General features: G+C 72.2%; 40 protein-coding genes, 1 tRNA gene and 3 pseudogenes (1 of these 44 running past the window's edge). 12 read left to right on the top strand and 32 right to left on the bottom strand.

What is annotated here, in order from left to right; translation table 11 throughout:
• The first annotated feature begins 147 nt into the window (after positions 1 to 147).
• The gene (locus AB0F38_RS10595; protein ID WP_361889831.1) at positions 148 to 1,173 is read left to right on the top strand and encodes a questin oxidase family protein; all 1,026 of its coding nucleotides are present in this window, start codon (positions 148 to 150) and stop codon (positions 1,171 to 1,173) included.
• 56 nt (positions 1,174 to 1,229) lie between these two features.
• Here AB0F38_RS10595 and rbsD read toward each other — a convergent pair whose 3' ends face one another.
• From rbsD to AB0F38_RS10570, 5 genes are read right to left on the bottom strand one after another with little or no spacing between them, the layout of a single operon-like run.
• A complete protein-coding gene (gene rbsD / locus AB0F38_RS10590; protein WP_361889828.1) occupies positions 1,230 to 1,619 on the bottom strand; it encodes a D-ribose pyranase in 390 nt (129 codons plus the stop codon).
• Entirely contained in the window at positions 1,616 to 2,557 is a 942-nt protein-coding gene (locus AB0F38_RS10585) for a ribokinase (protein WP_361889825.1), read from the bottom strand. Before AB0F38_RS10585 ends, rbsD begins: the two co-directional genes overlap by 4 nt.
• 30 nt (positions 2,558 to 2,587) lie before the next feature.
• On the bottom strand, positions 2,588 to 4,555 hold the full coding sequence (locus AB0F38_RS10580) for a substrate-binding domain-containing protein (protein ID WP_361889822.1): 1,968 nt from the start codon (positions 4,553 to 4,555) through the stop codon (positions 2,588 to 2,590).
• Positions 4,545 to 6,116 carry a sugar ABC transporter ATP-binding protein gene (locus tag AB0F38_RS10575; RefSeq protein WP_361889819.1) on the bottom strand — a complete coding sequence of 524 codons (1,572 nt, stop codon included), beginning with the start codon at positions 6,114 to 6,116 and terminating at the stop codon, positions 4,545 to 4,547. The genes AB0F38_RS10580 and AB0F38_RS10575 overlap by 11 nt, the downstream gene beginning before the upstream one ends.
• Complete coding sequence (locus AB0F38_RS10570; protein ID WP_361889816.1) at positions 6,113 to 7,150, bottom strand: LacI family DNA-binding transcriptional regulator; 1,038 nt, start codon at positions 7,148 to 7,150, stop codon at positions 6,113 to 6,115. Before AB0F38_RS10570 ends, AB0F38_RS10575 begins: the two co-directional genes overlap by 4 nt.
• Before the next feature lie 744 nt (positions 7,151 to 7,894).
• On the opposite strand from AB0F38_RS10570, the gene AB0F38_RS10565 reads away from it, so the two are divergent.
• The 3 genes from AB0F38_RS10565 (at position 7,895) to AB0F38_RS10555 (ending at position 10,542) form a co-directional block, all read left to right on the top strand.
• Positions 7,895 to 8,311: a hypothetical protein gene (locus AB0F38_RS10565; RefSeq protein ID WP_361889813.1), complete on the top strand. Its 417-nt coding sequence runs from the start codon at positions 7,895 to 7,897 to the stop codon at positions 8,309 to 8,311.
• A gap of 144 nt (positions 8,312 to 8,455) precedes the next feature.
• Entirely contained in the window at positions 8,456 to 9,046 is a 591-nt protein-coding gene (locus tag AB0F38_RS10560; RefSeq protein WP_361889810.1) for a carbonic anhydrase, read from the top strand.
• Between the two features lie 8 nt (positions 9,047 to 9,054).
• Positions 9,055 to 10,542, top strand: coding sequence for a SulP family inorganic anion transporter (locus tag AB0F38_RS10555; protein ID WP_361889807.1), 1,488 nt, complete (start codon positions 9,055 to 9,057; stop codon positions 10,540 to 10,542).
• A 130-nt stretch (positions 10,543 to 10,672) separates the two neighbouring features.
• Here the strand turns inward: AB0F38_RS10555 and AB0F38_RS10550 are convergent.
• Positions 10,673 to 10,760, bottom strand: a tRNA-Leu gene (locus AB0F38_RS10550).
• Between the two features lie 192 nt (positions 10,761 to 10,952).
• On the opposite strand from AB0F38_RS10550, the gene AB0F38_RS10545 reads away from it, so the two are divergent.
• Positions 10,953 to 12,329, top strand: a complete 1,377-nt coding sequence (locus AB0F38_RS10545) for a DUF2254 domain-containing protein (protein ID WP_361889804.1) — start codon at positions 10,953 to 10,955, stop codon at positions 12,327 to 12,329.
• An 86-nt stretch (positions 12,330 to 12,415) separates the two neighbouring features.
• Here the strand turns inward: AB0F38_RS10545 and AB0F38_RS10540 are convergent.
• The 18 genes and pseudogenes from AB0F38_RS10540 to AB0F38_RS10455 all read right to left on the bottom strand — a co-directional run.
• A pseudogene (locus tag AB0F38_RS10540) lies at positions 12,416 to 12,959 on the bottom strand (aldehyde dehydrogenase family protein); the annotation flags it as partial.
• Between the two features lie 316 nt (positions 12,960 to 13,275).
• Positions 13,276 to 14,328, bottom strand: a complete 1,053-nt coding sequence (locus AB0F38_RS10535; RefSeq protein ID WP_361889801.1) for a sugar phosphate isomerase/epimerase — start codon at positions 14,326 to 14,328, stop codon at positions 13,276 to 13,278.
• 42 nt (positions 14,329 to 14,370) lie between these two features.
• Positions 14,371 to 15,777, bottom strand: a complete 1,407-nt coding sequence (locus AB0F38_RS10530; protein WP_361889798.1) for a nucleotide pyrophosphatase/phosphodiesterase family protein — start codon at positions 15,775 to 15,777, stop codon at positions 14,371 to 14,373.
• Positions 15,774 to 16,949 carry a metabolite traffic protein EboE gene (gene eboE / locus AB0F38_RS10525; RefSeq protein WP_361889795.1) on the bottom strand — a complete coding sequence of 392 codons (1,176 nt, stop codon included), beginning with the start codon at positions 16,947 to 16,949 and terminating at the stop codon, positions 15,774 to 15,776. Before eboE ends, AB0F38_RS10530 begins: the two co-directional genes overlap by 4 nt.
• Before the next feature lie 4 nt (positions 16,950 to 16,953).
• Entirely contained in the window at positions 16,954 to 17,802 is an 849-nt protein-coding gene (locus AB0F38_RS10520; RefSeq protein ID WP_361889792.1) for a TatD family hydrolase, read from the bottom strand.
• A complete protein-coding gene (locus AB0F38_RS10515) occupies positions 17,802 to 18,425 on the bottom strand; it encodes an EboA domain-containing protein (RefSeq protein WP_361889789.1) in 624 nt (207 codons plus the stop codon). The genes AB0F38_RS10520 and AB0F38_RS10515 overlap by 1 nt, the downstream gene beginning before the upstream one ends.
• Positions 18,419 to 19,282, bottom strand: coding sequence for a sugar phosphate isomerase/epimerase family protein (locus AB0F38_RS10510; protein WP_361889786.1), 864 nt, complete (start codon positions 19,280 to 19,282; stop codon positions 18,419 to 18,421). The genes AB0F38_RS10515 and AB0F38_RS10510 overlap by 7 nt, the downstream gene beginning before the upstream one ends.
• Complete coding sequence (locus tag AB0F38_RS10505; RefSeq protein WP_361889868.1) at positions 19,279 to 20,382, bottom strand: SCO3242 family prenyltransferase; 1,104 nt, start codon at positions 20,380 to 20,382, stop codon at positions 19,279 to 19,281. The genes AB0F38_RS10510 and AB0F38_RS10505 overlap by 4 nt, the downstream gene beginning before the upstream one ends.
• Before the next feature lie 5 nt (positions 20,383 to 20,387).
• The gene (locus AB0F38_RS10500) at positions 20,388 to 21,506 is read right to left on the bottom strand and encodes an inositol-3-phosphate synthase (RefSeq protein ID WP_361889783.1); all 1,119 of its coding nucleotides are present in this window, start codon (positions 21,504 to 21,506) and stop codon (positions 20,388 to 20,390) included.
• A gap of 91 nt (positions 21,507 to 21,597) precedes the next feature.
• Positions 21,598 to 25,305 carry a ThuA domain-containing protein gene (locus AB0F38_RS10495; protein ID WP_361889781.1) on the bottom strand — a complete coding sequence of 1,236 codons (3,708 nt, stop codon included), beginning with the start codon at positions 25,303 to 25,305 and terminating at the stop codon, positions 21,598 to 21,600.
• Between the two features lie 393 nt (positions 25,306 to 25,698).
• Entirely contained in the window at positions 25,699 to 26,703 is a 1,005-nt protein-coding gene (locus AB0F38_RS10490; protein ID WP_361889778.1) for a sugar phosphate isomerase/epimerase family protein, read from the bottom strand.
• 12 nt (positions 26,704 to 26,715) lie between these two features.
• Positions 26,716 to 27,942 (bottom strand): Gfo/Idh/MocA family oxidoreductase, encoded by a 1,227-nt coding sequence (locus AB0F38_RS10485; RefSeq protein WP_361889775.1) that lies wholly within the window; start codon positions 27,940 to 27,942, stop codon positions 26,716 to 26,718.
• A 47-nt stretch (positions 27,943 to 27,989) separates the two neighbouring features.
• Complete coding sequence (locus tag AB0F38_RS10480) at positions 27,990 to 29,027, bottom strand: substrate-binding domain-containing protein (protein WP_361889772.1); 1,038 nt, start codon at positions 29,025 to 29,027, stop codon at positions 27,990 to 27,992.
• 69 nt (positions 29,028 to 29,096) lie between these two features.
• Entirely contained in the window at positions 29,097 to 30,143 is a 1,047-nt protein-coding gene (locus tag AB0F38_RS10475) for an ABC transporter permease (protein ID WP_361889769.1), read from the bottom strand.
• Complete coding sequence (locus tag AB0F38_RS10470; RefSeq protein WP_361889766.1) at positions 30,140 to 31,666, bottom strand: sugar ABC transporter ATP-binding protein; 1,527 nt, start codon at positions 31,664 to 31,666, stop codon at positions 30,140 to 30,142. Before AB0F38_RS10470 ends, AB0F38_RS10475 begins: the two co-directional genes overlap by 4 nt.
• A gap of 242 nt (positions 31,667 to 31,908) precedes the next feature.
• Entirely contained in the window at positions 31,909 to 33,090 is a 1,182-nt protein-coding gene (locus AB0F38_RS10465; RefSeq protein WP_361889763.1) for an ROK family transcriptional regulator, read from the bottom strand.
• A 220-nt stretch (positions 33,091 to 33,310) separates the two neighbouring features.
• Entirely contained in the window at positions 33,311 to 33,958 is a 648-nt protein-coding gene (locus tag AB0F38_RS10460) for a GntR family transcriptional regulator (protein ID WP_361889760.1), read from the bottom strand.
• A 120-nt stretch (positions 33,959 to 34,078) separates the two neighbouring features.
• Positions 34,079 to 35,029, bottom strand: coding sequence for a beta-ketoacyl-ACP synthase III (locus AB0F38_RS10455; protein ID WP_361889757.1), 951 nt, complete (start codon positions 35,027 to 35,029; stop codon positions 34,079 to 34,081).
• A gap of 311 nt (positions 35,030 to 35,340) precedes the next feature.
• Between AB0F38_RS10455 and AB0F38_RS10450 the strand changes: the two are divergent.
• Positions 35,341 to 35,466: pseudogene (locus tag AB0F38_RS10450) on the top strand (Fe-S-binding domain-containing protein); the annotation flags it as partial.
• A gap of 10 nt (positions 35,467 to 35,476) precedes the next feature.
• Complete coding sequence (fdhD, locus tag AB0F38_RS10445; RefSeq protein WP_361889754.1) at positions 35,477 to 36,325, top strand: formate dehydrogenase accessory sulfurtransferase FdhD; 849 nt, start codon at positions 35,477 to 35,479, stop codon at positions 36,323 to 36,325.
• A 295-nt stretch (positions 36,326 to 36,620) separates the two neighbouring features.
• On the opposite strand, the gene AB0F38_RS10440 is transcribed toward fdhD, so the two are convergent.
• Positions 36,621 to 37,010 (bottom strand): hypothetical protein, encoded by a 390-nt coding sequence (locus AB0F38_RS10440; protein WP_361889751.1) that lies wholly within the window; start codon positions 37,008 to 37,010, stop codon positions 36,621 to 36,623.
• 300 nt (positions 37,011 to 37,310) lie between these two features.
• On the opposite strand from AB0F38_RS10440, the pseudogene AB0F38_RS10435 reads away from it, so the two are divergent.
• The 3 genes and pseudogenes from AB0F38_RS10435 to AB0F38_RS10425 form a co-directional block, all read left to right on the top strand.
• Positions 37,311 to 37,472: pseudogene (locus tag AB0F38_RS10435) on the top strand (LysR family transcriptional regulator); the annotation flags it as partial.
• 228 nt (positions 37,473 to 37,700) lie between these two features.
• Positions 37,701 to 39,500, top strand: coding sequence for an AMP-binding protein (locus AB0F38_RS10430; protein ID WP_361889865.1), 1,800 nt, complete (start codon positions 37,701 to 37,703; stop codon positions 39,498 to 39,500).
• Positions 39,501 to 39,669: 169 nt separating this feature from the next.
• Positions 39,670 to 40,503 (top strand): aldo/keto reductase, encoded by an 834-nt coding sequence (locus AB0F38_RS10425; protein ID WP_361889748.1) that lies wholly within the window; start codon positions 39,670 to 39,672, stop codon positions 40,501 to 40,503.
• A gap of 96 nt (positions 40,504 to 40,599) precedes the next feature.
• Here the strand turns inward: AB0F38_RS10425 and AB0F38_RS10420 are convergent, their stop codons facing one another.
• Positions 40,600 to 41,520 (bottom strand): class I SAM-dependent methyltransferase, encoded by a 921-nt coding sequence (locus tag AB0F38_RS10420; RefSeq protein WP_361889745.1) that lies wholly within the window; start codon positions 41,518 to 41,520, stop codon positions 40,600 to 40,602.
• Positions 41,521 to 41,570: 50 nt separating this feature from the next.
• Entirely contained in the window at positions 41,571 to 42,515 is a 945-nt protein-coding gene (locus AB0F38_RS10415) for an AraC family transcriptional regulator (RefSeq protein WP_361889742.1), read from the bottom strand.
• Between the two features lie 101 nt (positions 42,516 to 42,616).
• Between AB0F38_RS10415 and AB0F38_RS10410 the strand changes: the two genes are divergently transcribed.
• Entirely contained in the window at positions 42,617 to 43,468 is an 852-nt protein-coding gene (locus AB0F38_RS10410; protein ID WP_361889739.1) for an NmrA family transcriptional regulator, read from the top strand.
• A gap of 54 nt (positions 43,469 to 43,522) precedes the next feature.
• Here the strand turns inward: AB0F38_RS10410 and AB0F38_RS10405 are convergent, their stop codons facing one another.
• On the bottom strand, positions 43,523 to 43,828 hold the full coding sequence (locus AB0F38_RS10405; protein ID WP_361889736.1) for a 4a-hydroxytetrahydrobiopterin dehydratase: 306 nt from the start codon (positions 43,826 to 43,828) through the stop codon (positions 43,523 to 43,525).
• 58 nt (positions 43,829 to 43,886) lie between these two features.
• Between AB0F38_RS10405 and AB0F38_RS10400 the strand changes: the two genes are divergently transcribed.
• Entirely contained in the window at positions 43,887 to 44,693 is an 807-nt protein-coding gene (locus tag AB0F38_RS10400; protein WP_361889734.1) for a helix-turn-helix transcriptional regulator, read from the top strand.
• Positions 44,694 to 45,070: 377 nt separating this feature from the next.
• On the opposite strand, the gene secD is transcribed toward AB0F38_RS10400, so the two are convergent.
• The 4 genes from secD to AB0F38_RS10380 form a co-directional block, all read right to left on the bottom strand.
• Positions 45,071 to 47,389 (bottom strand): protein translocase subunit SecD, encoded by a 2,319-nt coding sequence (gene secD, locus AB0F38_RS10395; protein WP_361889731.1) that lies wholly within the window; start codon positions 47,387 to 47,389, stop codon positions 45,071 to 45,073.
• A gap of 668 nt (positions 47,390 to 48,057) precedes the next feature.
• Positions 48,058 to 48,894: a rod shape-determining protein gene (locus AB0F38_RS10390; RefSeq protein ID WP_361889728.1), complete on the bottom strand. Its 837-nt coding sequence runs from the start codon at positions 48,892 to 48,894 to the stop codon at positions 48,058 to 48,060.
• A gap of 148 nt (positions 48,895 to 49,042) precedes the next feature.
• Positions 49,043 to 51,142, bottom strand: a complete 2,100-nt coding sequence (gene ligA, locus AB0F38_RS10385) for an NAD-dependent DNA ligase LigA (RefSeq protein ID WP_361889725.1) — start codon at positions 51,140 to 51,142, stop codon at positions 49,043 to 49,045.
• A gap of 176 nt (positions 51,143 to 51,318) precedes the next feature.
• Positions 51,319 to 51,960, bottom strand: the end of a protein-coding gene (locus AB0F38_RS10380) for a phage holin family protein (protein WP_361889863.1). Its footprint extends 1,497 nt past the window's final position; only the last 642 of its 2,139 coding nucleotides appear in the window; its start codon lies beyond the right edge, outside the window; the stop codon is at positions 51,319 to 51,321.

The raw sequence follows: 51,960 nt of genomic DNA, 5'->3' as shown, positions 1-51,960 counted from the left end.
GAGTCACGAACCTCCACCCACCTGATAGAGCGTCAGCAAACTAGACTCCAGAAAGGCCCTGTGACCAGGACAAATGGAGAAGCACGACTGGAGTATTAGGCCTTCGGACTGATACGCCGCCGGAGTGTCTCGCCTACCGTCCTCGCCATGACGGATACGACGGGCATGCTCGACGAAGCGCTCCAGCGACTGCACGGTTCGGGACCGGAGCGGCTCGGGCGGCTCACCAATCACGCGCCGATGGCCGTCGAGGCCCTGGCCGCTCACGGCCGGGCGGGGTCCGTGCACCGGTGGCTCGACCTGTACGCGCCCCGGCTCGAGGAGTTCCCGCGCAAGGTCGAGACCGTCACGGCCGCCAACTGGCGCTGCGCACTCAGCGACCCGCGCCGTGCCGCCGACTGGATCGACCACTTCTGCCGTGAGATCGCCGACCGGCCGTGGCGCGAGGTGCTCGCCGTGTGGTGGCCCCGTCTGCTGCCCGGCCTGTACGGAGGCTCGACACATCCGGTGATCCGGGTGGGCCACGCGGTGCGCGGCCTCCTGGCCGGCGAGGCCGGCGGGGTCACCGGGCCGCGTCTGGCCGAACTCGCCCACGGGCTCGGTTACTGGGCCGCCCGCTTCCACCCCGTCGACGGCCTCGCTCCGCTGCCCGGTGCCGACAGCGCGGCCGCCGCCCTAGACGCGGTCGCGCCGATCGCCGCACGGGACGGCGGCTTCCCCGCCCGGCTCGGCCGTGTCACGGGCCTGCCGGTGTGGGCGGCGGCGACCACGGACCCGGACGAGGCGCACCGCCGCCTCACCGAACTGGTGCGGGCGGCCACCCACCGGTACGCCACGCACGGCCACGGCGAGGCGACGATGCTGGTGCACGCGGCCACAGCCCCGAACGCGGTACTGCGCACGCTGCCCGCCCTCCCGCGTGTCCTGTGGGTCCCCAGCCTGCGGGCGGCCTGGACGGCGTCCGCGGCCGTGACCGCCATGTACGCACCCGACACGCCCGCCGCCTACAGCCCGCCGGGGACCTGTACCCCGGAGGAGGTCTTCGAGCGGGCCGTGGCGCACGGCGACGAGCACGTCATCAAGCTGACCGACACGGCCCTCGACGTCGGCGACGCACAGGCGCTGGCGGCGGCCCTTCGCTCCGTCGAGCTGAGCGAACCGTTGGTCGCCTGAGGAGCCGTGGGTGGGGCGGGGCAAAGCGCCCCGCCCCGGATCAGCACCGCCCCGGATCAGAAGAAGACCCCGCACCGCAGCAGCACGTTGGCGTACGGCCGGGCCTCTCCCGTCCGTACCACCAGCCGGGCACCGGCCGACAGTGCCTTGAGCTCCGCGTGCGGGACATGAGTGAGCGCGGGGAGGCGGGCCGCCAGGAGGCGGGCGGCCTGCGGGTTCACGTCGCGTACCTCCTCGGCCGCTGTCGCGGCCTCCACCACCAACTCGTCGAGCAGCCCGTCGAGCACCTCGGCGAAGGCCGGGACGCCGGCCCGGAAGGCCAGGTCGACGACCCGGGGGCCGGCCGGGACGGGCATGCCGACGTCGCAGACCAGGACGCCGTCGCCATGGCCCAACTCGGCCAGCGCACCGGCAAGATGGCGGTTGAGGATGCCTGACCTCTTCACAGCGCGGCCACCTCTTCCGCGGTGGGGAAGGATGCCTGCGCACCCCGTCCGGTGACGGCCGCGGCGCCCACCCTGACGGCGAACGCGGCGGCCTCGGTCAGCTCCTCGCCGAGGCCGAGGCGCCAGGCCAGGGCGGCGGTGAACGCGTCGCCCGCGCCCGTCGTGTCCAACGCGTCGACCTCGGGGCTCGGCACGCGTACGGGGTCGTCGCCGCGCCGGCTGTCGGCGACGAGGGCGCCCGCCGCGCCCAGGGTGACCACGACCGAACGCGGACCGTGCCGGAGCAGGGCGCGCGCCCAGTCCTCCGGGGCGGTGCCGGCCGTCTCCCCCAGGATGCCCAGGAGGTAGCGGGCCTCGTGCTCGTTGACCACGAGTGGGTCGCAGGCGCTGAGGACGTCCGCGGGCAGGGGCGCGGGCGGGGACGGGTTGAGGACGAGCCGGGTTCCGGGGGACAGGGCGCGGGCCGTCTCGGCCACGGTCTCCAGCGGGATCTCCAGCTGTACGGAGACGACCCGGGCCGCGTCGAAGAGGGGTGCTGCCGCCCTGATGTCCTCGGGGGTCAGCCGTGCGTTGGCGCCCGGGGAGACCACGATGCTGTTGTCGCCCGAGGGGTCGACCGTGATCAGGGCGACCCCGGTGGGCGCCCCGCCGACGAGGACTCCGCCGGTGTCGACGCCCGCCGCCCGCTGCGACGCGAGCAGCAGCCGGCCGTGGGCGTCGTCACCGACCCGGGCCAGCAGGGCCGTGCGGGCGCCGAGGCGGCCGGCGGCGACCGCCTGGTTGGCACCCTTGCCGCCCGGGTGGACGACGAGGTCGGTGCCGAGCACCGTCTCTCCCGGTGCGGGGCGGCGGTCGACGCCGACGACCAGGTCGGCGTTGGCCGAGCCGACGACCAGCAGGTCGTAGCGGGCGGGGGCGGAGTCCTCGTTCTCGTACATCTGTGGTGCTGCCTTCCTTGGGCCTGCGGGTCAGGAGAAGTCGGCGACGTTCTTCTGGGTGACGACCTTGACCGGCACCTTCACCATGCCTTCGATCTTCTCGTCGTCGGCGGCCCTGACCGCGTTCTGTACGGCGATCCTGCCCAGTTCCTTCGGCTGCTGGGCCACGGACGCGTACAGCGTGCCCGCCTCGACCGCCTTCAGGCCGTCCGGCGTGCCGTCGAACCCGACGACCGAGACGGACTTTCCGGCCTTGCCGCCGAGGGCCTTCGTGGCGCCGAGCGCCATTTCGTCGTTCTCGGCGAAGACACCGGTGATCCCGGGGTGCGACTGGAGCAGGTTGGTCATGACGTCCAGGCCCTTGGTCCGGTCGAAGTCCGCCGGCTGGGTGGCGACGACCTTGATGCCCGGGTACGCCTTGATGCCCTCGGCGAAGCCCGCGCCGCGCTCGCGGCTGGCGGAGGTGCCGGCGGTGCCCTGCAGGACGACGATGCTGCCCTTGCCACCGAGCTTGTCGGCGAGCGCCCGGGCGGCGAGCTTGCCGCCTGCCACGTTGTCGGAGGCGACGAGCGTCGCGGTCTTCGCCCCGTTGACACCGCGGTCCGCGGCGACCACGGGGATGCCGGCCTTGTTGGCGCTGCCGACCCCGGGCCCGACGGCGTCCGAGTCCACGGGGTTGACGATGATGGAGTTCACCCCGGAACTGGTGAAGTTCTGCAGCTGGTTGGCCTGCTGCGCGGCGTCGTTCTGGGCGTCGGTGACGGTGAGGTCGATCCCGGCCTTCTTCGCTTCGGCCTGCGCGCCCTCCTTCATCTGGACGAAGAAGGGGTTGTTCAGGGTGGAGAGCGACATGCCCACCTTGGTGGTGCCGCCGGAGGAGCCGGAGTTGAAGAACGTCACCGCCGCGATGACCGCGGCCACGCAGACCAGGGCGAGGCCGGCCTTCATCGCTCCCTTGCGGCCGGATCCCGGTGATCCGGGGGCGGCGGAGGAACCCGACGCGGAGACAGCACCTGATCCGGCCTTGCGGCGCAGGGTGTCCAGCAGCACCGCGAGGGCGATGACCACACCGATGACGACCTGCTGCCAGAACGCGGACACGGACAGGAGGTTCAGACCGTTGCGCAGCACGGCGAGGATGAGCGCGCCGATCAGGGTGCCGGACGCCTTGCCGACGCCGCCCGCGAGGCTGGCGCCGCCGATGACGACCGCGGCGATCGCGTCGAGTTCGTATCCCTGCGCGGCCTGCGGCTGTGCCGAGACCAGGCGGGAGGCGAGGACGATGCCCGCGACGGCGGCGAACAGCCCTGCCAGGGCGTAGATGACCAGCTTCTGCTTCTTGACGCGCAGGCCCGAGAGCCGTGCCGCTTCCTCGTTGCCGCCGATGGCGTACATGGAGCGGCCAATGTAGGTGCGGGCCAGGATGAGCGCGGTGAGCAGGCCCATCGCGATCATGACGAGGACCGGGACGGGGAGCCATCCGCCGAGCGTGTCGCCGAGTACGGAGACGGAGTCGGGGAAGGGAATCGGCCGGCCCTGGGAGATCACCAGGGACAGGCCGCGGGCGACCGAGAGCATGGCCAGCGTCGCGATGAACGGCGGGAGTTTCCCGTACGCGACGAGGGCGCCGTTGACGAACCCGCAGGCGATGCCGGTGGCGACGGCGAGGATGACGGCCAGCCAGACGGGGACGCCGTCGGACGTCGCCGACCAGGCGAGGACCGTCGCGGAGAGCGCGGCGACCGACCCGACGGACAGGTCGATGCCCGCGGAGACGATGACGAAGGTGACACCGAACGCGAGGATCGCGGTGACGGCGGCCTGCACACCCACGTTCAGCAGGTTCTGCGTGGTGAGGAAGTCGCCGGAGAGCAGCGACATCGCCACCAGCAGGACGACCAGTGCGCTCAGGGCGCCGTTGTCGAGCAGGAGGCGGCGGACCGTGTGTCCGGCGGTGCCGCCCGCGCCCGTCTTGCTCACAAGCGTGTCAGTGGCCACGGGGGCTCTCCTCTTCGTTCACTGCGTTCCCGGCGTCTTCCGCGGGAGTGGAGATGGGGGTGGTGAGGGTGGGTACGGCGCTGACGGCGAGGGCCATCACGGCGTCCTGGGTGGCTTCGTGCGCCGGGAGTTCACCGGCGATGCGGCCCTGGGCCATGACGAGCACCCGGTCGCTCATGCCGAGGACCTCGGGCAGGTCGCTCGAGATCATCAGGACCGCGTGACCGGAGGCGGTCAGCTCGTTGATGAGCTGGTAGATCTCGACCTTGGCACCGACGTCGATGCCGCGGGTCGGCTCGTCGAGGATCAGCACACGGGTGTCGGCGAGCAGCCACTTGCCGATGACGACCTTCTGCTGGTTGCCGCCGGAGAGCGTACGGACGTGCTGGCCGAGGCCCGCCATGCGTACGCCCAGCTGCCCGGCGATCCTCGCGGCGGCCGTGCGCTGTCCCTTGAGGTCGACGAGGCCGGAGCGGGTCGCGGAGCGCAGGGTGACGAGGCCGAGGTTCTCCTGCACGGAGGCGTCGAGGACCAGGCCCTGACCCTTGCGGTCCTCGGGGACGAGGCCGATTCCGGCGCCCATGGCGGCCGTCACGTCGTGCTTGCCGAGCCGCTCGCCGAGCACGTCCACGGTCCCGGCGTCGTAGGGGTCCGCGCCGAAGACGGCACGGGCGACCTCGGTGCGGCCTGCGCCGACGAGGCCCGCGAGTCCGACGACCTCGCCGGCCCTCACCTCGAAGCTGATGTCGTGGAAGACCCCGTCGCGGGTCAGTCCGCGCACGGAGAGCAGGGGCTCTCCGGTGTCCTGGCGTTCCCGGGGGTACTGCTGGTCGATGCTGCGGCCCACCATCTGCTGGACGAGCTCCGCCTCGGGGGTGGACGCGGGCACCTGGCCGACGCTGCGGCCGTCGCGCAGGACGGTGACGCGGTCGCCGAGCGCCGCGATCTCGTCGAGGTGGTGGGTGATGAAGACGATGCCGACGCCGTCCTCGCGCAGCTGCCGCACGATCCGGAAGAGCTTGTCGACCTCCTCGGAGGTGAGCACGGCGGTCGGCTCGTCCATGATCAGGACGCGTGCCTCAAGGCTGAGCGCCTTGGCGATCTCGACCATCTGCAGGCGGGCGATGCCCAGTTCGCGCACCTTGGCCCGGGGAGAGATGTGCAGGCCGACGCGGCGCAGGAGCACCTCGGCATCGGCTTCCATGCGCCGCCGGTCGATCATGCCGAGGCGGCGCGGCTGACGGCCGAGGAAGATGTTCTCGGCGACGGTCAGATCCGGAACCAGGTTGAACTCCTGGTAGATCGTGGCGATCCCGAGCTTCTCGGCGTCCTGCGCGCCGTGGATGCGGACCTCCTGCCCGTGGGCGAAGATCCGGCCGCTGTCGGGGCGGTAGGCGCCGGAGAGCATCTTGATGAGGGTGCTCTTGCCGGCCCCGTTCTCACCGAGCAGGACGTGGACTTCGCCGCTGCGCAGGTCGAAGTCGACGCTGTCCAGGGCGACCACGCCGGGGAAGGTCTTGCGTACGCCTTCGATGCGCAGCAACTCGACTGACTCGCTCACAAGTTGTTCCTCCGGTCCGATCGGTTCGGGATAGGTTCGCCCGCGGGCTCGCCGCAGGAGCTGCGGACGACGAGGCGGGCGGGCAGGGTGACGGACTGCGGGGGGCGGCCCTCGATGACGTCGACCAGCGCGCGGACGGCGGCGCGGCCGAGATCGCCGGTCGGCTGGGCGATCGCGGTGATCGGCGGTCCGGTGTGTACGAACCACGGGATGTCGTCGAAGGCGGCGAGGCCGACGTCCTCGGGGACCCGCAGGCCGTGGGCGCGGATGGCGTCCAGCGCGCCGAGTGCCATCAGGTTGTCGGCGGCGAACACGATCTCGGGCGGTTCGGGCAGCGAAAGGAAGTGCTCGGTGGCGCGCCGGCCGCTGTCCGCCTGGAAGTCGCCCTGGCCGATGTAGGCGTCGGGCAGCGCGAGTCCGTGGGTGCGCATCGCTTCCCGGAAGGCCTCGACACGCTCGTCGCCCGTGGTGGTGGCGGCGGGACCCGCGATGATGGCGAGCCTGCGGTGGCCGAGCGCGTACAGGTGGGCGACCAGGTCCTGGATGGCCCGGTGGCCGTCGGCGCGTACGACCGGGACGTCCACGCCGGGCATCCAGCGGTCCACGAAGACCATCGGGGTGCCGGTGCGCGCCACCTCCAGCAGCAGCGGGGAGTCGCCGTCGGCCGGTGAGACGAGGAGGCCGTCGATCCTGCGGTCCAGCAGGGTTCGGACGTGCTGGTCCTGCTGCTCGGGCCGCTCGTCGGCGTTGCCGATGATCACGCTGTAGCCGAGGGCGCGGGCCTCCTCCTCGACGGAGCGGGCGAGCGCGGTGAAGTACGGGTTGAGCACGTCGCTGATGACCAGGCCGAGGGTGCGGGTCTGATCGGTGCGCAGCGAGCGGGCCACGGCGTTGGGCCGGTAGCCGAGGGCGTCGACGGCCGCGAGGACGCGACCGCGCGCGTCCGGACTGACGGAGGGATGGCTGTTGAGGACGCGGGAGACCGTGGCGACAGAGACTCCTGCCTGGGCCGCGACATCCTTGATGCTCGCCATTTCCGGACCACCTCCTTGTGGTTTCCGTGAGCCTCGATCCATCGGACTGCGCCGTGGAATCGATTACACGGATGATTGGAAACGATTACATGGCTGAAATCAAGGCCCTCCCCAGGCTCCGAGACCGGATCGTGACGCGGCGGTCCGCACGCCTGCCCGCCCTGAGCGGCCCTCGGAATCACCGGGCGGCCGGGCCGCCGCCCAGCCCCGGGTGAGCGGCCAGGACCGCCTGGCCACGCCCCGCAGGGGGCAATCGCCCCGGGGTGCTCCACCGGAGCTGAAAAGCCGCCACGCATGTCCGAATACCTCCGTCCTGATGCCCCCGGATATTCGCGACAGCGCCGAGCGGCCTGGCGGCTCACCGAGTCCGCAGCGGACCGTCCGCCACCCGTGATGAATTCCGCACCGGATAATCCCGCCTCCAGAGACCCACACCCATGTGCGAATCACAGAGCCGCACATTCGAACAGGGAGTGACCATCAGGACGAATGGGGACGGGGGCGAGCAGCCGGGATGACCTGGCCGTACAGGCCCGGCAACGGAAACGCGCAGACGCCGCACCGCCCGACGGCGGGAGCTGGAAAGAGGCATCAATGGGCGCTCTGCCGCCCCATGGTCCTCGCCGCGCCAATTTCTCCCATTCACCCCGTGACTTTCGGACTCTTCACACGAGGTCAACTCCTCAGGCCTTTTCTCCTGTTAGCTTCGATAAGGGCGCAGACGAAGTCCGGAAGGAGGCTCAGGTGCGAGATGCGACGGCCCGGTTCGTGCTCACGACTCTGACCGCCCTCCTGCTGGCTCTGCAGTTCCCCGTCCCCACCCCGCTCCTCTCGTCCGCTCACCACGCCCAGGCCCCGGGTCCGCCGGAACGGCTCGCGGGCGGCACCCCGGGCGAAGTCGGGCACCACGCCGTACGGAAGTACGCGCCGTGCGACGGCACGGTCCACGACGGCGATGCCCACGGCCTTCTGCGCAACCGTGACCGCCACCACCGCACCGCGACCGGCTCCGCGACCGAGACGCTCGTGCGGTGCATCGTGTCGGACGACACCGCGGGACGGCGCCCGTTGGCGGCGCCTCTCGCGCCGGGCGGCACGCACCGCGCGTCGAGACCCTCGGCCTCCTCCTCTCCTGCCGCACTTCAGGTGTTCCGCTGCTGAGCCGGTCCACGGCGCGCACCGGCCCTGCCCGCACGCTTCGCACCTCCGGGTGCGCCGACGTGGTCATGCCGTCGCGCCCACCGGGACTCCCTCTCGCTCGTACACCGACGCGCCGCCGACGGCGCGCCAGGAGGAACCACAGGTATGCAAGCCCTCATCGATCACGCCCGATCCTTCCGCGAGCAGTCCACGCAGCGCCCCGAGGAGTTCGCCCGGCTGGCCCACGGCCAGTCCCCGCAGGTCCTGTTCATCACCTGCTCCGACTCCCGGGTCGTCCCCGCCCTCATCACCGGTGCCCGCCCCGGTGAGCTCTTCGAACTGCGCACCGCGGGCAACATCGTCCCCCCGTACACCGCCGGCCGGCCCACGGGCGAGGCCGCCACCGTCGAATACGCGGTGGAGGTGCTCGGGGTCACGGACATCGTCGTCTGCGGGCACTCGCACTGCGGGGCCGTCACCGCACTGGTGCGTGGTGACGACCTGACCGCGGTCCCCGCCGTCCGCGACTGGTTCGCGCACGCGACCCCCCGGCCCGAGGGGGAGGCGGAGGACCCGTCCGTCGCCGAGGCCGTGAAGAACCACCTGCTGACGCAACTGCTGAGGCTGCGGTCCTATCCGTGCGTCGACACCCGTCTGACGGCGGGCCGGCTACGTCTGCACGGGTGGTTCTACGAGGTGCACACGGGAGCGGTGCAGGCCCACGACGTGCACTCCGACACCTTCCAGACGCTGTGAGGGCCGCCGTGGGCGACCGCGCGGCCTTTCCCCATCTGCGGCAGGACCTCGCCGCCTCGATCGTCGTGTTCCTCGTCGCCCTTCCGCTGTGCGTGGGCGTCGCCGTGGCCTCCGGCGTTCCGGCGGAGCTCGGGCTGATCACGGGCATCGTCGGCGGCGTCCTCACCGGCATGATGCGCGGCAGCAGTCTTCAGGTCTCCGGTCCGGCCGCCGGTCTGACCGTGCTGGTCTTCGAGGCCGTCCAGACCTTCGGACTGGCCACGCTCGGGGTGATCGTGCTGGCCGCGGGGCTGCTGCAGCTCGCCATGGGCGCCCTGAAGCTGGGGCGCTGGTTCCGGGCGATCTCCGTCTCGGTCGTCGAGGGCATGCTCGCCGGGATCGGACTGGTGCTCATCGCCGGCCAGCTCTACACCGCGGCCGGTCTGCAGGCACCGGTCTCCGGCACCGGCAAGGTGGCCGGGCTTCCCGAAGCCCTGGCCGGTGCCGTCACCGACACCGGAACCCTGGTGTCGCTCGCGCTGGGCGTGGCGACGATGACGGTGATGGCGCTGTGGAGGCGCATGCCGGCGCGGGTACGTGCCGTTCCGGGCGCACTCGCCGCCGTCGTGCTGGCCACGCTCGCCTCCCTGGTGTTCAGCCTGCCGGTCGCCACGGTCGAGGTGCAGGGCCTGCTCGGCGCCATCCAGTTCCCCGGGCTCGACACCCTCGGCCGGCTCGCGAGCCTGAGCGTGCTGGGGACCGTTCTGGCCTTCACCCTGATCGCCTCCGCGGAGAGCCTGTTCAGCGCGGCCGCGGTCGACCGGCTGCACGACGGACCGCGCACCGAGTACGACAAGGAGCTCATGGCCCAGGGAGCCGGCAACACCGCGTGCGGGCTGCTCGGAGCACTGCCGATGACCGCGGTCATCGTGCGCAGCTCCGCCAACGTCCAGGCGGGCGCGAAGACCAAGGCCTCCCGGGTCCTGCACGGGGTGTGGCTGCTGCTCTTCGCGGCGTTGCTGCCGTCGGTCCTCGGGCTCGTCCCGCTGCCCGCCCTGGCCGGGATCCTCATCCACGCGGGCTGGAAGCTGATTCCCCTGCGCACCCTCGCGACGCTGTGGCGCAGGCACCGGGGCGAGGCCCTGATCCTGGTGGTCACGGCCGGGGCGATCGTCACCGTGAACATGTTCGAGGGCGTCCTGATCGGTCTGGCCCTGTCCGTGGCCAAGACGGCCTGGGACGCCTCGCACATCAGGCTGGACGTCGTCGACACGGGCACGGGTCCTGTCCAGGCGTACCTGTCCGGCAACGCGACCTTCCTGCGGTTGCCGAAAATACTCGACAGCCTGGAGGCCCTGCCCCAGGACCGGCCCATCGAGCTGGACCTCACCGGGCTGCACCACCGGGACCACGCGTGCCGCACGGCGCTGGAGAACTGGGCGGCCCGGCACAGCTCCCCCGGGACCGAACCCGTGCACCTGACGGAACCGGCGCCCGCGAGTACCACCTCCGGCTGACACCGGGCGAGCGCCGACCACCCGGCCCCGGGGGTGTGGTCGGGGCTCGCCCGCCCCTGGACGGAAGCAGGCGGCCGGGCACCAGGCCTCCCCGGAACGCGAAAGAACCCCACCGTGGTGGGGTTCCTGCTGGTGTCCGAGGGGGGACTTGAACCCCCACGCCCGATAAAGGGCACTAGCACCTCAAGCTAGCGCGTCTGCCATTCCGCCACCCGGACAAGGTGTCTGCCGTTCACGAAGCGTTCCCCGTGGCGACAAAGAAAACAATACCAGGGGTTTCGAGTGCCTCTCACCTGCGTTTTCGGTGGTCAGTGCGGTGCGGGCGGACGATCGGCCCCGCCCGGAGCCGATGCGCGTACGTTCCGTGGCGTGCCGCACACGTGGCGTGGCCGGAGGCTACCTTCGCGGGCATGAGCGGCAGCAGCGGGACGGGTGGCGCGGGCGGGACGGGTGGCACGGGCGGGATCAGCGGCACGGGTCGGCGAGCCCTCCGGCACCCCCACGCCCTGGCCTCCCTGCGGGAGGGGCTGCGGGACACGTTCTGGTTCGCGCCGACCGTGGGACTGCTGTGCGCCTTCGTGCTGTGGTGGGGTCTCGCCGAGGTCGACGCGAGGATCGTCGCCCATCTGCAGAGGGAGCGGGCGTACGAGGAGCTCGGGGATCTCATCGCCGTCGTCGTGGACGCCCGGACGATCGTCACGACGATCAGCTCGGCGATGATGACGTTCATCGGTGTCGTCTTCAGCATCTCGCTGGTGGCCGTGCAGATGGCGAGCGGGCAGCTCACCCCGCGGGTGGTGCGGATCTTCGTACGGAGCCGGATCAGCAAGCTGACGCTGACGGTGTTCCTGGCGACGTTCGCGTTCTCGTTGCTGGTGCTCTCCTCGTACGAGGGCGGGGCCGCACCGGATCCGCGGCGTGTCACCTCGGTGCCGCTCCTGCAGAGCCTGCTGACGCTCGGCATGGTCGGGCTGAGCCTGCTGCTGTTCATCGCATACGTCTCGTCCACCCTGAGGCTGATGCAGGTCGGGCCCGTCCTGGACCACATCGCCCGTGAGTCGTTCCGGGCACTGGGGCGGCAGAGCGGCGGGGAGCCGTTCGACGGGGCGCCGCTCGCCGCGGAGGCGGTGCGGCTCGTGCACCGGGAGCGGGCGGGGGTGCTGCGGAGCGTGAATGTGGCGCGGCTGGTGCGGGCCGCGCGCCGTCAGGGCGTCGTCCTGCGGCTGGTTCCGCGGATCGGGGACTTCGTGGTGCCGGGCACGCCGGTGCTGGCCGTGCACGGCGCGGCCGCGCCCCCTCCGTACGCGCTGAGGTACACCGTCGCCGTGGGGGTCGAGCGCACAACGCACCAGGACCCGGCCTTCGGGCTGCGGCAGTTGTCGGACATCGCGCTGAGGGCGTTGTCCGCGTCGGTGAACGATCCGACCACCGCGGTGCAGTGCCTCGACCGGATCGTGCAGTTCCTGTCGGTCGCGGTGTACCTGCCGCTCGGTCCGGTGCACCACCGGGACGGGCGGGGTGCGGTACGGCTCGTCCAGGAGGTGCCGGGGTGGACGGAGCTCGTGGATCTGGCCTTCGAGGAGATCCGGGGGTGCGCGGCCGGCAGCCCGCAGGTCACACGGCGGCTGCTCGCCGGAATCGACGATCTGCTGCTGCTCGCGGCCGAGGAGCGGCGCAAGCCGCTGCTCAGGCACCGTGCGCTCCTGGTGGAGGCGGTGGAGCGGACGGTGCCCGAGGCGGCCGGGAGGGCGTTCGCGCTGCACCCGGACCGTCAGGGGATCGGCTGACCCCTCCGGCCGGTCACGGCATGAGGTGGTGGTCCGGGAAGTTGCCCGGCAGCCGCTCCCCCGGCGGGCCCTGGGTCACGGCCCGTAACGAGCATCGCGTGGACCAGCACGGACATGGGGTAGTTCCAGCTGGCGATGTCGGAGACCGGGCCCGGGAGGGGGGTGGAGGGGGGTGCGGCCGGCCAGGAGCCGCTCGATGTGTCCGGTGTACCAGCGGACAGCGTCGATGGCGCGGTCCACGTCGGCCTGGGTGAGGCGCCACGGCTTCCCGATCTCCCAGACCAGGAGGAGGGCGAGGAGCTCACGGTGCTCGGTGAGGGCTTCGAGGGTGGCGCACACACGGGCGCGGCGTTCAGGGAGCGGGATGTGGGGCCAGGCACGGTGCTGGTCGAGGGAGGCCCGTACGGCCTGGTGGGCGGTCGCCGCGTCCAGGCGGGGCGGGCCTGCGACGGGGGTGTTGTCGACGGGACTGGTGGCGGGGAGGGTGCGGCCGTCCTGGTGCCAGGTGGCGACCCACAGGTTGCGGACACGGTCGTCCAGGAAGGCCTCGGGTGCGGCGGCGCGGGCGCGCTGCCAGGCTTCGGGCCAGGTGGTGCGGGGCTTGAGGGCGAGGGTGGTCGTGGGTTTCATGGGTCTTCGCTTTGGGGTGCGTGGGCGGGGGCGGTCGAGGTGCCGGGGAGGTCCGGGGCGGGTGGGGCGCCCGCGGCGGGCGTGTTCCCCGCCCCTTTCCCGTGACGGGGGCTCCGCCCGAGACCGTCAAGCGCCGGACAAGCGGGAGTTCGTGTCCTGACCCCCGGAGCCTGGGACGTCCTCGAGCGCCTGACGGTCTCGTGCGCTGGGGCTCGTAGCCGTTGCTCCACCGGTCGTGCCGTTCCCGTCACACACGTGTCCGGCGGTGCGGAGACCCGGAGGAGAACCGGGTCCCCGCATCGCCGCCCGTCCACCGTCAGTCGCCGCAGCGGCCGGACCGCAGCGAGTGCAGGTGCTCGCTGGACCTGCGGGCGAAGGCGAAGGACTCGACCGGGTTGTCGTGCTCGGTCTGCCAGTGGTGGTAGGTGCGGCCCCGGTGCGTCCGCTCGGTGACGCGGCTCAGGAACGTCTTGTAGTCGATGTCGCCGTCACCGACGTCCGACATGCGGTAGCCGTCGCGGGCCGTGTCGTCCCTGATGCCGTCCTTGACGTGGAACAGCGGGTAGCGGTCGGGCTGCTGGAGCACGTAGTCGACGGGGTCGAAGGGGGCGGGGGTGCCATCGGCCTTCTTGCCGAAGCGGAACTGGGCGGCGAAGGCCCAGTAGATGTCCATCTCCAGGTAGACCAGGTCGGGGTCGGTCTCGGCGAGGAGGACGTCGTAGAGGCGTACGCCGGGACGGTCGGTGGCGAAGGAGAACTCCTCCGCGTGGTTGTGCTGGTAGAACTTCATGCCACGCTCGCGGGCCGCGGCTCCGTAGGTGTTGAAGTCCTCGGCGGCACGCTTCCAGCCGTCCACGGTGGAGCCGTAGCGGAACGGCCCGGAGGCGGTGCCTATGTGCTTGAGGCCGAGGGCCTCGGCCTCGTCGAGCACCTTGGTGAGGTTCTGGGCGAAGGTGTACGCGCCGGGGTTGTGGTCGTCGTAGTAGCCGACGTGGCTGCCGATGGGATTCAGCCCGTGGTCCTCGGCCAGCCTCTTGAGCTGGGCGAGGGTGAGGGCGCCGGCCGAGCCCTGGGTGTATCCGGCGAACTCGATCTCGTCGTAGCCGTACTTCTCCAGTTCGGCGAAGACGGGGGCGAAGCCGAGGGTGGAGACCTTGTCACGGAGGCTGTAGAGCTGGATGCCGAGGCGGCCGGGTGGCAGGACGGCACGGCCCTTGCCGTGGTCGTGGCCTCGGCCCGGCCTGCTGCCTGACGCCTGGGCGGTCGCGGCGCCGAGGAGGGTGGCGGCCGTGGCTCCGGCGGCGACGCCCAGGACGTTGCGGCGGCTGAGTCTGCGCGAGAGTTCGGGGTCCTTCGGGGTGCGGCTCATGATCAGGTATCTCCTGTGTGGGTGCGCGGGCGGGGCGGTCGGTCAGTGCAGTCCCGCAAGCTGGAGGAGCAGGGACTTCACTTCGGTGGCCTGGACTCGGCCGGTGAAGGCGTGGGGGGCGGAGCAGAGGATGAGCGGACCTTCGTCGTCGCTCGCGGGGAGGCGGCCGTGGCTGCCGCGGACAGGCGAGGGATCCAGCGGGACGACCGCCATGCGGTAGCGCATGCCGAGCTTCTTGCGGGCCACCGCCGTGGCGGCCTTCACCCGGACATAGGGGTCCTGGGGGTCCATGAAGAGTTCGACGGGGTCGTAGCCGGGCTTGCGGTGGATCTCGACGAGCTGCGCGAAGTCGGGCGCGCGCGCGTCGTCGAGCCAGTAGTAGTACGTGAACCAGGCGTCCTTCTCGGCGACGGCGACGAGCTCCCCGGAGCGGGGGTGGTCCAGATGGTGGGCCTTCTTGCCCTCGTCGTCGAGGAGCTGCTCGATGCCGGGCAGGTCCGCGAGGGCTTCCCGGGTGGCCTCCAGGTCCTCGGGGCGGCGTACGTAGACGTGGGCGAGCTGGTGGTCGGCGACGGCGAAGGCCCGGGAGGCCATCGGGTCGAGGTACTCCATGCCGTCCTGGGTGTGGACCTCCAGCAGCCCGGCGCGGCGCAGGGCGCGGTTGATGTCGACGGGCCGGTCGACGCGGGTGATCCCGTACTCGGAGAGCGCGACGACGGTACGGCCCCCGGCGCGCGCGTCATCCAGGAGCGGTGCCACGGCCCGGTCGAGGTCGGCGGCCGCCCGGTGGGAGCGGGGGTCGTCGGGGCCGTAGCGCTGGAGGTCGTAGTCGAGGTGCGGGAGGTAGCAGAGGGCCAGGTCGGGGGTACGGGTGGCGAGGATGTGCCGGGTCGCGTCGATGATCCACTGCGAGGAGACGAGGTCGGCGCCGGGGCCCCAGAAGTGGAAGAGGGGAAAGGTGCCGAGCGTGTCGGTGAGCTCGTCGTGCAGGGCGGGGGGCCGGGTGTAGCAGTCGGGTTCCTTGCGGCCGTCGGCGTAGTACACGGGGCGGGGGGTGACGGTCCAGTCGGTGCCGGCGCCCATCGCGTACCACCAGCAGATGTTGGCGACGGTGTAGCCGGGGTGGGCGCGCCGGGCGGCGTCCCAGAGCTTGTCGCCCTCGACGAGTCCGTTGTGCTGGCGCCACAGGAGGACGTCGCCGAGCTCGCGGAAGTACCAGCCGTTGGCGACGATGCCGTGTTCGGCGGGGGTGGTGCCGGTGAGGAACGTGGACTGGGCGGCACAGGTGACGGCGGGCAGGACGGTGGAGAGGGGGGCCTGTGTGCCGGTTCCCGCCATGGCCCGGAGGTTCGGCATGTGCTCCAGCAGCTGGGGGGTGAGCCCGACGACGTCGAGGACGAGGAGCGGGGTGGGCGAGTGCGTGTGCGTGTGCGTGTGCGTGTGCGTCAAGGGAGCTCCTTCAGCCCGAGGTCGGTCAGGAAGTCGCGGGCGAGGGTGAGTTCGGCGGCGATGCCGTCGGCGAGCTGGGAGCGGGTGCGGGGCCGCAGTCCGGCCGGGAGCGCCTGCCAGGTGTACGTCTCGACCTCCAGATGCCGGGTCAGGGGCTGCGGTCCGCCGACGAGCCGCGTCAGCGCGGACCTCAGTACGGGGAGCGTGGAGGTGAGCGGGGGCGCGGGCGGTGCGTGCAGGGGTACGTGGAAGTGGGAGCGCCAGGGGGTGCTGTCGGGGAGGGCCCCGCCGGACACGGCTTCGTCGAGGTCGTCGGTGCCGCGCAGGCCCGCTGCCGTGAGGGTGCGGGTCTGGTGCAGGAAGCGGGGCTCGGCGAAGGCGCCCAGCGCGGCCCGGACCTCCGGCAGGTGGGGGTGTTCCGCATGCAGGGCCGCGGAGAGCTGGGCCTTGGCGACGTGGACGCCGGCCGCGTCCAGGGCGTCGAGTGCGGAGTCCGGGTCCTCGAAGGAGGTGGCGAGATGGCAGGTGTCGACGCAGATGCCGATGCGGTCGTGGCCCACACCGGTGAGGGGTGCGATGGCGTCGGCGGTGGTCTCCACGGTGCATCCCGGTTCGGGTTCGAGGCCGATCCTGATGGACTTCCCGGTCAGTTCGGCGAGGGCGTCCAGCCGCTGCGCGAGGGTGACCAGGGCCTTCTGTGCGGTGCCCGCCGCGGTGGGGTCGTCGGCGAACGGGGTGCGCCAGGCGATCGGCAGGGTGGAGATGGTGCCCTCGGTGACGTCGTCGGGCAGCAGGGCGGCGAGGAGCCGGGCCAGGTCGGTGGTGTGGGCGAGCCGCTCGGGGTCGGTCCAGTCCGGTGTGTAGACGCGGTACTTGACCTCCTGGGCCCCGAATCCCTCGTAGGGGAAGCCGTTCAGGGTGACCACTTCGAGGCCGCGGTGCTCCAGCTCGGACCTCAGGGAGCGCAGCGCGGACGGGTCGTCGGTCAGGGCGCGCGCGGCGTCCTTGGCGAGCCAGAGTCCGATGCCGAGGCGGTCCCGGCCGAGCCGTCTGCGTACGGGCTCGCAGTGGTCGCGGAGCTGGGCACGGACTCCGTCGAGGTTCTCGGCCGGGTGCACGTTGGTGCAGTAGGCGAGGTGGACCGTGGAGCCGTCGGGGTGGCGGAAGCGCATCGGGTCACTCCCCGCCCCGGAGGATGGAGTTGCCCTCGTGGAGCGGGCCGGGTGCGGCGGTGTCGAGCTGGAGCCGGCCGCTCTGCCCGTAGAAGGCGACGGGATTGCGCCAGAGCACCTTGTCGACGTCGTCCTCGTCGAACCCCGCCTCCAGCATGGCGTCGCCGACCTTGCGGGTCTTCAGCGGGTCGCTCCTGCCCCAGTCGGCGGCCGAGTTGACGAGGATACGGTCGGTGCCGTGGTTCCTGAGGACGGCGACCATGCGGTCCTCGTCCATCTTGGTGTCCGGGTAGATGGAGAAGCCGGCCCAGCAGCCGCTGTCAAGGGCGTCCTGGACGGTCGTCTCGTTGAGGTGGTCGAGCAGGACGAGCTCGGGGCGGAGGTCCGATTCGCGGACGACGTCGATGGTGCGGTGCAGACCGGCGAGCTTGTCGCGGTGCGGGGTGTGGACGAGCGCGGGCAGGCCGTGGTCGGCGGCGAGCTGGAGCTGGGCGGCGAGCGCGGTGTCCTCGGCCGGGGTCATGGAGTCGTAGCCGATCTCGCCGACGGCGACGACGGAGTCCTTGACGAGGTAGCGGGGCAGGGCGTCCAGGACCGGGGTGCAGCGGGGGTCGTTCGCCTCCTTGGGGTTCAGGGCGATCGTGCAGTGGTGGGCGATGCCGTACTGCGAGGCGCGGAAGGGCTCCCAGCCGAGCAGCGCGTCGAAGTAGTCGAAGAAGCTGGCGGACGAGGTGCGGGGCTGCCCGAGCCAGAAGGAGGGTTCCACGAGGGCGCGCACTCCGGCGTCGTACATCGCCCGGTAGTCGTCCGTGGTGCGGGAGGTCATGTGGATGTGGGGGTCGAAGATGCGCATCAGGACTCCTCCGTGGGGGCGGGGGCGGGGGCCGTGAGATCCAGGACGACCCACAGACCGGCGGGGACCGGGCGGCCCGCCGCGGTGCGTTCGGCCGCGAAGTCGCGGAGCATGCGGGCCAGTTCCGCGTCATCGCGGGCTCGGCGGCCGAGCTCGGCGACGGCCTCGACGGAGACTTCGGTGAACAGGCACTTGAGCACCGCATGCCGCCAGGCGTGCGCGTCCAGGTGGGCCGCGGCGTACGGGCCGACGGCCGCGGCGACGAGCCGGGTGTCGTTGGTGCGCAGGGCGTCCTCGACGAGTGGGAGGGCGGTGGCGCCGAGGTCCAGCCGGTGCAGGGTGAGCAGGACGGCCCGGCGCTCGGCGGCGGTGCCCCGCTCGTAGAGCCTGGTCACGGCGGGCAGCCCGGCTCGGGCTTCGAGGAGCAGCAGTGCGCGTACGGAGTCGGCGTGTTCGAGTCCGCAGTGCCGGCCCGCGGAGGCGAACCGCAGCTCCCAGGGCGGGGTGCCCGTGTCGGTGCCGGGGTGTGCGGCGGCGTGGGCGGCCTCGGCGAGCGCCTCGTCGAGCCAGGCTCTGGCCGCTCCGCGCAGCAGAGCGTCGAGTTCCTTGCGGCTGATCAGCACGCGGCGGCTCCGTTCGTGGCTCTGACGGCGCTCCGCAGGAACTGCAGTGAGATGCGGGCGAGTTCGGGTCCCGCGTGGGAGTGGCGGGGCAGTTCGACGACGGTGAGTCCGCCGTACCCGGTGGCGGCGAGGGCTTCGAGCACGGGCGGGAAGTCGATCTCGCCGTCGCCGAACGGCAGGTGCTCGTGGACGCCGCGTCGCATGTCCTCGATCTGGACGTGTCGCAGCCAGGGAGCGGCCGCCTTGACGCAGTCGGCGGGCGGGGCTGGTTCCAGGCACTGGCAGTGGCCGATGTCGAGGGTGAGCCCGAGGGGTTCCGGGTCGCCGAGGAGCGTGCGCAGGTGGTGGAAGTCGGCGAGTGTCGCGAGGAGGTGGCCCGGCTCGGGCTCGATGGCGAGGGGGATGCCGGCGCGGGTGGCGGCGTCCAGTACGGGGGCGAGTGCGTCGGTCAGCCGTTGCCAGGCCGTGTCGGTGGTGGTGCCCGGCGGGGTGATGCCGCTGAAGCAGTGCACGGCGTGCGCACCCAGGTCGGCGGCGACGGCGACGGCCCGGGTGAGCAGCGCGGTGCGGGTCGCACGGGCTTCGGGGTCGGGGTCCAGGAGCGACGGGCCGTGCTTGCGTCGCGGGTCGAGGACGTAGCGGGCGCCGGTCTCGACGGTCACGCCCAGACCCAACTCGGCGAGCCGGTGGGCCACATGACGGGTGCGTGCGGCGAGGTCGGGGGCGAGGGGGTCGAGGTGCATGTGGTCGAGGGTCAGCCCGACCCCGTCGTAACCGAGGTCGGCGAGGAGCCCGAGGGCGTCGTCGATGCGGAGGTCGGTCAGGCCGTTGGTGCCGTAGCCGAGTCGGAGGCTCAAGTGAGGCTCACCTTCCGTGCGAGCGAGCGGGCGAGCGGTACGAGCCCCATGACGGCGAGCCCGCCGAGGGACGACCCGGCCCGCGCGGCCAGTGCGGCCTGCAGCGGGATCATGGCCCGGATGCCGCCGCCGACGGCGCGCTGGGTGAGGGGCGGGGACGGGTTGAGGGCCGCGTGGAGCAGGGGTGGCGCCGCGGTGCGGAGGTAGGCGCCGGCGAAGGCGGTGCGGAGGAGCCGGTCCGGGGTGGCCCGGCTGTGCCGGTGCGCCCGGTGCTCGTGTAGGACGGCGGCACCGAGCGCCACGGTCGCGGCGAGGGCGGCGAGCGGTGCCGTCGTCGAACCGCCCTGCGCCTCGTGGCGGGAGACGGAGGTGACGGCGTAGGTGTGCGCGCCGAGCAGCAGGGCGGCGGGGAGCGCGGCGCGGGGGGCCACCGGAACACAGACGGAAGGGGAGGCGGAAGCCGGGCCCTTGCCGGCGCGGGCCGGTTGCGCCGCCCGGGCGGGCCGCCGCGTCGACGGCCCGCCTGCGCTGCCGCGTCCTGCGGTCGCCGTCGCGCCGAGCAGCAGGTCCAGGGTGCGGGCCGCCGCCATGGCCGCCGGGCCCGCCTGCGTGTGCTTCAGGTGCAGGTCGTACGCCCAGACGGTGGCCGCGAGGCCCGATGCCAGGGCCAGGGCGGGGCGTCCGGCGCGGGCGGCCAGGGCCAGGCCCGTCGCGGTGAGGGCACCCGCCGCGACCAGGGCCGCGCCCGGCGCGACGCGCCCGGAGGGAATCGGGCGGTGCGGGCGGTCGACGGCGTCCTCGTCGCGGTCCGCCCAGTCGTTGAGGGCCATCCCCGCCTCGTACAGACACAGGGACGCGCCGACCGCCAGGGCGGTCCCGCGGTTCGGGCGGCGGCCGATCGTGGCGGCCCCGGCCACCGCGTCGCCGGGGACGCTGAACAGCGCCGACACCCGCAGCAGCTCCGCCCAGGCGCGGAGCGTGGCGCGGGGGCGGGGCCTGTCCGGTGCGGGCGCAGTCCCGCCCGCACCGGACAGGCGGTCCGGGGGTGCCGCCGCACGGGCGCCGAGCAGCGCCGGTGCCGGGGCGGCGAGCGGCCACAGCGGCCTCACCGGGCGGCCCGCAGCCGCTCCGCGAAGGCCAGCAGCACCGCGTACTGCTCGGACAGCGCGGCCGGGCCGCCGTCCGGGTCCTTGAAGTAGAAGCCCAGCTCCGGGCGCGCCCCCGTCAGCCCGCTCTCATGGGCGCGGGCCATCAGCCGGGCCAGGTCCAGGATCAGCGGGGCGGCCAGCGCCGAGTCGCAGCCCTGCCAGATCGTCTGGAGGATCATCCGCGAGCCGAGAAAGCCGTCGAAGGCGATGTGGTCCCAGGCCGTCTTCCAGTCCCCCATCGCCGGGACGTCGTCGATGTGGACCTCGCCCTCAGGAGCGGCCCCGAGGGTGTCGGCGAGTACGCGTTCCTTGCCCGCGTTCTTGGCCGCGGCGGCGGCCGGGTCGGCCAGCGCCGCTCCGTCCCCGCCGCCCAGCAGGTTCGTGCCGGACCACGCCCGTACCGGCAGGGCGCGCTGGACGAACATCGGGGCGAGCACGGAGCGGAGCAGCGTCTGGCCTGTCTTGCCGTCGCGTCCGGCGTGGGGAAGTCCGCAGGTGTCGACGGCGTCCTGGAGCCGTGGGCTGCGCAGGCCCGTGGAGGGGGTGAAGTTGACGTACGGGCAGCCGGCCCGGAGGGCGGCGGCGGCGTAGAGGGAGCTGGCGGGCAGGCGGGTGTCGTCCTCGGCGGGGGCGGGCTCGGTCGAGGCGACGTTGATGACGACGGTGCGGGCCAGGTCGTGGCGCCGGGCGAAGTCGGTGAGGTCGGCGGCGAACACGGCGACGATCTCCTCGTCGGTGCGGGTGTCGCCGGGGTGGGGCCCGCCGGGACGTATCTCCGCGTCGGCGGTGGCGAGTTCGGCCCGCACGGCGGAGGGGAGTCCGTGCGGGAGCACTCCGCCGGCCGCCAGGGCCTCGGCCCGCTTGGGCAGCGGGCAGTCGAGGGTGTCGTGGCCGCCGAAGACCAGGGAGGTCAGGGGCGGTAGCCCGGTGTCGGCGAAGGGTGGTGTCTCGGTGACCATGCCGGTCGCCGGGTGGAGGCCCGCCGCGATGGCGGCGCACCCCGCGGTGGCGGTGGTGGCGACGGAGCCGCGTGCTCCGATGAACCAGACTCCGGTACGGACGGCATGTGCGGTCACGGGCTGCCTCCCTGGGGGGACGAAGAGGGGATGGTGGACGGGGGGCGGGGAAGGCGTGCTTCCCCGCCCACCGTCGGCAGAGGTGGCCGCCCTACGTGGAGGGCAGCTCCTTCAGCTGGATGTCGCGGAAGGAGACCTGGTCGTCGGCCCCGTGGTTCTGCAGGCCGATGTAGCCGTCCTTCAGGCTGCGGACGGGGTCGGTGTTGGTGAAGTCGTTGATCTTCACTCCGTTGAGGAAGATCTGGAGCCGTTCACCCTGGACCTTGATCTCGTAGCTGTTCCACTGGCCGGGCGGCCTGAGCACCCGGTCACGGGCCTTGATGTCGGCCGACTTGAACGTGTAGACGGCCCCGGTGGTGCGGTCCGCCGCGTCCGTGGCGTCGATCTGGATCTCGTAGCCCTTGTCGACCGCCGACCAGGGGTCGTCGGACTCGGGGAAGCCGACGAAGACGCCGGAGTTGTCGTCGCCCGCCATCTTCCAGTCGAGCTTCAGCGAGTAGGACTTCAGCTCCTTGGCCTGGTACGTCAGCAGGCCCATGCCGCCCTCGGAGCGCAGCTCACCGTCGGCGACGGCGAACTTTCCGGGGCCGGCCTGCTTCCAGCCGTCGAGCGTCTTCCCGTTGAAGATCGACCGATAGCCGGTGTCCGGCTTGCAGTTGGCCTTGACCTGTCCGGACGCGTAGCGCAGACCGCCCAGCAGGTGCCGGCGCAGGGCGGGTTCGGCGTAGGACTCCTTGGTGTGGCCGAGGCCGGTGTAGAAGGAGCGCCCGCCCTGGTAGTTCTGGCACCAGGCGATCGGGTGATCACCCTTCATGTTGCCGCCGGTATAACTCGTCTCGTCCAGCGTGGCCAGGACCTGGGCCTTGTCCCGGGGGTTGGTGCGGTAGTTGTACCACTCGTCGGGGCGTTCCCAGGCCTCGTCCAGGTGCGCGGTCGCCGGGTGGTCGTGGTTCTCCACGCGGACGGTCGCGGGCTGGATCTGCGGGTGCGAGTCGAAGTACGCGCCGACGAGCCCGCCGTAGAACTCCCAGTCGTACTCGGTGTCGGCGGCCGCGTGGACGCCCATGTAGCCGCCTCCGGTCGCCACGTAGTTCTCGAACGCCTTCTGCTGGTCCCCGCCCAGGACGTCACCGGTCGTCGACAGGAAGACGACGGCGTCGTACCGGGCCAGGTTGCTGGTGGTGAACTGGCCGGCCTCCTCGGTGGAGTCGACGGTGATGTTGGTGTCCTTGCCGAGTTCCTTCAGGGCGGCGATGCCCGTCGGGATCGAGTCGTGGCGGAAGCCGCCGGTCTTGGAGAAGACGAGGACCCGCTTGGCGGTCCGGTCGACCGGGCTGCTGGAGAGCTCGAAGTCGTCCACGTCGTAGAGTGCTCCGGCGCCGCCCTTGAAGACCAGGAAGAGCTGCGTGGCCTTCTTCAGTGCGCCCCGCAGGGGCACGTCGATGTCCTGGAACGTGTCCCAGCTGCCGGTCACCGGGACGGGCGCCGAGCCGAGGATCTTTCCGGAGGCGGATCCGGCCCGTACCTCCAGGAAGCCTCCGGCGCCCGCGGAGGACGTGCGTGCGGTGAGCTTGGTGGTACCGCCGAGGATGTACGGGGTGAAGGAGATCCAGTCGCCGTTGTGGATGTCTCCGACGGTCCGGCCGCCGTGGGCGCTGGTCTTGCTCGGCGTGGTGATGCCGTTGGAGGCGCTGTAGTGCTCCGCCTGCCGGTGGCGCGGCTGGAGCTGGGCCTGGTCGCGGCCGGTGAGCTCGGCCTGGCCGCCGCCCCCGCCGTCGGTGTACGAGGCCGAGATGCCCCCGTAGATGTTGGCGTTCGGGTCGTGCCCGCCTTCCATGGCGGTCTTGATGGTGCCTTCGCAGCCGTGCTCCGTGGTGATGTCGTGGCCGTGGCTGTCGTGGCCCAGGGTGAACTTGACCTCGACCTCGGTGCAGTCGATGGTGCCGTCCTCGGGGTCGGTGACGGTGACCTTGAAGGGCACCTCGTCGCCGAACTCGAACTGCTGCCCGTCGCTCGGGGCCTGCAGCACGACGGTGGGGGCGGTGTTGCCGACCGTCACGTGCACGCTCGCCGAACCGGTGCGGCCCGTCGGGTCCTTCGCGGTCACGGTCGCGACGTACGTGCCGTTCTTCTTGTACGTGTACGAGGGGTTCGCGGCGGTCGACTTCCCGCCGTCGCCGAAGTCCCAGGCGTAGGCCAGGGCGTCGCCGTCCCCGTCGGTGGTGCCGGCCGAGGAGAACCTCACCCTGAGCGGTGCGACGCCGGAGGTCTTGTCGGACGAGGCCTCGGCGATGGGCGAGCGGCCGCCCGTGGCGTTCTCGATGCGGTACAGCGCGGAGTTCTCGTCGCCACCGAACCAGGCGAGGCCGTAGTCCAGGACGTACAGCGCCCCGTCCGGCCCGAATGCCATGTCCATGACCTGGGTCCCGGACCACGGGACGTCGTTGACGGACGTGACGGCGCCGTCGCCGTCCTGCTCGATGCGCTTGATCCACTGCCGGCCGAACTCACCGGCGAAGAAGTCCCCGTCGTACTCCTCGGGGAACTTGACCGGTGAGTCGAGGTCCGCGTCGTAGTGGTAGACGGGCCCGCCCATCGGGGACTCGGAGCCGGTGCCGAACTCGGGCACGGACGCGCCGTCGTACGGGATCCAGGCGGCCTGCGCCGGGGGGAGGTCCACCAGGCCGGTGTTGTGCCGCGACTCGTTCTTCGGGGCGGCGCAGTCGAAGGGTGCGCCGGAGGTGTTCGTCGCGAAGTCGTAGTCGTTGAAGGCATCGTTGTCACCGGTACAGAAGGGCCAGCCGAAGTTTCCGGGCTCCGTCACCCGGGCGAACTCCACCTGTCCGGCCGGCCCGCGCTTCGGATCGGCGGCGCCCGCGTCGGGGCCGTAGTCACCGACGTACAGGGTGCCGGTGGCCTTGTCGACGCTGAAGCGGAACGGATTGCGGAAGCCCATCGCGTAGATCTCGGCGCGGGTCCTGTCCGTCCCCGGGGCGAAGAGGTTGCCCTCCGGGACCGTGTACGAGCCGTCGTCGGCGACCTTGATGCGGAGGATCTTGCCGCGGAGGTCGTTGGTGTTGCCGGAGGTCCGTCGGGCGTCGAACGCCGGGTTGCGGTCCGGGCGTTCGTCGAGCGGCGCGAATCCGTCGGAGGCGAACGGGTTGGAGTCGTCGCCCGTCGACAGGTACAGGTTGCCCTGCGCGTCGAAGTCGATGTCGCCGCCGACGTGGCAGCAGATGCCGCGGGTGGCGGGGATGTCGAGGACCTTCTTCTCGCTGGCGTTGTCGAGGGTGCCGTCCGCCTTCAGCACGAAGCGGGAGAGGCGGTTCACCCCGTCGAACTTCGCGAAGTCGGCGGCGGTGCCGGTCTCCGGGGCATCGCCGGCGGGGGTGTCCAGCGGAGGTGCGTAGTAGAGGTAGATCGCCCGGTTCTCGGCGAAGTCCGGGTCGATGCCGACGCCCTGGAGCCCTTCCTCGTCGTGCGCGTACACGGGCAGGGTGCCGGAGACGCGGGTGTTGCCCGCGCTGTCGGTGATCCGGAGCTCGCCGTTGCGCGAGGTGTGCAGCACGCTGCGGTCGGGGAGCACGGCCAGCGACATGGGTTCGCCGGTCTCCGCGGCGCCCTTGGCGAGCGTGACCTGCTGGAAGTCCTCGGCGGCGTCCTGTGTGGCCGGGGCCGCCGGCGCCTCGTCGGCGGTGGCGGGCGGGGAGCCCAGGGTGAGGGTGGCGGCGGCGAGCAGTCCGCCGGTGAAGAGGGCGAGTGATTTTCGGGCGCGGAGCCGTCTGCTGCTTCTGTGCACGTGCGTCCTCCGGAGTGTGCCGGTTGTTCGGGCGGATGCGTTCTGCCGTTCCGCGCGGGGACTGCCGCGCTCGTCGCCTGGGCTGCGGGGCCCCGGTGACGCGAGTCATGTCGTGTACACGTATGGGACGGTAGCTGTGTTCGTCCGGTACGGAAACCCCTTGCGCAGGGCCTGAGTTGAACTTCTGTCCGAAGCAGGACAAAGGCGATGGAGGGCACGCCGAACCGCCCCGGGGCGGGCTCCTGCGGGGCCGAATCCAACCCTGTCGGCGGCTCCTCAAGCCCGCCGCCGATGGAGGCGCGGGGGTCCGGGGCGGAGCCCCCGCGCGCCACGGCGGCTCCTCAAGCCCCTGCGGCGATGGAGGAGGGGGTCCGGGGCAGCGCCCCGGGAACCTCAGTCGCCGCCCCCGAACGCCGCGTCGAACGACGCGCTCGGCGGGTCGAAGTCGAACCGTTTCAGCGACGCGAGCGCCTCCGGCGCCCCCGTCAGCCGGTCCATGCCCGCGTCCTCCCATTCCACCGAGACCGGCCCCTGGTACCCGATGGACCGCAGCATCCGGAAGACGTCCTCCCAGGGCACGTCGCCGTGCCCGGCCGAGACGAAGTCCCAGCCCCGCCGCGGATCGCCCCACGGCAGGTGCGAGCCGAGCCGGCCGTTGCGGCCGTCGAGGCGCTTGCGGGCCTCCTTGCAGTCCACGTGGTAGATCCGGTCCCGGAAGTCGTAGAGGAAGCCGACCGGGTCGAGGTCCTGCCACACGAAGTGGCTCGGGTCGAAGTTCAGCCCGAACGCGGGGCGGTGGCCGACGGCCTCCAGGGCGCGGTGCGTGGTCCAGTAGTCGTAGGCGATCTCGCTGGGGTGCACCTCATGGGCGAAGCGCACGCCCTCCGCGTCGAAGACGTCCAGGATCGGGTTCCACCGCTCCGCGAAGTCCTCGTACCCCCGCTCGATCATGTGGGGCGGGACCGGCGGGAACATGGCTACCAGGTGCCAGATCGAGGACCCGGTGAAGCCGATGACCGTGTCCACGCCGAACGCGGCGGCCGCCCGCGCGGTGTTCTTGATCTCCTCCGCGGCCCGCCTGCGTACGCCTTCCGGATCCCCGTCGCCCCAGATCCGGCCGGGCAGGATGCCCTGGTGGCGTTCGTCGATCGGGCTGTCGCAGACCGCCTGGCCCACCAGGTGGTTGGAGATCGCCCAGCACTTCAGCCCGTACGTGTCGAGCAGCTGCCGCCGCCCGTCGAGGTAGCCGGGATCCGCGAGGGCCTTGTCGACCTCGAAGTGGTCTCCCCAGCAGGCGAGTTCGAGGCCGTCGTAGCCGAAGTCCCGGGCGTGCCGGCAGACCTCCTCCAGCGGCAGGTCGGCCCACTGGCCGGTGAAGAGTGTGAACGGACGGGACATGCGCGGGACCTCCTAGAAGGGGACCGGGGTGTGTACGGAGTTCTTCGCGGCGCTCTCCTCGACGGCGGCGAGCACCCGCTGCACCTGGAGCCCGTCGGCGAACGACGGTACGGGCGCGGTCCCCCCGGCGATGGTGCGCACCACGTCACGGGCCTGGTGGACGAACGTGTGCTCGTAGCCCAGCGCATGGCCCGGCGGCCACCACGCCTCCAGGTAGGGGTGCTGGGGCTCCGTGACGAGGATCCGGCGGAAGCCGGCCGAGGTGGCGGGTTCGGTGTGGTCGTGGAAGGACAGTTCGTTGAGCCGTTCGAGGTCGAAGGCGATCGACCCCAGCTCGCCGTTGATCTCCAGGCCCAGGGCGTTCTTGCGGCCCGCCGCCATCCGCGTCGCCTCGAAGGAGGCCAGCGCGCCGGAGGCGAGGCGCCCGGTGAACAGGGCCGCGTCGTCGACGGTGACCGCCCCCCGGGCCGTCCCGCCGACGGCGCCCGACAGCCCGGCCGCCGGGCCTGCGAGGACGGGCCGTTCGCGGACGAACGTCTCGGTCACCGCCGACACCCCGACGAGCAGGTCGCCGGCCAGGTACTGGGCGAGGTCGACGATGTGCGCCCCGAGGTCTCCCAGCGCACCGGACCCGGCGTGCTCGCGCTTGAGCCGCCAGGACAGCGGCGACTCGGGGTCGACCAGCCAGTCCTGGAGGTAGGTGGCCCGCACGTGCCGCAGCGGGCCCAGCCGGCCCTCGGCGATCAGTGTGCGGGCGTAGGTGATGGCGGGCACCTTGCGGTAGTTGAAGCCCACGATCGCCACCTGGCCGCGGGCAGCCGCCCGCTCGGCGGCGTCCACCATGGCCTCCGCCTCGGCGACCGAGTTGGCGAGCGGCTTCTCGCACAACACGTGCTTGCCCGCCTCCAGGGCGGCGATGGCGATCTCCGCGTGGCTGTCGCCCGGTGTGCAGATGTCCACCAGCTGCACGTCGTCCCGGGCGATCAGGGCGCGCCAGTCGGTCTCCGCCGCCGCCCAGCCGTGGCGGGCGGCGGCGGCCTCGACGGCCGCACGGTCGCGTCCGCAGATGGCGGCCAGAGCGGGTCTCATCGGCAGGTCGAAGACGTGTCCGGCGGTGCGCCACCCCTGGGAGTGGGCGGCGCCCATGAACGCGTATCCGACCATGCCGACCCCGAGCGTCGTCGGCTGGGCCGGCGGCGGGGTCTCGGTCTCCTGCTCCGTCTCTTGCCTACGGGCCATGCGGGCTTCCTCCTCGTCGGTGGTTCGGTGGCGGCGGTGGTGCGGGATCAGCTGAAGCCCGTCGGCAGGTACTGGTCGATGTTGTCCTTGGTGACCACGGCCGAGTACAGGGTGAGCGAGGTCGGGATCTCCATCTCGGAGAGGCCCGATACGCCCTTCCCCTGGCCGAGGGCGCGCGCCAGGTCGATGGCGGAGGCGGCCATCGTCGGCGGGTACAGCACAGTGGCCTTCAGGACGCTGTCGTCGGCCTTGATGGCGTCCATCGCGGACTTGGCCCCGGCCCCGCCGACCATGATGAACTCGTCGCGGCCGGCCTGCTGGATGGCCCGCAGGGCGCCCACGCCCTGGTCGTCGTCGTGGTTCCACAGGGCGTCGAACTGCTTCTGTGCCTGCAGGAGTTGAGCCATCTTGGCCTGGCCGGACTCGACGGTGAACTCGGCGGCCTGACGGGCCACCAGCTTGATGTCGGGGTAGTTCTTCAGCGCGTCGGCGAAGCCCTGGCTGCGCTGCTTGGTGAGCTCCAGGTTGTCGATGCCCGCGAGCTCGACGACCTTGGCGTTCGCCTTGCCCTTGAGCTGCTCGCCGATGTAGTGGCCGGCGTTGAGGCCCATGCCGTAGTTGTCGCCGCCGACCCAGCAGCGGTAGGCCTGCGGGGAGGCGAAGATGCGGTCCAGGTTGACCACGGGGATGCCGGCCCTCATCGCCTCCAGGCCGACCTGGGTGAGTGCCTTGCCGTCGGCGGGGAGGATGACGAGGACGTCGACCTTCTTGTTGATGAGGGTCTTGACCTGGCCGATCTGGGCGGCGGTGTCGTTGGAGCCCTCGGTGATCTCCAGGGTCACCTCCGAGTACTTCTCCGCCCGTGACTTGGCGTTCACGTTGATCGCGTTGAGCCAGCCGTGATCGGCCTGTGGTCCGGCGAAGCCGATGGTGACGGGCCTGCCCGGCTTGTCGTCGGCGGCGGGCTGGTTGCCCTGGGCCGTTGCCTGCGCCTTGGGCTCGTTGCTGGTACAGGCGGTGAGGAAGGCTCCCGCGGAGACGGCCGCGGTGCCGAAGAGCAGTCCTCTGCGGCTGGTTTCTGACATGGCTGTCAAACCCTTCATCCGGTGTCTTGGCTACGGAACTGCGGGTGGCTGAGCGGTGACGCGGAGAGGTCAGGTCTCGCCGTTACGGAGCGTGCGGCGCTGGACCAGGACGGCGGCGACGATGATCGCGCCCTTGGCGATCTGCTGGACGTCGCTCTGCAGGTTGTTGAGCGCGAAGATGTTGGTGATCGTGGTGAAGACGAGGACCCCGAGGACGGATCCGACGATCGTGCCGCGGCCTCCGCTGAGGAGGGTGCCGCCGATGATCGCCGCGGCGATGGCGTCGAGTTCGTACAGATTGCCGTTGGTGTTCTGCCCGGAGCCGGACAGGATGATCAGCATGAAGGCGGCGATGCCGCAGCACAGGCCGGAGAGCAGGTAGAGGTAGAGCCGCTGGCGGCGTACGTCGATGCCGGCGAGCCTGGCCGCTTCCGCGTTGCCGCCGATGGCGACCGTACGGCGTCCGAACGTGGTCCGGTTGAGGATCAGCCAGCCGACGACGGTGACCACGGCGAAGACCAGGACCAGGGGCGGTATGCCCAGGACGTACGCGTCGGGCAGGCCCAGGTCGAGGACGGACTGGACGGTGACGATCTGTGTCTTGCCGTCGGTGATCTGCAGGGCCAGCCCGCGGGCCGAGGCGAGCATGGCGAGCGTCGCGATGAAGGGGACCATGCGCCCGTAGGCGATGAGGACCCCGTTGACGAGTCCGGCAGCGAGTCCGACGACCACGGCGGTGAAAAGGATGCCCGCGAAGCCGAAGTCCTGGGTGGCGAGCGTCGTCGCCCAGACGGAGGCGAGGGCGACCATCGCGCCGACCGACAGGTCGATGCCGCCGCCGATGATGACCAGGGTCATGCCGACGGTGACGACCCCGATGACGGAGGACTGCGTCAGGATCAGCTGGAGGTTCCCGGTGTCCAGGAACGCGTCGGGCTCCGTGAGACCGCCGACGGCCACCAGCACGGCGAGTACGCCGAGCAGGGACAGGTTGCGGACGTCGGCGCGCAGGCCGAGCGCGCGCAGACCGCCGGGGGTCGAGGGCGGCGTGGCGGGGCCGGCGGCGGGCCCCTTCTCCGGCCCCTGGTGCTGCGCCGACGGTGCGGGCTGTGTCATGACGTCTGGCTCCCTTCCATGACGAGGTCGAGTACGCGGTGCTCGTCGAGCTCCTGGGCGGCGGCCGTGTGCACGACGCGGCCTTCGCGGAGCACCAGCACCCGGTCGGCGAGGCCCAGCACTTCGGGCACTTCGCTGGAGACGAGCAGAACGGCGAGGCCTTCGTCGGCCAGCCGGCGGATCACGGCGTAGAGCTCGGCGCGCGCGCCGACGTCGACGCCGCGGGTGGGTTCGTCGAGCAGCAGGACCCTGCAGCCGCGCAGCAGCCAGCGGGCCAGGACCGCCTTCTGCTGGTTGCCGCCGGAGAGGGTGCGGACCGCCGCGTCGGGGTTGTCCGGGCGCAGGGAGAGTTCGCGGGTGGCGGCCCTGGCCGCGGCCCGCTCGGCCCCTCGGTCGAGCCAGCCGACGCGGGCGAAGCGGGAGAGGGAGGAGACCGACACGTTGCGGGTGACGGATTCGGTCAGGAGGAGGGCCTGCGCCTTGCGTTCCTCGGGGGCGAGTCCGATGCCGGCGGCGACGGCCGCCCGGACGCTCCCGGGTTTCAGCGGCCGGCCCGCGACGGTGACCCGGCCCGAGGTCGGCTTCCGGGCGCCGTAGACGGTCTCCAGGATCTCGGAGCGGCCCGAGCCGACGAGTCCGGCCAGACCGACGATCTCGCCGGGCCTGAGCTCCAGGTCGACCGGTTCGAACTCGCCCGTGCGGTACAGCCCTTGGACGGTGAGCACGGGCTCCGCCGCGGCGCGCCCGGCGCTGGGGGCGGGCCGCTCGGGGAAGACGTACTCGACGTTGCGGCCGGTCATCATGGCAACGATGTCGCGCGTGGGGGTGGACGCGGCGGGAAGCCCCACGGCGACGGCCCGGCCGTCCTTGAGCACGGTCACCCGGTCCCCGATGCGGCGGATCTCCTCCAGCCGGTGCGAGATGTAGACGACGGCGACCCCGTCCGCGGTGAGGCCGTCGACGATGCGGAAGAGGTTGTCGACCTCGTCGGGGTCCAGGGCGGCGGACGGCTCGTCCATCACGATGAGCCGGACGTCGTGGGAGAGCGCCCGTGCCATGGAGACGATCTGCTGGTGGGCGGCGGAGAGATCACCGACCGCGCGGGCGGGATCGATCTCGGGGTGCCCGAGGCGCTTCAGGAGTGCGGCGGCCGCGGCCTTGGCCTCGCGGGTACGGACGACGAATCCGGCGGTGGTGGGTTCGTGACCGAGGAAGACGTTCTCGGCGACCGACAGGCCCTCGACCAGGTCGAGTTCCTGGTAGATGGTCGCGATGCCCAGACGCATCGCGGAGATCGGCGAGGAGAGTCCGACGGGTTCGCCGCGCCAGGTGATGGCGCCGTCGTCGGGCTGGTGGGCACCGGCCAGCACCTTGATGAGGGTGGACTTTCCGGCGCCGTTCTGGCCGAGGAGGCAGTGGACCTCGCCGGCCTGTACCTCCAGGTCCACGCCGTCGAGGGCGCGCACCCCGGGGAAGGACTTGGTGATGCCGGACATCGTGAGCAGGGGTGGTTCAGGTGCCATGACGGATCCCCTCGGCGAACAGGGTCTCCCCTGCTCGGAGCGAGGCCGAGAGGTCGGGGAAGGCCGGTGAGCGGGCAGGGCGCAGTTCCGGCGGTGCCGTACTGCTGACGGAACTGCTGGTGCGTGCGGTGCGGGGCGGAGCTCGGATCGGACTGTTTCGCGGACGTTGCTGCGGAGCGCGGATCAGGCTGCTTGCGACGGTGGCTGTGCGGCGTGTGCCGAACGGCGCACCGGCCCGGACGTCAGGCCGGCGAGAACAGGTGGTCGCTGATGAGCCTGGCCGCGCCGATCACTCCGGCGGTCGGCCCCAGCTCACCGAGGACGATGGGGAGGTTGCCCGTGGCCAGCGGCAGGGACTGCCGGTAGACCTGGGTCCGGACACTGGCCAGCAGGTTGTGGCCGAGCCCGGTCACCCCGCCGCCGATGACGACGAGGCCCGGGTTGAAGAAGCTGACGAGTCCGGCGATGACCTGGCCGACCCTGTTGCCGCCTTCGCGGATCAGGTCCAGTGCGGTGGGGTCCCCGGCGGCCGCGGCGGCGGCCACGTCGACGGCCGTGAGGGTCCCGGCCGCGTCCAGCCGGGCCGCCAGCTCCGCCGACCGGCCCGCGCGGGCGGCGTCCTCGGCGTCACGGGCGAGGGCGGCGCCGCTGAAGTGGGCTTCCAGGCAGCCCCGGTTGCCGCAGGCGCAGGAGCGTCCGTCGGGTTCCACCTGGATGTGCCCGATGTCGCCCGCGCTGCCTGTCGTACCGCGGTAGACCTGGCCGCCGACGACGATGCCGCAGCCGATACCCGTACCGATCTTGACGCAGAGGAAGTCGCCCACGGAACGGGCGACGCCCGCGTGCTGCTCCCCCATCGCCATCAGGTTCACGTCGTTGTCGACCATGACGGGGCAGCCCAGCTCCTGGCTGAGCGCCTCGCGGACCGGGAAACCGTCCCAGCCCGGCATGATCGGCGGTGCGACCGGCACGCCCTCCGGGAAGCGGACCGGTCCCGGTACGCCGATGCCGGCGCCGTCGAATCCTTCGGCGAGGCCGGAGGCCCGGAGCTTGGCCGCCATCGACAGCACCTGCTCGAAGACGGCGACCGGTCCCTCGCGTACGTCCATGGGGTGGTTGAGGTGTCCGAGCACCTCCAACTCGGCGTTGGTGACGGCCACGTCGATGGAGGTGGCGCCGATGTCGACGCCGAGGAAGCGCAGTGCGGGGGCGAGCCGGATGTTGTGCGAGCGGCGTCCGCCGCGGGAGGCGGCGAGCCCGTCGGCGACGACGAGTCCGGTCTCCAGCAGCCGGTCCACCTCGACCGCGAGCTTGGAGCGCGAGAGGTCTACCTGATCCCCCAGCTGCGCACGGGAGTTGGGCCCTCCGTCGCGCAACAGCCGGAGCAGCCGCGCCTGATGCGCGTTCGCGGGTCGTGCCGTCATCCGTCTCACGCGTCCCTCCCCGCCACATCGGCCAGTCCGTCGGGCTTTCGAGTGGGAACGTAGCAGCGCTTCGCCGGAGTGGGAAGAAGTTGCGCAGGAATCCACTCCAACTTTCTCCACACTCAGGACAAAGACGAGCCCGATGACAGGGCGGCGCGCCGCCGGGCACGCGTGGAAGGCCGGGACGCATCCGTCCCGGCCTCCGGTCCGCTTCGGGCGGTCAGCCCTTTCCGTGCTGGTGGTACGTCGTGCGCGTGTGCTCCGTGTGCGCCCGCATGATCTCGGCCGCCCGCTCTTCGTCCCGCGAGGAGATCGCCTCGGTCAGCCCGCGGTGCTCGGCCCAGGACCGGATGCCGCGCTGCCGGGCCGCCGGCGGGTGGTACCAGCGGAGCCGGCGGTCGACCTGCGCGGCCAGCCCGGAGAGGACGACGTTGCCGGCCAGCTCCCTGACCTTGGCGTGGAAGGCCGCGTTCGTGGCGACGGCGAGGTCCACATCGTCCGCGGCGACGGCCCGCTCCCCCCGGGAGCAGAGCTCCTGGAGGGCCTCGATGCCCGCACTGCCGGAGTGGGCCGCGGCGAGCCGCGCCGCCTCGGCCTCCAGGAGCGTACGGACCGAGAGCAGCTGGTCCGCCTCCTCCTCGGTGGGTTCGTGGACGAAGGCACCCTGCGCGGGGCGCAGATCGACCCAGCCCTCGGTGTTCAGCCGCTGGAGCGCCTCGCGGACCGGCTGGCGCGACACTCCGAGATGGCCGGCCAGTTCGCTCTCGACCAGATGCTGGCCGGGGCCGAGCGCCCGCGTGGTGATCAGCTCCAGCAGTGCCTCGTAGACGCGCTCGCGCAGCGGGCCCGGCCGCTCGAGCTTCGGCACCGTTCCTTGCGGCAGTCCTGCGGACGACTTCACGGTCCCCTCCGGGCGCCGGGGCAATTGCCTATCGTCTACAGTCTACCGAGCACGATGCCGCACCCGGAGAAACGATCCCGCGCACGCTCAGGGGCAGCGGATCACCTGGCCCGCGTACGAGAGATTCCCGCCGAAGCCGAAGAGCAGGGCCGGCGCGCCGCTCTCGACCTCGCCCCTTTCCAGCAGCTTGGACAGGGCCATCGGGATCGACGCGGCGGAGGTGTTTCCGGAATCCACCACATCGCGGGCGATGACGGCGTTGACCGCGCCGATTTTCCTGGCGACGGGTTCGATGATCCGCAGGTTGGCCTGGTGCAGTACGACGGCGGCGAGGTCCTCGGGGGTGACACCCGCCCGCTCGCAGACCTTGCGGGCGATCGGCGGCAGCTGGGTGGTCGCCCAGCGGTAGACGGACTGGCCCTCCTGCGCGAACCGCGAGGGCGTGCCCTCGATGCGCACGGCGTTGCCCATCTCCGGCACCGAACCCCACAGGACGGGGCCGATCCCTGGCCGGTCACCGGCGTCCGGGTCGGCGACGACGACGGCGGCCCCCGCGCCGTCCCCCATCAGGACGCAGCTGGAACGGTCGGTCCAGTCGACGATGTCGCCCATCTTGTCGGCACCGATGACCAGGGCGCGGGTGGCGGCACCGGCCCGGATCGTGTGGTCCGCGGTGGCCAGCGCGTGGGTGAACCCGGAGCAGACCACGTTGATGTCCATCACGGCCGGCGAACCCATGCCCAGGCGGGCGGCCACCCGGGCCGACATGCTCGGCGAGCGGTCGATCGCGGTGGAGGTGGCGACCAGGACCAGATCGATGTCCGTCGGATGGAGACCGGCCGTGGCCAGTGCCTTGGCAGCCGCGTGCGCGGCCAGCTCGTCCACCGGCTCGTCGGGCCCGCCCAGGTGCCGGGTCTTGATGCCGACACGGCTGGTGATCCACTCGTCGCTGGTGTCGACCATGGCCGCCAGGTCGTGATTGGTGAGCACCTTGGCGGGCTGATAGTGGCCGAGCGCCACGACACGTGAGCCGGTCATGTACGGGTTCTCCTCGCTACGGATGGCAGGAACCACCCAGTCTTGGTTGCTACCGATCGGTACAAGGGCACGTAACCCCACAGGAATACGGGCCGGAGGTTGGAGCGTCCCGAGGGCCTTCCCGGGAACTTTCGCGCCACCCGCGATCCCGCCCGCCGGTACGGTCACCGCGAAGGCCCGGAAGGCACACCCTGTCATGGCCCGATCCCCGCTCCACCGAAGGCATACTGTAGACAATGTTCTCCCACGTGAGCCCGGTGGCTGCCGGTTCCTGAACCCCGCGGCGCACCCGTGCGTGCGGTCGAGCACCCTGCCGGGTGACCCTCCGTGCGCGGGACGACAAGATCGTCCGGGTCACCTCGCCGCACGAGCACCGGGTGACCCATGGCAACCTCTGTAGCAAGGGCCGGTTCGGCTTCCCACACGTAAAGAATCGGGTTATCGGCTATGGGACGGGTCACCGAGCGTCGCCGCACCATCCGCATCCGGGACGGGGCGGTCACCACCCGGCCCGACACCCTCGTCGCCGAGGAGCCTCTGGAGATCAGGCTGAACGGCAGGCCGCTCGCCATCACGATGCGCACCCCGGGCGACGACTTCGCGCTCGCGGCCGGCTTCCTGGTGAGCGAGGGGGTGATCGGTGAGGGCTCCGATGTGCGGTCCATCGTGTACTGCGCCGGGGCGACGGCGGACGGCGTGAACACGTACAACGTGGTGGACGTGACGCTCGCGCCGGGCGTCGAGGTCCCCGACATCACGCTGGAACGCAATGTGTACACCTCGTCGTCCTGCGGGCTCTGCGGCAAGGCCAGCCTCGACGCCGTACGCACCACGACGCGCCACCCGGTCGCCGACACCCCCCCGCTCCGGGTGGAGCCCGCGCTGCTCTCCGTCCTCCCCGACCGGCTGCGCGCGGCGCAGCGGGTCTTCGACCGGACCGGCGGCCTGCACGCCGCAGCGCTGTTCTCGCCGGAGGGCGAGCTGATGGACGTCCAGGAGGACGTCGGCCGCCACAACGCGGTCGACAAGCTCGTGGGGCGGGCCCTGACGGACGACCGGCTGCCGCTCTCGCGGTCGATCCTGCTGGTGTCGGGCCGCGCCTCCTTCGAGCTGGTGCAGAAGGCGGTGATGGCCGGGATCCCGATGCTCGCGGCGGTCTCGGCACCGTCGTCACTGGCCGTGGACCTCGCGGCCGAGAGCGGACTGACCCTCGTCGGTTTCCTGCGGGGTCCGTCCATGAACGTGTACGCGGGTGACCACCGCATCGTCCTGGAGGCGGCGGTGGGCGGGGGCTGAGGCGGCCCGTCCGCCGCACGCGTCAAGGGGCCGGCCGACGGGGAGCGCCCCCCTGCACCGGCCGGACCCTCTCCTGCGCGCCTCGGACGCCTGCGACGCCGTTGACCGGTGCCTGGTCAACGCGGCCGTCTCAGGCGAGGGTGGCGCCAGGCCCGCACCACGCTGCTCGATGCCGTCGCACGCCACCACCACGCTCACCTGCTCGCCGCCATCGTCGAGCTCGGCGGTGAGCTGGAGCTCCCAGCTACCCGTCACGGGCGCTTCAGGGGCGCGGTCATCCCAGAAGGCCGCGCGGTCAGCGCCGGCCGCCGCCGATGCGGCGGTCGTCGGCCAGTGCGGTCAGCGGGCCGTACTCGCGGGCAAGCTCGTTCCACGTCAGAACCTCGCCACAGCGGGCCGGGAACTCCTTCGGGTTGAACTCGGGCATGGTCCAGGTGCCAGTGCCCCGGTCCCGCAGCCACAGGTCCCCGTCACCGTCGACCACGGTCGGCGGGACCGGTACGGGCTCGGCCTGATCGGTGGGCTCCCAGGTGACCCGGCCCGGGTGGGAAACGCGGCGCAGCTCGGTGGTGGCCAGCCGCGCGGCCAAGTCACGGGTGGACTCTTCGGCGTCCTTGACCGACGCGAGTCGGAATGCGTCGTCAAGTACGGGCAGGGCTGGATTCTTGCTGCGCTTTGAACTCATACGCTGACTACCTCCGGTGGGGGGCGTCACATCCGTTATGGCACCCCGTAGAGGAACACGATATCCGAGGCGGGAGCCGGGCCGGCTACGACCACTGTCCAGGTGGAGGCGCCGGCACACCGGGCGGTGGGGCTAGGTGGTGAGCTGGTCCTGGACGTGGCGCAACCCGTGGCGGTAGCGCTCAGATATGGCGGTCCGGGTCGGAGAAGGTGAGGCCGCCGGGATAAATGACAAGCTCAACTCAGAGGTGCGGCCGGCTCCGGGATGTACCGGACGTCCTTGAGAGGCGCTGCCGGCTGGGCGGGTCCGCCGGAGCTCGGCGAGGTGGATTTCGTCCTGGTGCACGGGCGGCGCGGGGACGCGGCCCAGGAGGCGGCCGATGCCCTGGCCGGGGCGATCCTGGCGGGCGGCGACCGGCTGTACCGCGGTCCCGGCACGCCCCCGAGCACGGCGCCCGCGTAAGCGCGGCGTACAGATTCGGTGGAGATTCCCACGCGAGCTACTTACCCGGCGGTCAGAAGTCCGCCCGAGCCCGGCCCATCTGGCCCGATTTCTGTCGCTGACCTGTTCGGATGCCTCGATTTCAGGAGACTTCGGACCCTCCCGCCGCCCCGCCGGTTGGGGTAGCGTCGCGGCGCCGTGCGGAGCGCCACAAGGAGCAGGTCATTGCGCGAGTTCACTGTCCCACCCCTGGCCGCCGCCCCTCAAGTAGGCGGCCTCGCCGACACCGTCTTCGACTATGCGGAGGACGATCCGCACCGGATCACCCTCGGCCGCAAGGACGCCGACGGACAGTGGCACGACGTCACCGCCGCCACCTTCCGCGACGAGGTGCTGGCGCTGGCCAAGGGTCTGATCGCGCACGGCGTCCGGTTCGGCGACCGGGTCGCCCTGATGTCCCGCACCCGCTACGAGTGGACGCTCTTCGACTTCGCCCTCTGGACCGTGGGCGCGCAGTCCGTGCCCGTCTACCCGACGTCGTCGGCCGAGCAGGTCCTGTGGATGCTGCACGACGCCGAGGTCGCGGCCGTCATGGTCGAGCACGAGGACCATGCGATGACGATCGGCTCGGTGATCGACCGGCTGCCGCGTCTGAAGCGGCTCTGGCAGCTGGACGCCGACGCGGTGACCGAGCTCGTCGACGCCGGGGTCCAGATCGACGACGAGGTGGTGCACCGGCACCGTCGCGCCGTGACACCCGACTCGGTGGCGACCCTGATCTACACCTCCGGCACGACGGGACGCCCCAAGGGCTGCGTGATCACCCACGCCAACTTCATGTTCGAGTCCGACACCATGGCCGCCCGCTGGGCGCCGGTCTTCCGCTCCAGGCCCGGCGACGAGTCCGCGACGCTGCTCTTCCTGCCGCTCGCCCACGTCTTCGGCCGCATGGTGGAGATCGCGGCGCTGCGGGGCCGGGTGAAGCTGGGCCACCAGCCGGAGCTGTCGGCGAAGGCGCTGATGCCGGACCTCGTGTCGTTCCGGCCGAGCTTCATCCTCGCGGTGCCGCACATCTTCGAGAAGGTCTTCGGCGGAGCGCGGCGCAAGGCGGAGACGGAAGGCCGCCTCGGACCGTTCGACAAGGCCGTCGAGGTCGCGGTGCAGTACGCGGAGGCGATGGAGGAACGGGCCTTCGGCACGGGTCCCGGGCCCTCCGCCGGGCTGCGGATGCGGCACCAGTTCTTCGACAAGGTCGTCTTTCGCAAGGTCCGCGAGGCCATGGGCGGCCGGATGCGGCACGCGATGTCGGGCGGTTCCGGCATGGACCGGCGGCTGGGCCTGTTCTTCGAGGGTGCGGGCGTCACGATCTACGAGGGGTACGGACTCACCGAGACGACCGCCGCCGCCACGGCCAATCCGCCCGAGCGCACCCGCTACGGCACCGTCGGCCTGCCGATCCCCGGGACCAGCGTGCACATCGCCCGGGACGGCGAGGTGTGGGTGCACGGCGCCAACGTGTTCTCCGGATACCTGGGCGACCCCAAGGCCACCGACGCCGTGCTGCACGACGGCTGGCTGGCCACCGGCGACCTGGGGGCGCTCGACGAGGACGGCTATCTGACCATCACCGGACGCAAGAAGGAGATCCTGGTGACGTCCGGCGGCAAGAGCGTGTCACCGGCCGGCCTGGAGGAGCGGGTGCGCGCGCACCCGCTGGTGGCGCAGTGCATCGCCGTCGGCAACGACCGGCCCTACATCGCCGCGCTGGTGACCGTGGACCAGGAGTCGGTGGACCACTGGCTCGGCATGCAGGGCCGGACGCCGAAGCCCGTCGCGGACCTGGTGCGCGACCCCGACCTGGAGATGGAGGTCCGGCGGGCGGTGGTGGCGGCGAACACCGCGGTGTCGCAGGCGGAGTCCATCCGTACGTTCCGGATCCTGGCGCATCCGTTCACCGAGGAGCACGGTCTGCTGACGCCGTCGCTCAAGCTGAAGCGGAAGGCGATCGAGACGGCGTACGCGGTCGAGATCGACGCCCTCTACCGCTGAGCCGGCCCCGCCCACCGCTCGGCCGGGATACGCTTCCTGACGGAACGTCACGCGTCCTCTCCGTTCCGCCTCGTTCTTCCGTCCGCCGGTTCGTCGCAGGTGGGGATGCGCAGGCCGCGTTGATCGTTCCTCCGGGAGAACCGACCGACGACGTAAGGATCGACTGCTCGTGAGCCAGGTCCCTTCCCTCACCCTGAACAACGGCCTCGCAATGCCGCAGCTCGGCTTCGGTGTCTGGCAGGTGCCGGACCGCGAGGCCACGAAGGCCGTGGCCACGGCCATCGAGGCCGGATACCGGAGCATCGACACCGCCGCGGTCTACGGCAACGAGTCGGGCACCGGAAAGGGCATCGCGGCCTCCGGTGTGGCGCGCGACGAGCTGTTCGTCACCACCAAGGTGTGGAACAGCGACCAGGGCTACGACTCGACGCTGCGTGCCTTCGACACCTCGCTGGACCGGCTCGGCCTGGACCACGTCGACCTCTACCTGATCCACTGGCCGGTGCCGGCCAAGGACGCCTACGTCGACACGTACAAGGCCCTGGAGAAGATCCACGCCGACGGCCGTGCGAAGTCCATCGGTGTGTCGAACTTCTTCCCGGCGCATCTGGAGCGCCTGATGGGCGAGACCTCCGTCGTGCCCGCCGTCAACCAGATCGAGCTCCACCCGCAGTTCCAGCAGGCCGAGGCCCGCGCCTTCCACGCCCGGCACGGCATCGTCACCGAGGCCTGGTCGCCGCTGGGACAGGGCAAGGGCCTGACGGTCCCGACCGTCGTCGCGATCGCCCGGAAGCACGGCAGGACCCCCGCCCAGGTGGTGCTCCGCTGGCACCTGCAGACGGGCCACGTCGCGATCCCGAAGTCCGTGACCCCGTCGCGGATCGTGGAGAACCTCGGCGTGTTCGGCTTCGAGCTGGACGCCGACGACCTGGCCGCGTTCGCCGCACTCGACGAGGGCAGGCGCATCGGCGCCGACCCGGGCGCCTTCAACCTCGGTGCCTGAGGCTCCCGCCGCTTCGGCCGAGGACGACGGCGACGTCCGGCAGCGGGAGGACGCCGCGTGGTGGCGGCCGGTGCGGGTGGCTGATTCCTGACGCTGTCAGTCGGTGGTACGGGGCGCCCGCCGGGCGAGATGCACGGTGCGCGCGGACAGGGTGAAGACGTCCGGGCGCAGCCGGAGCCCGGCGGGGTCGGCGGGATCGAGCAGCCGGTCGAGCGTGGCGGTGTCCTCGGCCGTCAGGCGGTCCGCGAACGCCTCGCGCCTGCGGGCGAAGTCCGTGACGGCACGGTCGAGCGCGGCGGCGGGCAGCGGGGCCGGAAGATCGAGCAGGAAGCTGCGGGTGCCCTGGGGCTCCAGGCCCACGGCCGCGAACAGGGCGCTCCAGTCCTCGGTCTCCCGGGTGGTCTCCGGCAGTGCGGCGCGCATGTCCTCGAACCGGTCCGCGGAGACGACGTCGAGCCTGGCCTCCAGTCCGGGCCTGCCGAAGCCGATGTCACGCGGGAGGTACCGGGTGGCCAGCCCGCCCTCGACCAGGGCGACGGTGCCGCCGGGCCTGAGCAGCCTGGCGAAGCCGGCCAGAGCGCCTCGCTGGTCGCCGACGTGGTGCAGCATGTTGCCCGCCCAGATCAGATCGGCCTCGCCCAACGTCCCCAGGTCCTGCGGGAGTTCCGCATGCAGGGTGCGTACGCGCTCCCCCGCCCCGTGCCGCTCCGCGCGGGCCCTGGTGCGCTCCAGGAGGGCGGGGGTGCCGTCCACGGCGAGGATCTCGGCCTCGGGGAACACGTCGGCCAGCAGGCAGCTGACCACACCGGGGCCGCAGCCGATGTCGAGGACCCGGCGCACCCGCGGTGCGGTGGGCAGGCCCGCGATCCAGCGGGCGGCCTCCTCGTACTGCGGGCTGCCGAGCTCGGCCTCCTGCTCCAGCACCGGTGCCACGACGTCCCAGTCGAAGTCGTCGGAGTGGTGCTCATGGGTGTGGGCGTGGCCCTCGGCGCGCGCGTGCGCGGTGTGCTTGCTCATGGGGCTCAGCTTCCACGGGAATGCCTCTCCAGGCGATTCTCCTTGCCGGTTCAGCAAACGGGTTTCCCGTTACGGTATTCCTGTGGGCTGAGGCCCCGTACCCGTTTGAAGGCGGCGCTGAAGGCGAAAGAGCCGCTGTAGCCCACCTTGCGTGCGACGGTCTCCACCGTCACGTCCGTCTCCCGCAGCAGGTCCGCGGCCAGGGCGAGGCGCCAGCCGGTGAGGTAGGCCATCGGCGGCTCCCCGACCAGTTCGGTGAACTGCCGCGCGAGCCCGGCCCGGGAGACTCCGGTCCTGGCGGCCAGCGACGCGACCGTCCAGGGGTGGGCCGGCGCGTCCTGCAGGAGTCTCAGCGCCCGGCCGACGACCGGGTCGCCCAGGGCCAGGTACCATCCCGGTGCCTCGGCCCCGGGCCGGGCGAACCAGGTGCGGAGCACCGCGATCAGCAGCAGGTCCAGCAGGCGGTCCAGGACGACGCCCTGGGCCGGTTCGTCCTGGGAGATCTCGGCCTCGAACAGCTTCAGCAGCGGGCCGCTGCGGGCGTCCGGGGGGAGCCGGAGGAGCGGCGGCAGCGCGTCGAGCAGACGCCGGCTGATCTCCCCGTCGAGCGCGTACGTGCCCACCAGCAGGGAGGCCGCGCCGTCGGGCGCGTTGCCCCAGGTGCGTACCCCCAGCCGCATCGACTCGGCGAGCGGCTCCCCGTGGAGCGTGCTGCAGACACCGCCGGGTCCGACGCGGGCATGCGGGACGGAGCCGGGCCGGTCTGCCACGGTGTACGGCTCCGGGCCGCGCATGACGGCGATGTCCCCCGGGCCCAGCAGGACGGGTTCGGCCCCGCCCGGCGGAAGGATCCACGCCTCGCCCCGGGTCACGGACATCAGGCAGAGCGGCGCGCGGTCCTCGACCCTGACCGCCCAGGGCGGATCCATCACCATCCGGAGCAGAAAGGCGCCCCGGGCCCTCGGTCCGTCCAGCAGCCCGGCAAGTGCGTCCATGCCGGCCAGCCTAGGACCCCCGGGACCTGCGTGGACGCACGCGTATGGAGTTGAGCCCCTGGAGGATGTTCCGTGCCGGGCATCCCGGCGAGCCTTGGACCATGACGACGAACAGGGAACTTCAGAAGCAGGACACCGTGCTGGTGACGAGCGGCACGGGCAAGACGGGCCGCCGGGTGGTGGAGCGGCTCACCGCCCTCGGCGTCCCGGTCCGGTCGGGTTCGCGTGGCGGCGGCGTGCCCTTCGACTGGGAGGACGAGTCCGGCTGGGAGCCCGCCCTGCGGGGCGTGGACGCGGCGTACGTCGCGTACTACCCGGATCTGGCGGCCCCCGGCGCACCGGAGGCGATGGCCGCCTTCGGACGGATCGCGGCCGGCAGCGGCGTACGCCGGGTGGTGCTGCTCTCCGGTCGCGGTGAGCCGCAGGCCGTGGTCGCGGAGGAGGCGCTGCGGGAGGCGGCGACGGGCGTCGAACTCACCGTTCTGCGCTCGGCGTTCTTCGCGCAGAACTTCAGCGAGGGCGCGCTGCTGGACGGCGTGCTCGGGGGCGAGCTGGTCTTCCCGGCGGGCTCCGCGGCCGAGCCGTTCGTGGACGCGGACGATCTGGCCGATGTGGCCGTGGCCGCGCTCACCGGGGGCGGTCCGGCGGGAGCGGTCCACGAGCTGACGGGACCGCGGCTGCTGACCTTCGACGAGGTGGCCGCGGAGCTCACCGCGGTGACGGGGCGCCCGGTGCGGTACGTGCCGGTTTCCGGTCCGGCGTACGCGGCGGTACTGGAGGACTGTGGCCTGCCCGCGGCCGAGGCGGGTTTCCTGGCGGACCTGTTCACGATGCTGCTGGACGGTCACAACGCGACGACGACGCACGGGGTGGAGCGGGCCCTGGGCAGGGAGGCGAAGGACTTCACCGCGTACGCGCGCGATGCCGCCGAGGACGGCGCCTGGCACCGGTGAGTGTGCTCAGCCGGCTCACCGCCTCACGGCGCCGCGCCCCGGCGCCGTGAGGCGTCACTCCGCGCCGTGGCCCGCCGCAACCGCTTCCACCCGCCCGGCGAGTGTCAGGTCCTTCCGCGTGACCGCGCCGCCCGCGTCATGGGAGTTCACGGCGAGGCGGACGGTGTTGTAGCCGAGCGTCAGATCCGCGTGGTGGTTGAGCTCCTCCTGGATCTGCGCAACGTGGACGGTCAGCCCGGTGGCGGCGAAGTGGGAGGGCAGCCGGTAGGTACGGGTGATCCTGTTCTCCTCCAGCCGCCAGCCGGGCAGGTCGCGCAGCCCGGCCTCGATGTCGTGCGCGGACAGTGGTTCAGCGGGCATGCGAGGCTCCTGCCGGGATCGACGTGATCAGCACTGCCGGTGACGTTACGGTCTGGGTATGACAACTGTCGCGCTTGACACGGGGGTAGGGCCACTGCTGCGCGGCTGGCGGGAACAGCGGCGGATCAGCCAGCTGGAGCTGGCGCTGCGCGCGGATTCCTCGGCCCGGCACATCTCGTTCGTCGAGACGGGCCGCGCGCGTCCCAGCGAGCAGATGATCCTGCGGCTGGCCGATCACCTCGACATTCCGGTCCGGGAGCGCAACGCACTGCTGGTGGTGGCCGGTTACGCGCCCCGCTTCGCGGAGACGTCCCTCGACGACCCGTCGATGGGCGCACTGCGCGAGGCCGTGGAACGGCTGCTGGCCGGCTACGAACCGTATCCGGCCCTCGTCGTCGATGCCACGTACACGGTGGTGGCCGCCAACCGGGGGATCCAGGTCCTGCTGGAGGGGGTGCCCGAGCATCTGCTGACCCCGGCGCCGAATGCCATGCGACTCACCCTGCACCCGGAGGGTCTGGCCCCGCGCATCCTGAACCTGCCGGAGTGGCGAGCCGATCTGCTGGCCCAGATGGAACGTCAGATCGCCCTGGTCCGCTCCGCCGAGCTGCGCTCCCTGTACGAGGAGGTCGCCGCCTACCCCGTACCCGAGCCGCCGCGGTGCGCCCCGGCCGCGGTGGGCGGGGGCGTTCCCTCGCTCGCGCTGCCGCTGCGGATCCTGCACGAAGGGCAGGTGCTCTCGTTCATCGCGTCCATCGCGACGTTCAACACCCCGATGGACATCACCGTGGCCGAGCTCGCCATCGAGACGTTCCTGCCGGCCGACCGGTCCACCGCCGACCGTCTGCACGCGCTCCTGCGGTGACGGGCGGCGGGCGGGTCCGGGGCAGCGGCGCGGACCGGGTGCACGGCCGGTCCGCCGGTCCGCGCCCCGGTCGTGGAGGAGACGAGGGCGAGCCGCGAGTAGCCCGCCTCCCCGGCGGGGAGGCGGGCCCGTGAAGAGGACGTGCCGGGCCCGCGGGGCCCCTGGTCCGGCCTGAGCGGGACGCGGGACCCCTGCCGGGCCCGGACGGGAGCCATGGCCGGTGCCGTGGCAGGCAACGTTTGCCCGTCAAGGAGCGGCGTCGGGTGCGTGGCTCTCGGCGTGCCGGCCGGAAGTCCTCGTACGGGACGTACTCGGGTCGGCCGGTGCGGCGAGGCGTGCCACGCGTCGCGACGGGGCGAACGTCGCCTGTTGCGGCACTAGACCCGCGCCCCGTTGTCGAGCGGATCCCGCCGCGCACGCGGGGTCCCCGACCTCCGGCCGGGCGCACGCTTGCGGGCCGGCGGCGGGGCCTTGCCGCTCCTCTCCAGGAGGAGCGCCCCGGGTACCGCGGTCATCACCGAGGAGTACGTGCCCACGCAGATGCCGATGAGGAGGGCGAGCGCGAAGTCCGCGAGCGAGTCACCGCCCAGCACGGCGAGGGCGACCAGGATGAACAGGGCGCCCATCCCGGTGTTGACGGTCCGTGGGACGGTCTGCAGGACAGCGCGGTTGGCCACGTCGGCGACCGGTGTGCGGGGGCGCTTGGCCCACAGCTCCCTCACCCGGTCGAAGACCACCACCGAGTCGTTGACGGAATAGCCGATGACGGTGAGCAGCGCGGCCAGGAAGATCCCGTCGACGGTACGGCCGAGCCAGGCGAAGGCGCCGACCAGGACGATGACGTCGTGCACGAGCGCCGCGACCGAGGCCACGGCGAACGTCCAGCGGAACCGGACCGCGAGATAGGCGAGCTGCACGAACACGGCGACACCCAGGGCGATCAGCGCGTTGCGCCGCAGCTCGTCCCCGAGGCTGGGGCCGATCAGCTCGTCCCGCACCTTGGTGGTCTCACCCCCTTCCTCGGCCAGCGCGGTCCGCAGGGCGTGTTCGCCGTCGTTGTCCAGCTTTCCCGTACGCACGGAGAGGTCGCCGTCGCCCGCGGTGGTGACCTCGGCGTCGTCGAACCCGGCGGCGGCGATGGTGGTGCGGGCGGTCTCCACGTCGACGGGGCGGCTGGTGGCGTACTCGACGAGCCGGCCACCGGTGAACTCGACACCGAGGTTCACACCGCGCACGAGGATGCCGAGCACGGCGACGGCGACGAGTGCGGTGGAGACGAACAGCCAGCGGCGCGGCGACCGGAACAGCTGCGGGTCGCGCTCGTTCAGCCAGGTGCGGACGCGGCCCGGCCGAGCGATGCCGTTGACGCCCCGGTAGTCGTTGACGAACCGGGAGCCCGCCGCGATCTCGGTGAGCGCACGGGCGATGACGAGCGCGGAGAACATCGAGGCGAAGACGCCGATGGCGAGCGTGACACCGAAGCCCTTGACCGGTCCCGAGCCGAGGAGGAAGAGCAGCCCCGCCGCGATGAGCGTCGTCACGTTGGAGTCGGCGACGGCGCTCCAGGCGTTGCGGAAACCGGCGGACAGCGCGGAGCGCAGCGAGCGGTCGGGCCGCTCCGCGCACTCCTCACGGGCCCGCTCGAAGACAAGGACGTTCGCGTCGACCGCCATCCCGACGGCGAGGACGAACCCGGCGAGCCCCGGCAGGGTCAGGGTGACGCCGAGGACGACGAGGGCGGCGTACGAGATCAGGCCGTAGGCGGCCAGGGCGAGCGCGGCGAGCGCGCCGAACAGCCGGTACATGAAGGTGATGAACAGTGCCGTGGCCGCGGCTCCGATGAGGGCGGCCTGGGCGCTGGCGTCGATGGCGGCCGCCCCGAGCGTCGGGCCCACGGTCCGCTGCTCGACGATCTCCACGGGCACGGGGAGTGCCCCGCCCTTGATCAGCAGCGCGAGGTCGCGTGCCTCGTCGGCGCTGAACGAACCGGTGATCTGGGTGGACCCGGAGGGCAGGCCGACCTTGCAGCCGACCGACGGGTCGACCTGCGGCGAGGAGATGACCTTGCCGTCGAGGACGATCGCCACGCGACGGCGTTCGTCCTGGACGGGGTTGCACGCGGCCTCCCCGGTCAGATCGGTCCACTTCCTGCCCGCGTCCTTGTGGAAGTCGAGCGAGACGCTCCAGCCCGTGCCCTGCTGGGCGTCGAAGCTCGCGGCGGCGTCCTTGACGCCTGCGCCGGAGAGCTGTGCGGGGCCGAGGTCGAGGAGTCCGCCCTGCTCGTCTGGGAGCGTCGGCCCGTCCTTCGTCGCGTCGGTCTTCTCCTCCCGCTTCTGCTCGGTCCCGGGGCCCTGGACGGCGTGGAAGCTCAGCTGGGCGGTCTTGCCGATGACCTCCGCGGCCTGGCGCGGGTCCTGCACGTCGGGCAGTTCGACGATGATCCGGTCCTCGCCGGAGCGGGTCAGTGTCGGTTCGGAGACTCCGAGGGAGTCGATGCGCTGGCGGAGCACCTCCAGGGTGCGGTCGGTGCTCTCCCGGTCCGCCTTCGCGGTGTCCGAGTCCTTGGCCTGCAGCACCATCCGGGTGCCGCCCTGAAGGTCGAGGCCGAGTCTGGGTGACATGGTCAGCGTGATGAACACGGAGACGAGCAGAACGGCGGCAGCCAGAACTGCCCGCACCGTGGTGGCGCGAGTCATGGGAATCCTCCGAGGGGGCGCCGTCCGCCCCTCCTCTCAGAGGGGACCGGACGACGGGTCTGTGGAACGGGACCGGTGCGGGGCCGGCTGTCCGGCCGTCACCCGGGGAGGACCGCGCACACCGGGCAGCTCGGCACGGATCCGCCCGGGTACGTAGAGGGACGCCCCGGACGTCCCCTGTGCGACGGCCCGGGGGACGGGCAGGCCCGGCGGGCACGGCGGCAGGGCGCCGTGCCCGGGCGGGGGGAGGTGAGGCGGGGCGAGCGGGCGGTCGGCGCCGGCCCGGGGCGTGGGAACGGGAGCGGCTTCCGCCCGCCACCCCGGGGCGGTCGCCACGGCGGAGGGGGTCCCGGCGGCTGACCCGCCTGAGGTCCCTGCCGCACGGACGGGGCGGTGGTCACGGGCATGCCCGGCGCGCAGGGTGCGGTCGGTGTGCGGGGTGGGTGCGGTCGGGGCCGGAGCATGCGCGCCGGGCGCGTTCCCGGTGACGGGCGGCGCTCCGGTGAGGGACCGCAGAGGCACTGCCGCCCCGGCGGCCGTGGACGCGCCGCCGACCAGGGTGAGGACGGTGAGGAGGAGCGCGGCCAGGGCGTGCCGCAGCTGGTGCGCCGGTGCGTCCGGCCGCCCCCGCGGGGGCGCGTTCCCCCGGGGCGCTCCCGGGAGGGGGCTCACCTCAGCCGGCCCGGACGGATGGAACCCGTGCCCGTACCGGCACGGCGCAGGACGGAGTTCAGGATCATTCCGGCGCCCCGGACGACCGCGGTCGAGGGATCGTCGGCCGGCCGGACCGGTGTCCCCAGGCGCAGCGCGATCCGGTGCGTGACGTCGGGGTGCAGCGCGCCGCCCCCGGTGAGCACCGGACCCTTGCGCAGTGCGCCGCGCACCGCTCCGTGCTTGTCCTGCCGCCACATGGCCGTGATCATATCCATTACGTTCCGGGCGAGTTCGGCAGGCAGCTCTCCGGGGTCCAGGTCACTGAGGCCCGTCTCGGCCTGGCGGGCGTCGGCGACCGCGCTGTCGACCAGCAGGGTGACCTCCGTCAGCTCGGCACCCATGTCGACGACCAGCAGCGGACCGCCGTCCCGCGGACCGGCGTACGCCGCGGCGGCCCTGGCGCTGCTGAGGACCATGGCACCGGACGGTCCGAGCGCCGCGAGGAGCTCCCCCGCCAGGTTCCGGTGCTCGGGACCGGCGAGGACCGGATGGCTGAGGACGATCACGCTGCCGTGGCGTTCCGGGCCGAGCACCGTGTCCGCGAGGTGCCCGAGCATCCGGCCGCAGGATTCCGCGTCGACGATGCGCCCCCGCCGCACGGGGCGGCCGAAGGCGTCGTCCCACGCGGACTCGACGAGCCCGCGCCCGGGGACCCAGGCGCGGGTTCCGGAGCTGCCCAGGTCGACGGCCATCCCCCGGGTGGCGCCGTGGTGGTGCGCCTGGCCGGCGCGTCCGCCGCTCCTCGGGGGGACCGGCCGGCTGTGCCGACGTCCGTCGCGCAGAGAACGCATCGCCCCTCACCCCGGCCTGCCGCTGCGGCCGTTCACCACTCACTGACCCGCAGATAGCGAGGCATGACCGAACCCTCACTATGCAATATCGGGATGAGGAACGCCACTACCCCGGCAATTCCAAGGCTTGCGCCCGGATGGACGCTGTTCACACCTCCGGGGCCAGAAAGGCTGAGATCAGCTCCGCGAATTCGTCCGGAGCGGCGATCCTGACGCCGAGGTCCTCGGCCTTGGTCCGCTTCGACCCGGCCTTCTCCCCGGCGACCAGCAGACTCGTGCGCTTGGAGACACTGGAGGAGGACTTCCCCCCGGCCCGCTCGATCAGCTCGTTCATCTGGTTGCGCGAGAGCTTCTCCAGGACACCGGTCATGGCACCCGTGACCACGACGGTCATGCCTCCGAGGGGCAGATCGGCGGACGGCCCGCCGGCCTCTGCGTCGCCTTCCCGCGCCGCCCCGGGCTCCGGCGGCGGGGTCGCGCCCGGCTCCGTCATGTTGACCCCGGCCGCCACCAGCTTCGCGATCAGCGGGGCCAGCTCCACCAGCTCCGTGACGACGCCCGCGGCCTTCTCCTTGCCGATGCCGTCGACCTGCTGCAGCGTGTCCACGTCAGCGGCGACGATCCGGTCCATCGTCGCGAAGTAGCGGGCTATCCGGCGGGACATGGAGCGTCCCGTGCCCCGTACGCCCAGGGCGCAGAAGACGCGGGACAGCGGGCGGGCGCGCGCCGTGTCGATGGCGGCCAGCAGATTGTCGGTGGAGGTCTCCCCCATCCGCTCCAGGGTGAGCAGCTGCGCCCGGTCCAGGGTGAAGAGATCGGCGAAGTCGGCGACGAGTCCCGCGTCGACGAGCTGGACGACCCGGGTGGCTCCGAGGCCCTCGATGTCCAGCTGGTCCCGCCCCGCCGCGTAGGAGATGGAGGCGACCAGGCGGCAGTCGCGGCCGCGCGTGCAGCGCCAGCGCTGCTCGCTCGTGTCGATCTCCGAGCCGCACTGCGGGCAGGCCTCGGGGAATTCGATCGGCTTCTCGTCGCCGGTCCGCAGATGGGCGACGGGGGCCTCGATACGGGGGATGATGTCGCCCGCCTTGTAGACCATCACCTGGTCGCCCAGGCGCAGGTCGCGGCGGGTGATGTCGGCAGGGTTGTGCAGGGTGGCGTAGCTGACCGTCGAACCGTCGATCTCGACGGGCTCCAGGACGGCGCGCGGGGCGATGATCCCGGTCCTGCCGACATTCCACTCGACCTCCAGGAGCCGGGTGATCTTCTCCACGGCCGGCAGCTTGTACGCGATGGCCCAGCGCGGCGCTCGCGTCCCGGAGCCCGCGTCCCGCTGGTCGGCGGCGAGGTCCGCCTTGATCACGATGCCGTCGATCCCGAACGGCAGCGAGGCGCGCAGCGAGGCGATGTGCTCCACCCCGGCCTGCACGTCCTCGACCGTGCCGACGGTGCGCGGCGCGACCGCCGTGTCCGCCGCGGTGTGCACGCCGAGCCCGGCTACGTACGCCAGGACCTCGCTGTGCGGCAGCTCGGCCAGGGCGCCGGTCAGCTCGCCGGAATCGGGCAGCGCGAGCGCACCGTAGGCGAAGAAGGTCATCTCGACGCGGTAGGGCCGGTCCTTGGCCCGGAGGGTGCCCGCCGCCCCGTTGCGCGGATTGGCGAAGGGGGCGCCGCCGTGTTCCGTGCGCACCGTGTTGGCGTGCTCGAACTGCTCGTCGGTCATGAGGATCTCGCCGCGCACCTCGAGGGTGACGGGTGCGCCCAGCCGCTCGGGCAGACCGAGCACCGTCCCGATCGCGTGCGAGACGTCCTCGCCCGCAGTCCCGTCGCCCCGGGTGATCAGCCGGTCGAGGCGGCCTTCCCGATAGCGGGCGGCGACGGCGAGACCGTCCAGCTTGGGCTCCACGCTCCACGCGGCGACGGGTCTTCCGATGCGCCGCTCCACGGACGCGGTCCAGGTGACGAACTGCTCGGCGGAGAAGACGTTGTCCAGCGAGAGCATCGGCACCGTGTGCGGCACGTCCCCCACAGCCGCCCCGCCCGCGACCTTCCCCGTCGGTGAGGCGTCCAGCACCTCCTGCGGATGCTCCTCCTCGTAGGCGGCGATCCCGCGCACCAGCCGGTCGTACGCGTCGTCGTCGAGCGTGCTCTCGCCCGTGGCGTAGTACGCGGCGGCGGCCTGCGCCGCCTCTTCCACCGCGGCGGCGTACGAGGCGGCATCGGCGAGCACAACAGCTGAAGTCGTCGTCATGACCACCATCCTGCCGCCCACCACTGACAACGCCCCCAGCCCCCTCCATCCCCTCGGCCGACGGCGGACTCCCCGTCCTGACCGGGCTACCGGTCGCGTGCCGGGAACCCTTCGCACGGCTGTCGGACCACCCCGGCGGACGGGCTCCGCTCGGCGGCCCCGCGGCTCGCGCCCCTTCAGCCGCGTGGCCCCGGCACGGCGTCCCCGCCGCCCGGTACGGCGTCACCCGTGCCCAGGACGGGCCCGTCCGCCCGTACCGCACCGGTGAAGCCCTCCGGTCGCAGCGGCACCTGGGGCCCGGAGAGTTCCCGCAGCCAGCGGGCCAGTATCCGGTGGACGCCCTCCGCACCCACGAGGGCGTGCGCCGCCGTCCCGCCCTCCGCCGCCACCGCGTCCCTCGGGTCCGTCAGGGTGCGCGGCCACAGCAGGAACGGCCGGGACTGCTCGCCGCCGAGTCCGCCGTGCGAGCCGATCTGCTCCTCGAACGCGTGGACGCGACCGGTTCCGGGGTCGTACATCGAGTTGACCATGACGTCGGCGACGTGCGGGAAGGTGTCGGTGCGCCGCACCGCCTCCGCCGCGCCCTCGCCGAAGACGGCGAGCGGCCCTTCCCCGTCCGTCAGCTCCGCCACCGGAACCTCCGCCCCGCCGCGCCCCAGCACCACCGAACCGTGCTCCTCGCTGCGCACGAGCAGGAAGCCGATCCCCGGATGGTCGGCGAGCGTGCCGAGCAGGGCGGGGTGACGGCGGTCGAGCTGTTCGCGCGAGGCACGTCCCGCTATGTCGGGGAAGGACAGCAGCCCGAGATTGCCGGAGGC

Source organism: Streptomyces sp. NPDC025273, from assembly GCF_040638585.1.
GTDB lineage: Bacteria > Actinomycetota > Actinomycetes > Streptomycetales > Streptomycetaceae > Streptomyces > Streptomyces cinereorectus.
Note: the sequence above shows the minus strand (reverse complement) of the source record. Positions and strands in the feature narration are given on the sequence as shown.

What these genes read in the sequence shown, in the direction of transcription:
- AB0F38_RS10595 (WP_361889831.1), top strand. Translation starts at nt 148, where the DNA reads ATGACGGATACGACGGGCATGCTCGACGAAGCGCTCCAGCGACTGCAC.
- AB0F38_RS10585 (WP_361889825.1), bottom strand. Translation starts at nt 2,557, where the DNA reads ATGTACGAGAACGAGGACTCCGCCCCCGCCCGCTACGACCTGCTGGTC.
- AB0F38_RS10570 (WP_361889816.1), bottom strand. Translation starts at nt 7,150, where the DNA reads ATGGCGAGCATCAAGGATGTCGCGGCCCAGGCAGGAGTCTCTGTCGCC.
- AB0F38_RS10560 (WP_361889810.1), top strand. Translation starts at nt 8,456, where the DNA reads ATGCAAGCCCTCATCGATCACGCCCGATCCTTCCGCGAGCAGTCCACG.
- AB0F38_RS10545 (WP_361889804.1), top strand. Translation starts at nt 10,953, where the DNA reads ATGAGCGGCAGCAGCGGGACGGGTGGCGCGGGCGGGACGGGTGGCACG.
- AB0F38_RS10535 (WP_361889801.1), bottom strand. Translation starts at nt 14,328, where the DNA reads ATGAGCCGCACCCCGAAGGACCCCGAACTCTCGCGCAGACTCAGCCGC.
- eboE (WP_361889795.1), bottom strand. Translation starts at nt 16,949, where the DNA reads ATGCGCTTCCGCCACCCCGACGGCTCCACGGTCCACCTCGCCTACTGC.
- AB0F38_RS10520 (WP_361889792.1), bottom strand. Translation starts at nt 17,802, where the DNA reads ATGCGCATCTTCGACCCCCACATCCACATGACCTCCCGCACCACGGAC.
- AB0F38_RS10490 (WP_361889778.1), bottom strand. Translation starts at nt 26,703, where the DNA reads ATGTCCCGTCCGTTCACACTCTTCACCGGCCAGTGGGCCGACCTGCCG.
- AB0F38_RS10485 (WP_361889775.1), bottom strand. Translation starts at nt 27,942, where the DNA reads ATGGCCCGTAGGCAAGAGACGGAGCAGGAGACCGAGACCCCGCCGCCG.
- AB0F38_RS10480 (WP_361889772.1), bottom strand. Translation starts at nt 29,027, where the DNA reads ATGTCAGAAACCAGCCGCAGAGGACTGCTCTTCGGCACCGCGGCCGTC.
- AB0F38_RS10475 (WP_361889769.1), bottom strand. Translation starts at nt 30,143, where the DNA reads ATGACACAGCCCGCACCGTCGGCGCAGCACCAGGGGCCGGAGAAGGGG.
- AB0F38_RS10470 (WP_361889766.1), bottom strand. Translation starts at nt 31,666, where the DNA reads ATGGCACCTGAACCACCCCTGCTCACGATGTCCGGCATCACCAAGTCC.
- AB0F38_RS10465 (WP_361889763.1), bottom strand. Translation starts at nt 33,090, where the DNA reads ATGACGGCACGACCCGCGAACGCGCATCAGGCGCGGCTGCTCCGGCTG.
- AB0F38_RS10455 (WP_361889757.1), bottom strand. Translation starts at nt 35,029, where the DNA reads ATGACCGGCTCACGTGTCGTGGCGCTCGGCCACTATCAGCCCGCCAAG.
- fdhD (WP_361889754.1), top strand. Translation starts at nt 35,477, where the DNA reads ATGGGACGGGTCACCGAGCGTCGCCGCACCATCCGCATCCGGGACGGG.
- AB0F38_RS10440 (WP_361889751.1), bottom strand. Translation starts at nt 37,010, where the DNA reads ATGAGTTCAAAGCGCAGCAAGAATCCAGCCCTGCCCGTACTTGACGAC.
- AB0F38_RS10420 (WP_361889745.1), bottom strand. Translation starts at nt 41,520, where the DNA reads ATGAGCAAGCACACCGCGCACGCGCGCGCCGAGGGCCACGCCCACACC.
- AB0F38_RS10415 (WP_361889742.1), bottom strand. Translation starts at nt 42,515, where the DNA reads ATGGACGCACTTGCCGGGCTGCTGGACGGACCGAGGGCCCGGGGCGCC.
- AB0F38_RS10410 (WP_361889739.1), top strand. Translation starts at nt 42,617, where the DNA reads ATGACGACGAACAGGGAACTTCAGAAGCAGGACACCGTGCTGGTGACG.
- AB0F38_RS10405 (WP_361889736.1), bottom strand. Translation starts at nt 43,828, where the DNA reads ATGCCCGCTGAACCACTGTCCGCGCACGACATCGAGGCCGGGCTGCGC.
- AB0F38_RS10400 (WP_361889734.1), top strand. Translation starts at nt 43,887, where the DNA reads ATGACAACTGTCGCGCTTGACACGGGGGTAGGGCCACTGCTGCGCGGC.
- secD (WP_361889731.1), bottom strand. Translation starts at nt 47,389, where the DNA reads ATGACTCGCGCCACCACGGTGCGGGCAGTTCTGGCTGCCGCCGTTCTG.
- AB0F38_RS10390 (WP_361889728.1), bottom strand. Translation starts at nt 48,894, where the DNA reads ATGCGTTCTCTGCGCGACGGACGTCGGCACAGCCGGCCGGTCCCCCCG.
- ligA (WP_361889725.1), bottom strand. Translation starts at nt 51,142, where the DNA reads ATGACGACGACTTCAGCTGTTGTGCTCGCCGATGCCGCCTCGTACGCC.